The following is a 43247-nucleotide window of genomic DNA, read 5'->3' as shown; positions in this document are numbered from 1 at the left end:
CAACTTATTCTAAAATCTTTCACCTTCATTATATTTCTTTGAGAATGTTCATTCTATGCCCCCTTCTTTATTTTATCTAAAAAAAGAGACATCTCTATTTTGACCTTGATGAAATTGACTGAATGTGAATATCTTTGTATAATTTATTTTTACTATATATAAATATGAGGAAGATAGAAGATAAATGATAGATTTGCATACTCATACATTATTTTCTGATGGAGTTTTGCTTCCTTCGGAACTTGTTTACAGAGCAAAATATAAAGGTTACAAAGCGATAGCTCTCACTGATCATGTCGATTTTTCAAATATGGACTTTGTAATACCAAGAATAATAAAGGTTGCTAAAGTTCTTACCAACAATTACGGAATTCTTGTATTGCCGGGAGTGGAAATAACTTATGTTCCTCCTAAACTTATTAAAGAAGCGGCGGACGAATGCAGAAAACTCGGGTCAAAAATTATTGTCGTTCATGGAGAAACGATCGCTGAAACCGTTCCTCCTGAGACAAATATTTATGCTTTAGAAGCGAGAATAGACATCCTTGCGCATCCCGGACATATAACTAAAAAAGAAGCGGAAACCGCAGCTGAAAATAACATAAAACTTGAAATTAGTACGCGTAAAGGTCATAATGCCACAAATAGAGAAGTGGCGCAAATAGGCATTGCAGCGGGAGCTAAACTTGTTTTAAATACAGATTCTCACACTCCCGAAAATATTTTGACGCCTGAGATGATTGCAAAAACTCTTCTAGAGTCAGGTTTACCAGAAAATTATTATGAAATAATGCAGAAGAATGCGGTGGAAATAATATCGAAATATTAAAAGAACATATAAGGAGATGAACGAAATGCAGTCTCTAAAAATGTCAAAGGCAGACAGATTTGTAAATTTTTTGGCAAAACAAATAAAGGAAAACAGAACGAGATTTTTTACTGTCATAGGTTTTACGCTGGGAGTTATTATGTTAAGCGGTTTTGTATTTATACGATTACAAACTTTAAAAGAAAGTTCTTCGGATAGACTGGCCGCCGCATATATGTATCTAAGAAGTGGCAATCAACAGCAGGCAGCAGCACATTTAAACAATGCTATTATTTATTCGGGAAACACCCCGGCAGCTTATCAGGCAAGACTTGTAAAAGCCGATATGATGATAGAAAATAAAGATTATACGAATGCTTTGCTTCTGTTGAAAGAAACTGAAGAAAAAGGAGTTCCTGAACTTATAAAGCCTTTGGCATTGTCCAGAATAATATATTTATATGACCAACAGAAAGATTATTCCAACGCCATACTTTATTCGAATGAATTTATAAATAAATATTCGGATAGTTTTCTTATAAAAGATGTCTATATCGGACTTGCAAGGTACTATCTGCTTACGAATTCTCAAGAAGATGCAAAGAACGTTTATAATGAAATTCTTATAAAATTTCCGGCAACACGGGAAGCAGAATACGCCGCAGCCTTTTTGCAGGAAGAAAAATAAAGTAGAACTTTTATTAATTGGATGAACGCATTTGGTTTTCAGATATTGTCTGCTATGAAAAACACATAATTCTTGGCCCGCTTTTATAAGCGGGCTTTATGTTTTTCATGTTAATGCAAAGATAAAAGATGTAGCTTCAACATGGTAATCGAAGCAAAAGAAAAGGGAAAAGGAAGTTAGCAGTAGGCACTGCCTTTCTTTGAGGATAAGTCGTCACGCTTAAAATAAGCGTTGAAAGGAAATTAAGATTTTACAAATCCACAAGGTCAAAATAAAACAAGCCCTCAGTCAACCAATGCTTTTATAGAAGGTTTTAACAAGAGCAGTTCATTTATAGAAATGAGGACTGTATAGAGACTCCAACATCTTCTTAAAAACTAAAATCTTTAATATATTGTAATATTCTACATGATATTGACTATAATCATTAAATAAAGTATTATTACTGTCTGTATTAATTTAAACTGTAGATGCTGCAGTAAGTTGTACGAAGTTTATGAAATGTATGCACATATGATTTATCATTGGTAAAAAAAACAAAAGACCAGGAACTGTTTCATATTTTAATTGCTTTTATTGGAGATTTTAATTTTTTATAATATGAAAAAACAATCAAAATCGTCATTAGCCCGTCATTTTAAAACTCCGTTATTCGACATTCTTATGGAACACGCTAAAAGAGATGTCGTTTCGTTTCATTGTCCTGGACATAAAAATGGAAGAAGTATAGATAAAAAACTTAAAGACTATACCGGCGAAGAAGTATATAAATTTGATGTAACAGTCTTTGACGAAGTCGATTCTCTGCACGATCCCGTAGGACCTATAAAAAAAGCACAGGAACTTATGTCCGATGCTTATAAAGTACAGAGTTCTTTTTTTCTCGTAAACGGAACGTCAGTGGGGAATATGGCGATGTTTCTTGCTGCTTGCGATCCCGGTGATTCAGTTATCGTTTCAAGAAGCTCTCATAAATCAATAATGGCCGGCGTTATTTTATCTGGCGTATGGCCTATCTGGCTGCAGCCTAAAATAGATCAAAATTTAGATATTATTTTTAATTCTTCTTACGAGCAGATAAAAGATGCTCTTAACCGTTATCCCGAGACAAAAGCCGTATTCATTACAAGTCCTACATATAATGGAATAGTTACGGATCTTTCAAAAATCGTTGATTTATGTCACAGACGCGGAAAAATAGTTTTGGTTGATGAAGCTCATGGAGCGCATTTGATATTTAATAAAAATCTTCCCGAATCTGCCGTTGATGCAGGTGCGGATTTATGCGTACAATCTACGCATAAAATACTTTCGGCATTGTCGCAAGGGTCGGTTTTGCATTATAATTCTAAACTTGTCGATATTAACAGATTAAAAAAAGTGGTTTCAATGCTGCAGACGACAAGCCCTAACTATTTAACTTTGGCGTCTCTTGATTTGGCCAGAAAGCAAGCTGTTTTGCACGGCAGCCAGATGCTTGATAAAGTTATTCTCTCATGTGAATGGGGACGCACTTATATAAATAATGACATAGCTTCAGTAAAATGTTTTACAAGAGAAGAAATATTGAAGCTTGGATATGATTTAGATGTTACAAAGCTTACGGTTAATGTTACAAAAACCGGGCTTTCGGGATATGAAATTGAAAGTATTCTCGCAAAAGAATATAATATACAACTTGATTATGCCGACATATTCAATCTTGTGGCAATATCGGGAATAGGAACTGAAAAGTCTGATCTCGAAGCTTTTGTAAACGCGCTCAAAGAAATAAGCAAAAAGTATCACGGAAAACAAAAAAACTGGATACTTCGGATTCCTTCTTTGGCTACAGAAATGGTTATGGCCCCGAGAGACGTATATCTGTCAAATAGTACAAAAAGAATAGCTTTAAAAAAGGCCGTCGGGCATGTTGCCGCGCAAACGCTTACACCGTATCCTCCTGGAATTCCAGTTGTGATACCGGGCGAACGCATAACTCAGGAAATATGCGATTATTTAACTGATATGTCTTCAAAAGATATAAGAATAAGCGGTCAGGAAACGGAAATGCTGAAAACAGTTAAAGTTTTTACAAATTAAACGAAATATAAGGAGTTATGAAATGAATAAAAAGGACGCCGCACAGTTTAAAAAGCTTTTGACACAGAGAAGAACGGAAATTTTAAATAAAGTTAATGCGCAGAAAGAAAGAGATGATTCAGACATTATAGTCGGTGATGAAATCGACACGGCAAGTCAAAACAGCGAAAAAGAAATGTATTTCGAGCTGGCTGCAGCCGATAAAATAACTTTGAACGATGTAAATGATGCATTGGCAAAAATAGAAAAAAGCATTTACGGAAAATGCGAATGCTGTGGTCAGGAAATACCTTTGGAAAGAATTAAAGCAATACCGTGGGTAAGATATTGCATTCAATGTCAGGAAGAAGCAGAAAGACCTAAAAAATAAAAATCTGTACGGAATACGGTGGGAAATTAAATGTTTGACTTTTTTAACCGGCAATATTCGGATTTTACTCTGTGGATTATAAGCGCGGTCGTTCTTCTTGCAGTTTTTTTTATAGGCTTTTTATTAAGGAAATATGCAGCTGTATTTATCAGAAGACTTTTAGAAAAAATAGGCATTATAACAAGCGATGAAACTTCAGATTTTTTAAAAAAATATATATCTTTTTGGTCGTTTCTTGTGGGTTTGTACTGTGCTTTTTTTATATCGCCATTAAATCATAAAGATCCTGTTGTCTTAAAAATATTTTATACAATTTTTGCTTTTTCCATAGTATTTTTGCTGGGAAATATTTTTGCGGGAGTATTTCGCAAAACCTTTTTGGAAACAATAAGCATAAACATTATTAAGTTTGTTGTAATTGCAGTAGGGGGACTTTTAATTTTAAACCAAATAGGCATTAAACTTACTCCCATGCTCACAGCATTGGGAATAGGTTCTCTTGCAGTAGCTTTAGCTCTTCAGGACACTTTGGGCAATTTTTTTGCCGGAATAAATATATTGTTCGGAAAGCAGATAGCACGTGGAGATTATATAAAGCTTGATTCTGGGCAGGAAGGTACGGTTATCGAAATAGGATGGAGAGCGACAAAGATAAGAGAAACTTCGAATGTGCTCATTATTATTCCTAATCTAAAAGTTGCATCTGCCATAATTTCAAAGTACAATTTCAGCCGGGCAGAAGTAACCACATCCATTGATTGTGGTATTGCCTATGGAAGCGATTTGGAAAAGGCAGAAAAAATAGCCGTGGAAGCGGCGCGGGAAATTTTAAATTTTTCAGAAGGCGCTGTAAAAAGCTATACTCCAATATGTCGTTTTAATAAATTTGCCGATTCTTCCATAAATTTTACTCTGACTTTTAGAGTCAAAGAGGTTTTTGTAAAATCGGAAATTACTCATGCAGTTTTAAAGAATCTTAAGAAAAGATTTGATGAAGAGGGTATAGAAATTCCGTTCCCGGAAAGAGTTGTGCGTATTCGCAAAAATGTAGAGAAAGATTAGAAATATTTTGTGCAATTTTGTTAAAATAGAAGTATATAATAGAGGAAAAGAAAGTCATGAAGTTTGTTTTAAGTTCAAAAATTTTTAAAGCTACAGTGACTGAGGCAAATTTAAATTATGAAGGCAGCATAACGATTGACACGGATTTGTGCGATAAAGCCGGTCTTTGGATAGGCGAAAAAGTTTTAGTGGTTTCAAATACGAGCGGTGCCAGATTGGAAACTTATATTATTCCCGGAAAACCAGGCTCAGGCATTATCTGTATCAACGGCGCTGCTGCTCATTTAATAAAAAAAGGCGAAGAAATTATTATAATGGGATTTGCTCTTTCCGATAAACCTGTCACGGCAAAAATTGTTTTTGTCGATAAAAACAATAAATACATTAAAACTATTTAGTTTATAAATACGCTAAAGTCGGGGCGTGGCTCAGCTGGCTAGAGCGCTCGGTTCGGGACCGTGAGGTCGCTGGTTCAAATCCAGTCGCCCCGATGTTATACAAATAAGGATATTTTAAAAATATGATTATTAAGTATGATCCTCTTCAGCTCTATTTTGACGCCATAAGAGCAATAAAGCCTCTTTCTAAACAGGAAATGGCGAAACTGTGGGAAAAATCAAAAAATAATAAAGAAGCTTTTGACAAGCTTGTCGAACAAAATTATAGACTTGTTATCCCTATTGCAAAAAGATTCATAAAAAAAGGCATAGATTTTATGGATCTTGTCGAAGAAGGAAACATGGGGCTAATAAAAGCCGTGGAGAAATTTGATTTTTCAAAAAAAGTAGCTTTTTCCACTTATGCGGTTTACTGGATTGAACAGTATATGCGTAAAGCCATAGAAAATCAGACAAAAACAATCAGAATACCGTCGCATATATGGGATTCCTTGAATTTATGGATGAAAATGTGGGGCAATCTCAGAGAAAAACTTAACCGCGATCCTTCGATAGAAGAAGTTGCGGTTAAACTTAAGTTAAGTAAAAAGCAGACAAGCAATTTAATGAAAGCAGCTACGGTTTTTAACGGTATGAGTTCGCTTGAATCGCCCATAGGCGATGCTTCAGATATTTTTGTTAAAGACGTAATTGTGGATGAAGAGGTTAAGTCGCCCGAGTCGGTTACGGAAATCATAAGAACAAATGCGGATATTGGTACAGCTTTAAATTATCTGCTTCCGAGAGAACGTGAAATAATAAGAATGCGTTTCGGACTCGGCGGAGTAAAGCCGATGTCTTTAGAAGAGTCGGGAAAAGTGTTAAAAATTTCCAGAGAACGCGTCAGACAGCTTGAAGTAAAAGCTTTAAAGAGGCTTAAAGGCATTTTTGTAAGATATAATCTCATAGATAAAGAAGAAGCCAAAAAGCTTATGCTGGATAGTCGCGTAAATAAAAAAGACAGAAGGGACTACAAAAAGAGTTATTACAGAGAAAATGACAGACGTTTTAAAAAAGACAGAAGGGTGTAAATATGTATATGCAAAAACTTTTATCAACCGTAAGAGACATTCCAGATTTTCCGATACAGGGTGTTATTTATAAGGATATCACACCAATTTTGCAGGATATTGGTCTTTTCAACTACATAATCAATGCATTAGCAGAAAAGTTTAAGGATAAAAAAATAAATAAAATAGCCGGTATAGAATCCAGAGGTTTTATTTTCGGAATGCCTTTATCTTTAAAAATGAATATTCCTTTTATTCCAATAAGAAAAGAAGGTAAACTGCCTGCTAAAACCATTGGGGTCAGTTATAATCTTGAGTACGGACATGCTGCTATAGAAATTCATGAAGATGCCATTAAAAAAGATGAAAGAGTTTTAATTATTGACGATATACTCGCTACAGGCGGCACTATGGCGGCAGCAATAAAACTTATAGAGCAAATAAATGGAAATGTCGTTGCGGCAGCTTTCATTTTGGAGCTTGCTTTCCTCAACGGAAGAGAAAAAATCTGCAATAAATCAGTTGAAATATTTTCTCTTTTAAAATACACAGAATAAAAAATGCCCCGATAGCTCAATTGGATAGAGCAGATCCGTCCTAAGGATAAGGTTGGAGGTTCAACTCCTCTTCGGGGCGTTTTTTCACTCATAAATAGTCCTATTTTAGTCCCGTATTAGTCCTAAAAATTAATATGGCTCTGAAGTGGGATTTTTTAATTAAAAAAAAGGTTGTATACTTGTTCATTTCTAAATTTTTCATGTAATATTTGTTAGTACATAAAACAAAAGTTCACTTTTAACATTATTCATGATATAATGTTAAAAATATGTAATTAACACTTCCTAAAAGGTCATTTTGATGGCAATATTAAAAAGTAAAACTTTATTTTTTACTACCTCTCCAAGAACTCCGACAAAAATGATACCAGAAATTAAATTGCTAACACAAAAATTTTCTGGGAAGCAATGGAATTCTTGCTCTCAAGCTGAGTTTATTAAGATGCTTTTAAAGGATCAGAATAATACTTTTGAAGGACAAGGTTCTGCTGATTTGGCTTTTAGTGCAAGGGATAGAATTAATAGAGCTCCGAAAGCATTGGGTTTTGTTGATTTGCAGCCAACAGTACAGCTTACTGATGCAGGGAAAGTCTTTGTTAGTGGTAAATATACAGAAGAAATCATTCTTAGACAGTTATTAAAATTTCAACTTCCTTCCCCTTATCATAAGCAAGTTTCTGGAAAAAATAAAGTATTTCATATAAAACCATATTTGGAAATGTTAAGAATAATTTATACCTTGCAAAAAGTTACTTTTGACGAAATAATGATATTTGGCATGCAGCTTACAGATTATAAGCAGTTTGAGAAAATCATTGAGAAAATATTGTTATTTCGTAAAAATCGTAAAAAGTTTAATCATAGCTATAAACAATATATGCAAGAAGTTTTTGACAAGGAATTACAAAAAATATTCAAAAAGGAAATAAAAACTGGCAAAACAAATACTCGTGAGTCAAAAGATATTTCCCTTAAGAAATTTAAAAAGACAAAACGTAGCAATCTTAGAGATTATACCGATGCTTGTTTTAGATATTTAAGATCTACTGGATTGGTTGCAATTGCACAAAAGGGAAGGTCTTTATCTATTATGTCTGATAAAATACATGAGGTGGAATACATATTAAAGACACTTGATAGAAACCCTGTGTTTATAGATAATGAAGCTCACTATAAACAATATTTATTTAATTCAACTTTGCCCGTTCTGTACATAGACAATAAAGAGTATTTAAAAAAATATATACTAAAATATAGTAAAACTACAAAGAATTACTTAGAGAATAAAACTATTGAACAATTGAAAGATATTCGTATAAATATAATTAAAGAAAACAGAGAAAGCATTATTTTGCAACAAGTTAAGGATCTTAAATCATATAGTCTTTATTTGGAAGTAATAGACACTTATAATGAAATCATTTCAGATGACTTATATGATGTGCCATTAATGTTGGAATGGAATACATGGAGAGCAATGACCATGCTTAATGGTGGACAAATAACGGGGAACTTTAAAATTGATGACTCTGGACAGCCATTATCTACTGCACAAGGTAACATGCCAGATATTGAATGTGATTATGGAGATTTTGGGGTTATCATTGAAGTAACAATGCAGAGAGGGCAAAGACAATATGAAGCTGAAGGCGAGCCTGTTGCAAAGCATTTGGCTAAATATAAAAAAAATATAGGAAAAGATGCTTTTTGCTTATTTATAGCACCTCAAGTCAATGACGCTAGCATTGCACATTTTTATACACTAGCTAAAACTCAAGTATCATATTATGGTGGTAAGTCTGTAATTGTTCCTATTGAATTGGATGTTTTTATGAAAATGGTGGAAAATTCTTATTCTGCAGATTTTGTGCCTGATTCAAAACATATTAAGGAATTATTTATGTTTTCACAAGAAGCTCTTAAAATAGCAAAGGATGAAAAACAATGGTATTCTGCTATACAAGAAAAAGCGCTTAATTGGTTAGTTGCATAATTAAAGGAAATATATATGAACCCTATGTTAAAATACAGAGGTGGAAAATCAAGAGAAATACCTCTTTTCTCAAGGTATATTCCCAAAAGATTTGATACTTATCTGGAGCCATTTTTAGGGGGAGGAGCTGTTTTCTTTCACTTAGAGCCAGATAGAGCGATAGTAAATGATGTTAATGATAAACTTATTTCCTTTTATTTAAATGTTCAAAAAAAGTACGATAAGATGACAATAGAGCTTGATACTATTCAGATGCAGTATGAAAACAATCAAAAACAATATAAAAAAAAGAAGTTTAAAAATCCTAATGCTCATGTTGAAAATAAAAATGAGGCCTTGTACTACAAAATAAGAGATATGTACAATAATAAAATTGAACCAATTTACATGAAAGGTGTAATATATTATTTTATAAATAAAACAGCATACTCCGGAATGATAAGACATAATTCAAGCGGTGAATATAATGTTCCATTTGGGCGATATCCTAATTTAAATACAAAAATTGTAACAGATAAACATGCAGCTTTGCTAAAACAAGCTCAGCTTTTTAATTTTGACTATGAGAGTATTTTTAATATGGCTAATACAAAAGATTTTATGTTTTTGGATCCGCCATATGATTGTATTTTTAATGATTATGGTAATATAGACATGATGAATGGTTTTGATGAAGAACAACATGTGCGATTGGCACATGATTTCAGAAATTTGAATTGTAAAGCGTTAATGATTATTGGGAAAACACCTTTGACAGAAAAACTCTACAAAAAATACATTAGAGATGAATATTTTAAGAGTTATTCAGTTAATATACGTAATCGTTTTAAAGCAGACGCAAAGCATATTATTGTTACTAATTACAAAGTTTAGTATATATGATACGGTACTACTATGATTTTTAGGTGTTATACTAGGTATGTAACCGTATTATTAAAGAATTGCTGCAAGATAGGGCTTCAGCGATGCAAGATTCTTGACCTTACATATGAAATGTAGTTTAATGTGTCCTACGGCTAGTTGGGTGTACAGTTTATCAATTAGCCTGTGCTTTCTTATTGACTGGAATATTGTTAAAAACAAATAAAACATGTTTTGTCATTTTTAAAAAAGGTCCTTTTTACTTGTCAATAATTATCAAAAGAGCCAAATTAAATATGCTAATGCACGATTTGAAATCGTCTGTTCTTCGCATTTTTTATTAAAAACCCCAGACGCAAAATAGTTTTTGCGGATGAGATTTTTGTATATAAAGTTTGGATTCTATTCTTCAGGAAAACTCAACTCTTCTGTCATTGTCAGCTGCGTAGCTTTTTTTGAAAGCGGCATTGAAAATCTGTAACCTATATTGATAGTCATCATTGTATATTCATCTTCTTCTTCATAATCTGAGTTCAGACTCTTAAAAATAACTTTATTTGAAGTATACAGAAGTTCGAAAATAAAATTGTGTATATCTACTCCAGCTCCTACTCCGTAATATAGTCCTGTTGCATTGTCGAGTTCTTCATTATTCACTTCAAAATTGTGATCCATCATTGAAAAACCAATCTGGCCTATTAAATATACAAACTCTTTTTCAATAACTTTAATTTTCGGTCTGAAAACAAAATAAAAATTCGAAGATATTAAGTCCCCTCTTCCTTTTATATATCTTTCAAACATCTGACTATAACCTATTCCCACTCCGAGATTATCAGTAAAATAAAAGTACGCTTCGGGAGAAATGGAATATCCTGGGTCGGCTTCATATCGCTTTGCATCATTTCCCGTAGGGTTATTGGTTATCTGTGAAGATGGAGCGGATCCCAATTTTAAAATCGCATCAACTGAAGATTCTGATAATGCGGCTGTTGAGAAACACATATAAAATGACATAATTAATAATAGTTTACGCATTTTTACTCCCTTTCAAATTAATAGCATCAGCGAATATTTATAAAGTATTTTATAACTTTTAATATTGTATTATTTTATTTAGAAAAATTAAAGCTCTTTTTAAAATAAATTTCTGCATTGTGAAAAACATACTGATTTTTAATAGTTTCGGATTGATAAATCCACAGAAATTATAATTATAAAAACTGCCTGAACAGAATGCCTTTATGGATTAAAAAATGATTGATTTTTTCAATAAGATTTTCTTTTTGACTGGTTTTGAAAAAAATGTTATTATTTTAAGCAAAATTTTATAGAGTTATTACTCTAAAAGGTGAAAATTATATGCAAGAAAAATCTCAACAACAGAGTGCTGCTCCCATAGAGCAAATAATTGTTCAAAGAAAACAAAAAGCCAAAGATTTGGCGGCAATGGGGATAAATCCTTACCCGGCAAAATACAAAATTGAAAAAAAGATTGATGATATACAAAAAGAGTTTTTTTCTCTTGAGAAAGAACAAAAAGCTGACGACGTTACCGTAAAAGCTGCAGGAAGAGTTATGACATTTAGAAACATGGGTAAAGCCGCTTTTTTGGATATACGCGATGGATCTGGCAAAATACAAATTTACGTTCGTGCGGATAAAATTGGAGTGGAACAATACAAGCTTTTTAAGAATATGGTCGATCTGTCAGACATTATAGCCGTCGAAGGAATGCCTTTCAGGACGAAGACAAATGAACTAAGCATAATGGTTGACAACTGGACTATGCTTTCTAAGGCTTTCAGACCACTTCCTGAAAAATGGCACGGTCTTAAAGATACCGAAACAAGATATAGACAAAGATATTTGGACTTGATAGCTAATGCAGAAGTTAAAGATGTTTTTGTCAAAAGAAGCATGGTAATTTCAGCCATGAGACATAAACTAGAAGAGCTAGGTTTTATTGAAGTAGAGACTCCAGTTTTGCAGTCTCTTGCAGGTGGAGCGAACGCCAATCCATTTATAACTCATCACAACGCTTTGGACATAGACTTATTCTTAAGAATAGCGCCGGAACTTTATTTAAAAAGGCTTGTTGTCGGCGGAATGGACAGAGTTTTTGAAATCGGAAGAAATTTCAGAAATGAAGGCATAGACAGAAATCATAATCCAGAATTTACGATGATGGAATTATATCAGGCTTACGCCGATTACAATGATATGATGGATATAACGGAAACTCTTATAAGAGTCGCGGCGGAAAAAGTCGGTTCGGATATAAATCTTGACTTCAGAAGGGCAAAAATGTTTGACCTCATAAAAGAATATACAGGACTTGATATACTTCCTTATGTGGAAAGCGGCAGACTTTTTGAGCAAGTAAAGCACCTCAATCTTGATTTGCCTAAGGACGCTTCGGAGAAAAAAATTCTCGACCAGCTTTTTGATGAAAAAGTTATCCCAAACCTCAAAAATCCGACTTTTGTTATGGATTATCCCGCAGTTTATTCTCCTTTGTCAAAAGTTAAGTTTGATAAGCCGGAAATAGCCGAAAGATTTGAACTCTATATTAACGGCATGGAAATCGGAAATGCTTATTCGGAGCTTAACGATCCAGAATTTCAAAAAATGAGATTTGCTGAACAGATGGAAGCAAAAAAGAAAGGCTTTGATGAAGTTATGCCTTACGATGAAGATTTTATTTCTGCTCTCGAACAAGGACTTCCTCCCACAGGTGGGCTAGGAATCGGCATTGATCGGCTTGTAATGGTTTTGACCGGAGTGGAATCTATACGCGAAGTGATTACTTTTCCCGCCATGAGGCCCGAATAAAAAAATGAAAATGCTTGTGGAATTTTTCATAGCTTTCAGATATTTAAAAGCGAGAAAAAAGGGCTTTTTTGCTTTTTTGACAACTATGATCGCAATTGGCGGCACCACTTTGGGTGTTGCCGCACTTGTCATCACATTGTCGGTAATGAGCGGGTTCCAAAAAGACATAAGAGATAAAATTTTAGGTATTCAGTCGCATGTTGTAATGAACAGAATAGACGGCAGCACTTTTACTGATTACAAAAAAATACAAGAAGAAATAAAAGGAAATAAAAATATCAAAGCTTCATCTCCTTTTATTTACAAACATGGCATGATAAGAGCGCTCGGATCTTCACTGTCTTCGGGACTTATCATAAAGGCCGTGAACTTTAAAGATGAAGATGCTATGGTAAATCTTTCAAAACACATACAGATTTCGGATATGGATTTTGACGGTATAGGTGAAGGACAGATTGTGTTAGGCAGCGAAATAGCCAAGAGTATTGGCGCTACGGCGGGAGATGAGGTAATTTTAATGTTCCCTTCGAATTTTGCGAGCATGCCGAAAATGTATAAATTTAAAATCATGGCATTGTTTCATTCAGCTATGTATGATTTTGATTCTTCGCTGGGTTTTATAGATGTGTCTTACGCACAAAAAATATTCTCTATGGAAGGCGAAGTCAGCGGCATAAACATACAGACATATAATTTTGACAAAGCGGTAAATATCGCCGCCCAACTTCAAAGAGAGTTCGGATATCCTTACAGAATAAAAGCATGGATAGAATTAAACAAAAATCTTTTCTCGGCGTTAAAACTTGAAAAAATAATGATGTTTTTGATTTTGGGCTTGATAATTCTTGTTGCAGCGTTTAATATAATCTCAAATCTTTTGCTTTTAAGCGTGCAGAAATCAAAGGAAATAGGCATAATGTCAGCCATAGGCTTTTCGAAATTGTCTATTGCAAAAATTTTCTTTTACGAAGGGATTGTGGTTGGATTTTTCGGCACATTTTTAGGACTTGTATTTGGTCTTGGAATAAGCCTTATATTGAAATATTTTGAAATATTTAAGCTTCCGCACGGTGTTTATTATGTTGACAGGCTGCCTGTAGCTATAATTCCGTTGGACATATTTTCCGTGGCTGCCTGCGCTTTTATAATAACGGTTTTTGCAGGCATTTATCCTGCGTATCAGGTTTCAAAGCTGGAACCTTTAGAAGCGATACGGTACGGATAAACGGCATAAACAAAGCAAAAGAAAGCATAAATGTTTTATATGCAAGAGATTAAGATATCAGGCATATTTAGAATTTTTAGAAAAGGTTTTTAAAGAAACGCATAGAATAACAAAAGAAGGGCACTTTTTGATTGTCAATACTTTACCACCCAGAGCTAAATTTTTAATGAGAAATTTTCGAAAAATAAAAATGGATACAAAATAGAAACATTACGAAATGGCAGACTTTTTTGCGTCTTCGCAAATGGAATATATTATTTAGAAGTGGAATTTATGAGAATACAGACGATTAATTTGAATAAGAGTTTTACAAAACGCACAGGAGTTGATGTTGAGATTTTAAAAAATGTCAATATTGACATTGCTACCGGGCAAAAGGTCGCTTTTACAGGTCCGTCAGGCGCAGGAAAAAGCACGCTGATTCACATTTTGGGTTTAATGGATAGACCTACATCGGGACAGGTTTTTATAGACGGGAAGGATTGCTATAAATCTGATGATAACTACCTTTGTAAAATGAGAAAAGACAATATCGGTTTTGTTTTTCAGTTTCATTATCTTTTAGCAGATTTTACGGTTTTGGAAAATATTTTTTTGCCAGTATGGAATGAGAGAAACTTAAAAAATTCTTATGCACATGAAATACTTGAAAAAGTCGGACTATCGCATAGAAAAAATCATTTTCCAAGCGAACTTTCCGGTGGGGAACAGCAGAGAGCAGCCCTTGCTAGAGCTTTGATAAATAAACCAAAAATAATATTTGCTGATGAGCCTACTGGAAATCTTGACAGACACACAGGACTTGAAATCGAAAATCTTCTGCTGTCTGTGTCAAACGAATTTAAAGCCACTCTTGTTTTAGTAACTCACAATCGGGAACTGGCTCAAAAGGCCGACAGGCAGATACAAATGACAGATGGTAAAATTATATAAAAACATTGGTATAAGGAATATACTGTACAAGTACAAGGAGTGTCAAAATGAAAATTTATTTGGATGGAAAACTTGTTTCACAGGAAGACGCAAAGATTTCTGTTTTTGACCACGGTTTTCTTTACGGGGATGGAATTTTTGAAGGAATCAGAGCCTATAATGGCAGAGTATTTAGACTGAAAGAACATCTCGACAGGCTTTGGGCTTCTGCCAGGGCAATCAATCTCACTATTCCAATGACAAAAAACGAAATGGAAAAAGCCATAATAAAAATGCTTCTGTCAAATAAACTTAACGAAGGCTATATCAGGCTTATAGTTACCAGAGGCTGCGGCGATTTGGGACTTGACCCGAACAAGTGCACCAAACCTCCTTCAATTATAATAATTGCAGATAAAATTTCTCTTTATCCGAGTGAGCTCTATGAAAAAGGCGGCGAAGTTATCACTGCAGCTACAAGAAGAATAAGAGCAGACGCTTTCAGTCCCAACGTGAAATCTTTAAATTATTTAAATAATATTATGGCTAAAATGGAAGCGACAAGAGCGGGTATTATGGAAGCCATAATGCTCAATTCCGAAGGTTATGTCGCAGAATGTACGGGTGACAATATATTTATAATCAAAAACGGCGTCATATACACACCTCCTTCTTCCGAAGGCGCTTTAATGGGAATAACGAGGGATGCCGTCATAGAGCTTGCAAAAAATAAACTTAGAATACCGCTTAAAGAAGAGCGCATTTCGATGTATAATATCTATACGGCTGATGAATGCTTTTTAACGGGAACCGCCGCGGAAGTTATTCCCGTAGTCCGCGCAGACTCAAGAGAGATAGGCGATGGAAAACCCGGAAAAATAACTTCTAAACTTATAAAAGAATTTAAGAATTTAACATGTCTTACCGGTGTTCCGATTAAGTAAGCGGAAATATATGTTAAATCATAAAAAGAAAAACAAAAGTTCGAGAATAAGTGGACTTTTGTTTTTCTTAGTTTAAATGTTCATATTTCAGCCCTTTATATAGAAAGCAATACTTTGTAGAATATAACGAAGTAATTTAGAAATTGAAACCCTTGACAATTCTATTCATTGACACAATGAGGAAAAGTGTGGAAATTTATTAGATATACAATATACTTGAGCATAACATTTGCCATTTTTATTACGGCATATAACATAAGAATGTTTTTATATGTGCCCATTCTTAAAGATTTTCTTTACGTTCAAACTAGACATAAATTCAATATGGATAATTTTTATGTTTCTCCGTTAAGCGGAGGAATTGTTTTTACAAGCGTTTCTCTGGATAACAAAGTTTTTGCAGATAAAGTCGTAGTAAAAATAAAGCTCGGAAAAATATTAAAAAATATTACAAAACCCATAAACTATGTAAGCTCTATCGAATTTTATAGACTTTCTATAGATTTAGATTCGCGGAGAACGTTTAGCCGACAAAAGAAAAAGGAATCACCACCGGAGCAAACAGCTTTTTCCATGCCTCAATCTAACATTAGAATAACAGCTGACACAATAACCGTCAAATCTGGTAAAGAAACCGTTAAAATCACAAATGCGGAAATAAGCGCAGCTCCCGAAGAAATTTCGATTTCATCGGTAGTCTTACCTTTTGAAATTCCAATTTATGTCAGCGGAGTGATGAAGCGCAGCTCTGACGATATATTAAATACTGAATTCACATTTGTTTCCGAAGGAAAAATCAAAAGCATTGTCAGTGCTCTGGGAAACATAAATATTAAAGATTTTTCACTCAAACAAAATATAATAATTGAAAAAATGAAGTCAAATCATTTTGAAATTTCAGACTCTTCCGGCAGTTTGACAAAAGACAATAACGGAATAAAAGCATATATTTTTGGAGAATATGGAAATTTATTTTTTGAACGTAATGTTTACGGAGAGATAAACGCTAAATCTAAAATTTTTTTATCAAAAATAAATAAAGATATAAACGCCGAAGCGGAATCGACATTCATTTATAAAGACGGGAAAGGAAATCTCAACCTTACTTTAAAAGATCTTTCAGTTCACGGTTTAAAGTTGGGAAGTTTTGACATTTCCGGAGTTCGGCAGGCAAGCGGTGATTACTATATTTCATGCGATTATGGAAAAAGCGGCAAAATATATGGTTTGTATAAAAAAGAAGGAATTTATGATATCAAAATATCTTTCAACGGAAAGCCTATCGGAATGTTTTCTGGTGATTTTAAAACCGGAGAAATTAATATTGACATGAATAAAACCCTCGTTTCAAAACTTCCGATAGTTCAGGATTTAAGTCACAATGCCGGCGGAACTGTCATTATAAAAGGTGCGTTTAATGAAAGTTCCGGACTGATAAATTTTTCTCTTGAAAATTTCACTACCGAAAAAATAGAAAAAACCGATATTTTTGGGACTATTACCAGAAGCGCCGATACATACGTTTTTTATTTTTATAAAAGCGATAAAAGTATAATACTTAACAGTGTAATAAAGGCTGGAAAAATTCTTTCTACGGATTTCAAATTCATAAACACGGATATTTCAAACATTTTAAAGGCTTTCAGTTATTCTGGAAATAAAATTTTAGGCAATGCCAGTGGGCGTATAAAATATGAAAAAGACGGAACTACGCATTTTGATATTAAAGCATATGACGGCTCTTTCTTTGACAATAAATATAATAAGCTTGAAGCGAAAGGCGACGTAAATTTAAGCAGAATACACATAAGCAACTTTCATTTAAGAGGCAAAGACAAAAGCGTAAACGCTTATGCATCCGGTTTAATAGGTTTTACGAATATGAATCCTATTTCATCATTAAATATAAGAATGCGAAAAATTAAATTTGGTACAGCTCAAGTTGACAGCGATATAACTTTTAACGGGGAACTGAATTCAAAAAATGAAGTATCGGGACTTATTGCCAGCAATTCCATAAAAATATCGGGGGTATCATTTAATAAATTCAGCGTGGATGCCGTGCTTGCTTTAGACAAACTCATACTTTCAAATATAAAATCAGACAACGGTTTATATGGAAATTTTTCATGCATTTACAAAAAAGCAGCCTGGCAGTTAAACGGAGCATTAAATTTCAAAAATACTAATATAAAAGGCGTTTATCCAGAGATTGAAGCTTTCGTTAACGCTTCGGCTAAAATATCGGGCACACTAGAAAACCCAGTAGTCAATATGATAATGTCGGTAAAAAAAGGAAAATATTCGGATATACCTTTTTCATTTACTTCGGAAATTTCCTATCTCAATAATGCTTTAAAAGTTAAAAAGGCCGAGCTTCTTTCAAGCAAAACAAAACTTTTGGTTGAGGAAAAAAATGATAAAGAGCAGAAAGATATCTTTTCCATTGAATTTGAAAATTTTAATGAGGTGATAATAAACAAATTTATGGGTTTCAGAACTCCAGTGGCAGGTGAGTTTTCGGGTAGTGGAACCATTTATCAGAATAAAAAATCGCAAACACGACTGCAAATGGATATAAACAGTTCAAAAGCTTTTGTAAAAGGTGTAAAACTCAATGATATTAAATCAAAAATAGAAGTTTACGATTCAATAATATCTATCAGCAGCGCTTCAGCTAAACTTGCTGACAGTGAAATCAGGGCTGACAGAGGCAGTTTTAATATCAAAAACGGCAGATACGATATCAGTTTATTTTTGGTAAATGCACATCTGGGTCCATCTGATATTTTCGGAAGAATTAATATTGAAGGCAAAATGAACAAAAGAAAAGGCGGTTCTACTTACAACGGCAGATTTGACATCAATAATTTGTGGATAAACAAGTATCGGCTTTCTTCTTTAAGTTTTGATTATACAATAAAAGATAAGAAATTTACTATTTTGCAAAGTTCCGTACCACTGAAACTTTCAGGCTCTGTTGATTTTGCAGATTATATCAAAATTGAAGATATTAATATCTCCAAATCAAGCGCTTCTATAGACGTCAATGCTTTTTTTAAAGATAAAGAATTTAGTTTTAATACGGTGGGAAAATACGTGGATTTAGGATTGTTAAGCGATATATTTGATGCTCCCATAGATATTTACGGCAAGACGGATTTTAGTATTGACGCTTCAGGCTCTTTTAAAACTCCAAAAGTGAAGTTTTCTGTAAAATCGAATAACGGCAGCATAATGGAAATTCCATACGACAACATTGAAATCGAAATCGAATCTTTGGACAATAAAGCTGAAATTAAAACGGCGAAAATATTCAGAAAAAATGAAATAAACGTAAACGTTAAAGGTTTTTTTCCTTTCTGGATTGACAATTCTCTCTCCGAAGAAATGAAGAATATGCCGGTAGAAGTTACTTATGAATCTGATGATTCAAAATTGTATCTTTTAAAATATCTTTCCCAAAGTGAAATAAAACCGAAGTCTGGAAGGATCTTCATTAAAGGAGAGATTAAAGGCTCGGCAAACAATATACGTAACAGCGGACAGCTTAACATTTCAAACGGGGTTTTCGATTCCAAAACGTATTTAGACAGAATGAAAGATTTTAACGCCGATATAGTCTGGGACGATAATCAGGTAAAGATAAATAAGCTGAGCGGAAAGTCAGGTTCGGGCAGAGTTAACGCTGCTGGATATTTGACTTTAGAGGGATTTAACATAAAAAATATTGATATAGAGCTTCAAACAGATAATAAAGGAATACCTATAAAAGTACCTCAGCTTCCGATGACGGATTCGATTTTTTCCAGAGGAATACTTCAGGATTTATCTTCGGGCGAACCGAGATTTAAAATCTCTGTACAAGGAACTCCGGAAAAACCTAAAATTTCTGGCTGGATATCTTTGGAAAATACTAGATTTACTTTTCCGCCACCTGATATTGCTTCTGATACCGAAGATATTCTTCCCAATGATGCAGAGTTTGACATAGAACTTAGGGCGGCAAAAAATACTAAATTTGAAAACTCTTTTGCCGACGCATGGATAAATGGGACATTATCTATAAGAGGTACATACGCCGCACCGAAACCACAGGGAATTATTGAAACGCAGAGGGGAAGCATTAAATATCTCGGAATAGTCTTTGAAGTGATAAGTGCAAAAATAGAAATTGTCGATGGAAATATGATGTTTGTAAGCGGTGAAGCTGAGACAAATGTTCATTCTCCGGGAAAAGCCGAATCTGAAACCATAGTGATGGTGATTGCGAGATCTTCAATTGATAATTTGAATGTGCGTTTTTATTCTAAGGACGATCCCACTTTGGATTCTCAGACGGCTTTGGCGAGGGTTACCAAAACCGAACAAACCGTTGATAACATGTCAAACAGCCGTGAACTGATATTGGGAATAATATCGGATTTTGATCTGCGCCAGCAGGCGCTGAGACTTATAGACAGCAGTTTTGCAACGCCTATTGCCAGAAATGTTCTTAGAAAAACGGGGCTGGCCGACAATTTTAAAGTTTCTTACGTCAATTCAGAACAGCAGCAAAGCGTTATTGAAGATCCTACTTTCGCTGATTTATTATATGGAACTAAATATTCTGTTGAAAAAAATATCACAAACCAGTTTTTGCTTGGCTATTCTGTAACTTTTGACCAGATACAAAGAAAAATCGATTTGCGGCATGAACTGGAGATGAGATATAAGTTAAACAATAATTTGTATTTAAGCGGCAGCTATGAACTTGAATCCGAAAATTCATTGCATGAACCTGACAGACGGCTTATGCTTCAACATCAGATCCGTTTTGGAATGCCTTCAAATAAAAGGTCAAAAGGAATTAGAATCAGGAATAATTAATTGTTAAAAGAGTTTAAAAATTTTATGGTAAAAGATAATGTGGTTAATATGGATGTTGGCATTATCATAGTTCAGTATCATGAAAAGATTAAAGACCACAGCTGCTATTGTTGACTAAAAACGTGATATTTTATATACTCATAAATCAATTTGTATAAATTTCATTGCGGTGCGGTACCCAAGTGGTAAGGGAGCAGTCTGCAAAACTGTTATTTCGCCGGTTCGATTCCGGCCCGCACCTTGAAGAGATAAAACAAGAATATAATGCCCGGTTAGCTCAGTTGGTTAGAGTACTTCCTTGACATGGAAGGGGTCAGAAGTTCAAGTCTTCTACCGGGCATTATATTCTTGTTTTTATGTATTTTGGGAAACGGATTTGGTAGAAGCGCTAATATGTGTGCTTAAAGTAAACGTTGAAAGAAAATTAAGATTATCACAAATCCGCAAAGTCAAAAATAAAACAATCTCAAAGTCAAACTCACACTTTGCTTGATATATTTTCACAAATGCCAAACGAAACGATTAGCAGCTTGAATCCACAATCAACTGGAAGACAGAGTGTTTTTAGCTTCAAGGTTTTGAGAAACAGAAACTGCGTTTTTAAAAATAGGATTGCTGCCTTTTTTGAAAATGTTATAAACACTTGTGATCTCAATGTTTGAATCCTTTGCAAGTTTATAAACAAGCTAGTAATGCACCGAGAATAACGTCAATATCACCTGTTTTAGCATAAACTTTTGTTCACAGCTTTTGAAACTATTTAAGTTTTTGGTGAATCTTGAATTTTCAATTTATTTTATAATTTTATAAGCTCATCGCGGCTATTAAATTTAATTATGTCAAAACATTTACAAATCATAAACTTGGCTTACTTTTACTTCATTGTTAAAAATGTCAATAACTTTTGAAGAATAAATATTAGATACAAGCGTTTTCTCGACAAAAGTATTCTGCTCTTTTTTCTGTCCCTCATAATGAATGTGCCCGTGCATCCACAATATAGGTTTTACTGTATGTATAAAATCTCTAAAACATTTAAACCCTTGATGACATCTATCTTCTTTATCATGAATTCCTGCAACAGGAGCATGAGACATTACGATGACTTCTTTTCTCTTTTTTAAAAAGAAAAATTCTTTGATTCTTTGCCATCTTATTTCAGCTTTCACCCGTCTAACTATTCTTTCCATTTCAAACTCTTCAAACTGAAAATTTCCGGGATTATACTTCATCGAACCACCGAAACCAACGACTATATAATTTTCAAGAAATTCTACACGTCCGTGCATGTCTATTCCACCTAAACGAAGACGCATACCTTTGCCATAATAAAGTTTTTTTATAATTTGTTGGGAGTTGAAATTATCTCCATAAAACTGAAAAATATAATGATTACCGGAAACAAAATACAAGCTCTTTTTTATACTGTCCGTAAGATATTCAAGATATTTGCGAGGTAAATCTCCGCATGAAAAAATATAATTAATAGAATTAAGTTTCTCACGATTATGCTTTATTATGTGATAAAGTCTGTTATCTTCGATATCGGATACGGCAAGAATTTTCATGTCAGTCCTTTAAATCTTTAATCTGTTCTTTTATTCCGCGCAAAACATCCCTTATCATTGAAGGAATCAGATATAAACCTTTAACTTTTTTATATTTTTTGAAAAAATCATGAGCTGTAAAATCAAAACCCACATCATATCCGACTTTTTGGCTTAAATAGTATTTATGCTGCTGTATCCAGACATATAAATCGGTATAAGTTCTATTGGGAAAGCCGCTAAGCACATCTTCTTCTTCTATTATGGATATAGCTGGAATAAAACGATATTCATACCAATGATATGAAGCATAAATTATGGAAAGTTTTTGGAACTGCCCTTTATTGTAGCTGTTTTTATAATTTTCTATCTCTTCGTAAAGTTTTCCAAAACTGACGAGTTCTGTAACTTTCAGAGGATATTTTAAAACAGTATTTGAAAGGCACGTTTTCAGCTGGAAAAAATGTTCTTCAAGTTTTATTAAAAAACCTTTTGCGCTTTCAGTGTTATAGGTATAAGTTTTTTTCGGAGAAATTTCAAAGTCAAAATCTATCTCCAGCACTTCGGCATCTATGTATTTTGCATTAAAAACGTTCTTCGCAGCTGTTACCCTGTGATGACCATCTATAATAAAGTAATTGTCCAGCACCTGATACACTTTTATCGGAGGAAAAATAACGCCGCTGAGCATTCCCTTTTTAATACTTTCATAACGTATTCCCATATCTCCGCGATGAGGAAGAAGATTTTCTGAAAAGTCATTGTAACGACCGAGACTGCCGACAATTTTATCCGTAGGTATAGCTTCGATTCCTCTGTCTTTGAACTTATATTTTTGTATATTTTTTTCAATTGTCCCAAAATCAACAAGGACATTACGATGTTCGTTCATTTTTTATGTTTCCTTATAAAATAGAAAAATGGGCGGAGAGGGAATTGAACCCTCACGGCTCTTGCGAGCCTCAGGATTTTAAGTCCTGTGCGTCTGCCAGTTCCGCCATCCGCCCATCTAAAAAGATTGAAAATTCAATCTTTTATGTAATTTTTCAAATACTTAAAATAACATAATAAGTATATAAAATTTTTATATTTCTTTCAATATCAACGTTAAGGTCAAAATAGAAATGGCACTAAAAGAGGGGGATAATAATGAATACTTCCAAAAAAATACAACAAAGGCGAAAGATTTTAGAATAAGTTGATAAATTAAAGGACTGATTTTAAGCGAAATATCAGAAATAATCGGCAAAAGTGTGAAGCATTAAGTAGATGGCAAAAGCAAAAAAGAACTTTCTAACAATTTTGACAGCTTATAAGAATTTGTTAAACAAAAACAATTTGATTATAATTATTCAAGACTTCATAAATCTTTAATTTTTAACAGCCGACTGTTTTCGAATATGGACATATTTTCTTGACTCTAACACCAAATTGTAGAATAGGCCAATTCAAGTTGCTAATGCAACAATATAATTAAAGACCTTATTGGTGTGAAATAATCAAGACATTTTCTTGATCTATATCTATTGCTAAGTAAAAATTCTACTTTCGCACTTTTATTGTTCCATTTTACTAATTCTACTCCCCATGACTACTCGTTATTTGCAATCCATTCAACTTGTACTTAAAGAAAAAAGAAGCAGTGATGCTGCTTGCTGCAACGGTTTCCTTTTGCAAACAACGATAAGCGTTGCGTTAGTATGTTGAATCCACACTTTATGTTTTTCGTTGATAAATCATAATGAAAATAGTAAAATAATTTCTTATGAAACATATAATTTTGTCTTTAATTTTTTTGTTTATAGCGATTAATATTTTTGCCCAAAATGTGTCTCCGTCTGCACAGGATACACAAAGTCAAAAACAAGAAAAACTGCTCAAGAGACAGGAAGAATATAAAAGGAAGTCAGAAGAAAAACAACAAAAAAGGCAGCAACAGGAACAGAAAAAGCAGGAAGTAAAACAGAAAAAAGAGCAAGAAAAATTACTTAAGAAACAACAAAAAGAACAAAAGAAACTGGAAGAGCAGAAAAGAGCATCTGAAGATAAACAAAAAGCCGAACAGGAACAGATACAAAAACAGGAATCCAAAAAAATAAGGCTTGAAGAAAAACAGAAAAAGAAAGTAGAAAAACAACGTAAAAAAGAAGAGAGAAAACTCGAAAAATCTGAGAAAAAAAAGCGGAAACTACAAAAAAATCAGGAAATGCAGGGACGGATTTCTTCACTTATTCTGGATTATGATTTAAGATTTGCGGCAGTCTCGTATTCAAATTTAGACTATACTTCGCAAAAAGCAAAAAGTGAAAATATATACAGGCAGTATCTTGCAATAAACATGATCGGCAGGTTTGACGAAAGAATTGAAATGTCGGCAAAACTTGTTTCTTATGGGCTGTCCGGAAAAAGAAATGAAATATTCAATATGACTTATTCGCAGGATGATTTTTCTTTCTTTCTTGAAAGTGCGTATTTAAATTTTAGAAGTGAAACCGATGCTCTTATTCCATATATTTTAACTTTTGGAAAACAATATTTTACTGTTGGAGACGGTTTTATTATTGATTCCAATCAAAACGGTCTGCTGGGCGCAAGAGTAAAAGCTGACATTCTGGATTTTTTTTCTGTTGATGCTTTTGCAGGAAAAGTAGACAATCTGGATTTCGGCGTTTATGGCGGAAATATAAAATTTAAAATATTTCCGGAAATAGAAATAGGAGTTTATCAGGAAAGAAATGACACGGGCTTTGCATATGAAAAGGGCGTTTTTATAGATTCTTCTGCTTATGTGATAAAGTCGGATATTAAAACATTTTATGATATAAGGCTCACCGGCGGCAATCAAAAGTATAAATACAGATTGGAAGCTGCGCAACAAACTGGCAAATTCGTAAAAACTTCTACCGACACAACAGATTACGAAGCTTTTGCTTTTATAGCCGAAGGAAGCTGGAAAGGACTGCTGTTAAATAGACAGTCAAATGCAAAAATGATATTTTCATATGCCGAAGCTGAAAATGACAATTCCTTCAATCCAACTTTTGCAAGAAGATATGACGGCATTCAAAGAGTTGGTTACGGAACTCTTTTCGCCGCAAGCAGCAGTGACTCTTTTTTAATTTTACCCGAAGGTTATCGCGGCATAAATACTATAGGCGTAAATTTTGACATAACCCCGTGGAATTTTTTGCAGACAGGATTTGGCTTTTATATGTATTCCGCATCTGACGCTCCATCCGATGCAGGAGACGCCGGTTTTTCAAAACTATACGGAGCAAAAACAGATTTGGGTAATGAATTTGATTTTTTTGTAAAGTATGAATATTTAAATTATTTTGACATAAATTTGATGTTTGCAATGTATACTCCCCCGTCGAACGGATACAAAGTGTTTTCTAATATGGAAACGTCATATTTATTTCAGATAGAGGTTAATGCAAAATTTTAGAATGAAGAAAATATATTTGGCTTTTTTATGGCATCAACATCAACCGATGTATAAAAACCCTTCCACGTGCAATTATGAACTTCCGTGGGTAAGGCTGCATGCAACAAAAGATTATTACGACATGGTAGCCATTCTCGACAATTTTCCAAAAATAAAAGCGAATTTCAACCTCGTACCTTCCCTACTGAAACAACTGGAAGAATATTCTTCTGGAAAAGCAAAAGACACTTTTCTTGATTTAACTCTCAAAGATGCATCTTTACTCAGAGCCGATGAAAAAGTTTTTATTCTCATGAATTTTTTTATGGCAAACTGGGAGAATATGATTTTTCCTTACAACAGATATTTGCAGCTTCTTGAAAAACGCGGACGGCAAACGACTGAAGCTGAAATAAGAAAAATTTTAAATTGTTTTAAAGTCGAAGATTTGCGAGATTTACAGGTATGGTTTAATCTTGCGTGGATTGACCCATATTGGCGCAAAAGAGACGAACTAATTGCTTATTTGTACAATAAAGAAAGATATTTTACAGAAGAAGAAAAACGGCAGCTTATCGCTAAACAGCTTGAAATTTGCGGAAAAGTAGTTGCAAAACACAAAGAGGCGCAGGACAGAGGACAGATAGAAATTTCGGTTACTCCGTATTACCATCCGATTTTACCGCTTTTATGTAATACAGACACGGCTCATCAGGCGGCTCCGGGAATGATACTTCCAAAAAATAGATTTTCTCATCCAGAAGATGCTGTCTGGCATGTCAATAATGCGGTACGGTATTATGAAGAACTTTTCAGATGCAAGCCTTCGGGAATGTGGCCTTCAGAAGGTTCCGTTTCCGATGAAATGGCTGCGATAGCGGCCGACGCTGGCATAAAATGGATTGCCACCGACGAAGCCGTGCTTTTTAACAGTTCAAAAGAAATTAACGGTAACAGAAAATTTTTGTTCAGGCCTTATAAACTTTCCGTAAACTCAAGAGAATTAAATATGGTTTTTAGGGATCATGGTTTGTCGGACGCTATAGGATTCGTTTATTCTAAATGGAATGCGCGCGATGCGGCAGCTGATTTTGTAAATAAAGTGCATGGCATAGCGGATTATGCCGGGAACGATTATGACGCACCTTTGGTTTCAGTCATACTGGACGGAGAAAACTGCTGGGAATATTATAAAAATGACGGCTGGGATTTTTTGGAAGCGCTTTATGAAATATTGAGCAATGATCCCGTGATAGAAACTGTAAAAATAAATGAATATATGAATAAATTTCCTCCTAAAAATACTTTACATAAACTTACAGCAGGTTCATGGATCAACGGAGATTTCGGTATATGGATAGGCCATAATGAAGACAATGCCTCTTGGGATTATCTTTCGATGACAAGAGATTTTCTCACGGATTTTTTAGAGAAAAATCCGGACTTTAAAGGATCCAAGCAGGAAAAAGAAGCTTGGGATACTTTGTATGTCGCTGAAGGTTCAGATTGGAACTGGTGGTACGGAACAGAACATTCTTCAAGCAGTGATGCCGTTTTTGATTTTATATACAGACAACATTTAATAAAAGTTTATGAGTGTATGGGACAGCGGCCGCCTGACATATTGTATAAATCTATTAAAAATACTTCAAAAAAACATAATGAGGCAAAACCGTCTTCTTTAATAAATCCTGAAATTGACGGTAAAGTGACGAACTTTTTTGAATGGAAAGGTGCAGGATATTATGAAGTAGGGCATTCCGGCGGTTCGATGCATCAAGTTTCTACATCGCTGAAACGGTTTTATTACGGTTTTAATATGCAGAGCTTTTATGCCCGTTTTGATTTGAGCGGTGATATCTCTTTAAAACCACTTGAGGATTTTACTTTTCATATAATCTTTTTAGTGCCGGTAAAACATAATGTATTTCTTAACTTTGACGCGGAAGGGAAAGTTTTGCGTTTTGTTATAAAAACTGGTGAAAAAGAAAAAGTTTTAGATTCTGCAAATGCCTGTTTTGATAAAATTATTGAAATGACAATACCTCTTGAGGATTTAGATTTGCCTCAAGAATATGAAAATATCGAATTTGTGGTCAGTGTAGATAAAAATAATATGGAAATCGAAAGATGGCCTTTTCAATCTTCCATAGTTATACCAAAACCTTCGGAAAACTTTAATTTTTTAAGCTTGACGGTCTAGAATCAGGGAAAGCTTGATAATGGTATTGGGCAGATTCTATCAGTTAATTTTTTAAGGAGATGTTATGCAGATAAAAGAAATAATGTTTAATGGGAAAACTTTTAAAACTTTTGAAGGGGAGATTGCTCCAGGAAGTTTTCTTGTTTTCATAACGGGGAAAAAAGGTTTTATTATGTGCGGATACTTGAATCTTGAAACCGCCGAAAAACTTCAAAATATTGCCGCCATAGCTACCGGCATTAAATGTGTCGAAGATATGCTTAATGCTTTGATAGTTAAAGCTACAAGTTATGCTCAGTCTGCTGGAATTACCGTAGGTATGCCTGTAATAAAAGCGTTGGAAAAAATATCTTAAATAATTTTTCAAATAAACAATGAAAGTAAAAATTCAAACCCCTTATTATTTGATAGACGAATCAAAACTTCTTAAAAATATGAAGAAAGTCGAATATGTGCATAAACATTCATCGGCAAAATCAGTTTTGGCTCTTAAATGTTTTTCGACATGGGCTGTTTTTCCTCTTATGAGCAGATATATGGCTGGCACTACGAGCAGTTCTTTATATGAGGCAAGGCTCGGATATGAAAAGTTTGGCGGAGAAACACATGCTTTTAGCGTTGCCTATTCAAAAGACGATATAAAAAGTTTAAAAAAAATATCAGATAAGATTATTTTCAATTCAGTATCGCAATTGAAAACATTTTATAAAGACGTCAAACATTTAAAAATCGGTTTGAGGATAAATCCTGGATTAAGTTATTCTCATTTTGATTTAGCCGATCCATCAAGAAGATATTCAAGACTAGGCGTTTTTGATAAGAGTGAAATTTTAAAAGTTTTAGATAAAATCAGCGGGGTAATGTTCCATTATAACTGTGAGAACGACGATTTTAAATTTTTTAGCCTAATGCTTGATAAAATAGCTTCCAAATATGAAGATATTCTAAATAAAGTTGGCTGGGTAAGTTTGGGCGGGGGATTATATTTTACAAAAGAAGGGTATCCGCTTGATAAGTTTTGCCGAAAACTCAAAGAATTTTCCCAGAAATATAATGTGCAGGTTTATCTTGAACCCGGAGAAGCGGCAATAACAAAAAGCTGTGAATTTGTTACCACTGTTTTGGATATCGTTCATAATGAAAAAGATATAGCCATTGTAGATGCTTCCATTGAAGCACATATGCTTGATTTGCTTATATACCAAACTCCCGCAAAACTGGAATCAAAACGTGGAAAATATGAATATATCATTGCGGGAAGATCTTGTCTTGCTGGAGATGTTTTCTGCACATACAAATTTGCAAGTAAACTGAAAATAGGTTCAACAGTGAAATTTGCCGACGCCGCAGGATATACCATGGTGAAGAAAAACTGGTTTAATGGTGTGAAAATGCCGTCCATAGTCGTAAAAAGGCTTAATGGCAAAACCGAAATAATAAAAGAGTTTCAGTATATGGAATTCGTAAAGAATTTATCATAAAAAAATCATAAAAGGAGGAAAACAGAATAAATGAAAAGAAATGTGCTTATTGTTGGAGCAGGTGGAGTTGCACATGTCGCAGCGCATAAGTTTGCGCAAAACAATGATTTGTTCGATAATATTTATTTAGCTTCGAGATCAATAGAAGCTTGCAATGCGATTTTAAAAAGTATTGACAGAAAAAACAATTATAAAGATCCTTCAAAAACTGTAAAAACCATGTCATGCGATGCTTTAGACACAGAAGGCATGAAAAATATTATAAAAGAAAAAGGAATTTCCATAGTCGTAAATCTTGCTTCGGCTTTCTGCAATATGTCCATTCTTGAGGCCTGTATTGAAACGGGATCAGCATACATAGATACCGCCATACATGAAGAGCCTACAAAAGTCTGTGAAAATCCACCTTGGTACGGCAATTATGAGTGGAAACGCAAGGAGCGTTGCGCAGAAAAAGGCATTACGGCGGTTTTGGGAGCGGGTTTTGATCCCGGCGTTGTAAATGCGTATGCTGCTTATGCACAGAAACATTTTTTTGATAAGATAGACACGATAGACATAATGGATGTAAATGCAGGAAATCATGGTAAATATTTTGCCACAAATTTTGATCCAGAAATAAATTTCAGAGAGTTTGTCAAAGTTTGGACATGGATAGACAAAAAATGGGTTTCAAAAAACGTTCATGAAGAAAAAATGTCATATGATTTTCCTACTGTTGGAAAACAAACTGTATACTTGACTGGACATGATGAAATACATTCTCTTTCAAAAAATATAGATGCAAATTCGATAAGATTTTGGATGGGATTCAGCGATCATTATATAAATTGTTTTACAGTACTTAAAAATATCGGACTTTTGTCGGAACAGACGGTTAAAACGGCAGAAGGACTTGAAGTGGTTCCACTTAAAGTCGTAAAAGCGTGTCTGCCGGATCCCAAAACTCTTGCGCCTGATTATACCGGAAAGACTTGCATAGGAGATCTGATTAAAGGCACAAAAGATGGACGGAAAAAAGAACTCTTTATATATAATGTATGCGACCATAAATCCTGTTATGAAGAAGTTGAGTCTCAGGCAATAAGTTATACCGCGGGAACCCCGGCCGTCGCAGCTGCAATTTTGATTGCTAACGGGGAATGGGACTGTAACCGAATGGTAAACGTTGAAGAGCTTGATCCTGATCCTTTTTTGGCTCTGCTAAATAATATAGGTCTCCCTACAGAGACCATAAAAGTAAGCTATTCAAAAAGAAATATAGCTAAACTAAAAATTCAAAAGAAGAAATAAAAAATTAAATAATAATGCGGGTGCCCGCGAGTGGGAAACTTGCTGTATATCCGTTAAGGATAGGGCTGAGATTATACCGCCAAACTTGATCTAGATAATTCTAGCGAAAGGAGAACTTATGAAAGAAATTACTGAAATTGTACGTGCAGTTAAAGAAGTACGCAGGCAGAATCCGCTGGTAGGTTCATGGACAAATTTCGTCACAATTAATTTTGTCGCAAACGCTCAGTTGGCAGTAGGCGGCAGAGCTGCGATGTGTTTTCTGCCTGATGAAGCAAAGCCGTTGTCTTGTATTTCTAAAGCAGTTTACGTTAATATGGGAACTTTGCAGCCAATTGCAAGCGAATCGCTTCCTCAAGCCGCAAAAACTGCATTTGAATTAAACAAACCATGGGTTTTAGATCCCATAGCATCAGGTCTAGGAGATACTCGTAATCATGTTATTAAAACTCTAAAAGACTACCGTCCAAACATAATAAGAGGCAATGCTTCGGAAATTATAGCTTTGGCAAATCTCTGGGAGCTGCAAACCGAACGACAAGGAAACGTTGAAGGTGTTGATTCTACCGACACAGTAGAAGAAGCTTCACAGTCGGCTGCAGTTCTTGCAAAATTTACGAAAGGAGTTGTCGCTGTTTCTGGAGAAACAGATTTAATATTAAGTACTGAAAAAGCTTATCATATAACCGGCGGTTCGCAAATGCTTAAGAGCATCACGGGCGCAGGATGTTCTTTAGGTGGAGTAATCGCCGTTTTTGCAGCAGTAGCGGATAATCTGACTGCCGCTTTAGCAGGTTCTCTAATCTATAAATGGGCTTCGGAAACTGCACAAAAAGAAAAAATTGGCACTGCTTCATTTCAAAATGCTTTTATCGATAATTTAAGCTTAACAAATGCAGAATCCATAACTGAATACGCCAAGAAACATCTTTCGGAGGTAAGCCTCAATGACTAGATATAATCATCTGCGTGATTCGTTTGAGTTATCGATATATTTTGTAGTCGGTCCAGAAAATACACAAGGTCGCGATTTCCGACATATTGTGCGTCAGTCAATAGAGGGGGGAATAACTTTTCTACAGGTGCGGTCAAAAAACACGACTTCAAGGGAACTTATGGATTTAGGGCGTATTGCTGCGCAAGAAATCAAATTGGCCGATAAACAGGATAAAATAGCTTTAGTTATAGATGACAGGGTTGATATTGCGCTTGCTTTGAGACTTGAAGGCGTAAAAATTGACGGAGTACATCTGGGCCAAAGCGATATGCCTGTTGAGTTAGCAAGACAAATATTGGGCGAAGACACTATAGTAGGACTTTCCGCAAGAGCAAAAGATTTGTTTGAATATATTGAAAATTTTAAAACTGGAATTGTAGATTATTTTGGAGTCGGTCCCGTGCATGCAACTGCCACGAAACCCGACTGCGGCTTAGTTAACGGCATAATTTTGGAACGTACATATGATGAAATCAAACGTTTAAAATCCGTCAGTCCGCTGCCTGTAGTAATCGGCGGAGGAGTAAAACTTGAAGATTTGTCTGCGTTAAAAGCTGCCGGCGTTGACGGTTTTTTTATCGTAAGCGCCATAGCGGGAGCGGAAGATCCTTTAGAAGCAACAAAATCGTTGGTAAATTTCTGGCGACATGGATAAACTTTATTTCTAAGCGAACGCTATATAAAAACATTCACATATTAACTAGAACAGCTTATCGTATTATGCAAAATAGTATCTATCCTTTTTTTCCTTTATAAACAGAAAAAAGTACAAATTTTTACAGCCAGCCCATTCACAGTTGTCAAGCTTACGTTTTTAAATATGCTATAATAATATCCAAAAATTTTTTATATTAAGGTATTGCAATCAAATGGATCAACAACTTTTACAAATATTAGCCATAGGTTTTGTGCTTGCTCTTGTCTTTGGTTTTATAACCCAAAAAATAGGATTATCTTCCGTAGTCGGATATCTTATCGCCGGTTTTTTAATAGGCCCGGTGACGCCAGGTTTTGTGGCCGATTACAGTCTTGCGTTTCAACTCTCCGAAGCAGGAGTAATTTTGCTTATGTTCGGAGTAGGATTGCATTTTAATACGAAAGATTTGATGGCAGTAAAAAATGTCGCAATACCCGGTGCTATAGCACAGAGTACAGCTGCAACAATATGTGGAACGGCAATCGGTATGTTTTTCGGACTGGACTTAATATCTGCGCTTATAATGGGCTTCGGACTTGCGGTTGCAAGCACGGTCGTGCTTTTAAGAGTACTCTCTGACAATAATATGATAAGCACTGTGCATGGTCATGTTGCAGTCGGATGGCTTGTGGTAGAAGACATTTTTACAGTTCTTATCCTTGTTATTCTTCCAAGCCTTTCAAGTATAGTGGCAGCAGGAGGATTTTCTTCTACAACTGGCAGCATACAAATAATAAAAGAAATCGTTGTTGCATTATTGAGAATAGTCGTGCTGTGGGTTTTGACTATGAGTGTGGGCGGACGTTTTGTGCCTTGGATACTTTCAAAAGTTGCAAAAACACGTTCACAGGAATTGTTTACACTGACGGTTTTGGTCATGGCTTTTGCGACAGCTGTGGGTGCCGCCGTTATTTTTCAGGTCTCACTTGCCTTGGGAGCGTTTCTCGGCGGTATGGTTGTGGGAAAAAGCAAAGTAAGCTATCAGGCTGGCGCTGATCTTCTTCCTTTAAGAGATGCTTTCGCAGTATTGTTTTTCCTTGCTGTCGGCATGCTGTTTGACCCTAAATTTATAATAGAGTATCCATTTATTATTCTAGCGGCACTTCTCATAGTATTGATAATAAAACCTTTGACAGCCGTGATTGTAGTGACAATTCTCGGCTATTCACCCAGAACGGCTTTAACTGTTGCGGCTGGATTATCGCAGATCGGAGAATTTTCTTTCATTCTCGCTCAGGAAGCCAAAAGGCTTGAACTCGCTGTAGATATAGTATATAACACTATCGTAATATGCGCGATAGTTTCCATATCGATGAACCCTTCCATATTTAAAAATATTCCACAAGTGGAAAGCTTTTTAAAGTCAAAAGAAAAATTATGGAAATTTTTAAATTACATAGCTAACAAAAGAGGAGAGCGTTTAAGCAAAAATCAAGAGCTTGCAAAAAATCTTCTGCCTACAGAAGAATATCTTGCCGAAAAAATGGCTATAATAGTTGGTTACGGCCCTACGGGAAGAAGAGTAGCTCAGGCATTGAAAGAGCACAGCATAAATTATGTCGTTATAGATATGAATGTAGACACTATAAATTCTTTAAGTGCCGAAGGACAAAACGCGGTTTATGGTGATTCTTCAAAAAAAGGAATTCTGGAAGCAGCCGGCATACACTGTGCAGATTATCTTATCATAACTGTTCCTTCGGTAAACATAACTTCTGAAACTGCCTCTCTTGCTTCAAGATTGAATCCGGAGACAAGACTTTTCGTACGGACAAGATTTTTAAGCAGTAAAGCTCATTTTAAACAGATAGGTGTTTCCGGGATAGCGTTTGAAGAAGAGGAAGTTGCAAAATCATTAACCTCTCTTATTCTTGATGATTTGGAACAGCAAAGTCTTTTGTCAGCCGCTATGGAAATTGCATCACAGCCTCATGAAACCTCAGTGGAAAAGCCTGATAATCAAGAGGTAAAAAATTGAAAAATAAAAAAATACCTAAAGAAATAGAACAAAGGTTTAAAAACTATCCTGATTTTTATGTAAAAGTGTGGAAGGACTGCTTTGAAATTCCTGCAGGGCAAACCATGACATATGGTGAGCTTGCAGAAAGAATTGGTTCTCCCAAGGCTGCAAGAGCCGTCGGCGCAGCAATGCGCAATAATCCTTTTGCTCCAATAATTCCATGTCATAGAGTAATCGGTTCGAATGGAAAAATGTGTGGATATTCTGCAAAAGGTGGAATAAAAACAAAAGAAAAAATGCTGAAATATGAAAAAGAAACAGGAAAAGACGCTTCGTTTGATAAAATATAAATCACGCAGTGCAGTAATGAATATGGCTTTAGATGAAGCTTTATTTAATAATTACTTGACCGTTCCTGTTTTAAGGTTTTATACTTGGAACGGGGCTTATACTACAATAGGCTATTTCCAAAAACATGCGAAATTAAAGAAAAAAAATTTTACAAGAAGATTTACCGGCGGACTTACCGTATATCATGAAAATGATATTTCTTATAGCTTCATAACTTCTTCAAATGAATGGAATTTTGTATATAGTCAAAACGATACTTTTAAGCAAATACATCTTGCGATACAAAAAGCATTGAATAATTTAGATATTCATACAATTTTATTAAATAGCGCAAATGATATTACAAATGATATATGCGTGCAGACAAAATATGCAAATGATTTAATATATCACGATAAAAAAATATTAGGTTCATGTTCAAGAAGGAGGGGAAATAAAATACTTGTACAAGGATCTTTGTATATCAAACTTAGTGATAAACAAAAAAATATTTTATGCGAAGAAACAGCAAAAAACCTAACACAATGTATGGATAGAGAAATAATTGAATGTGATTTTACAAACACAGAAATTGAACGAGCAAAAGTTTTAGCAAAAAAAATATATTTAAACCCGCAGTGGAATGAAAAATTTTAATATAAGAGTGATTTTGAAGCACTGAAAGAAGTTTAACGACAAAAAGCCGATATTATTAAGCAAATAGATAAGATTGTATATGAACTCTATAGACTGACGGAAAAAGAAATACAGCTAATCGAGAATAAATAAAAATGAAAAAATATATATTGGATTTAACCACACCTCAATTTAAAACGGCGTCGAACTCAATAATCAAACAGGATTACAGACTAAACCAGATTATCGAATGGATCTACATAAAAAAAGCTGCTTCTTTCGATGAGTTTACAAATCTTTCTATAGAATTAAGACGTCAGCTTGATGAAAAGTTTGTTCTGCGTTTACTTAAAATTGTAAAAAAAGAAAAATCTTTAATTGACGGCAGCATACGTTATACTTTTCAAACCGAAGACAATAAATATTTTTTTGCTGTTTTTCTTCCTGCAGGAGACAAAAATTCAGTTTGCATTTCTTCGCAGATAGGCTGCCCTGTCATGTGCGAATTTTGTTTTTCAGGAAAGGTTAAGCTTGCAAGAAATTTGAGCAGGGGGGAAATACTGGAACAAGTCCTGCAGATTGAAAATGATACGAAGAAAAAAGTCAGTGGAGTATTGTTTATGGGAATGGGAGAACCTATGCTGAATTTCAACAATGTATCCCTTGCTTTAAAATCACTGCTTTCAAAAAATGAGTTTGCTATAGGCAAAAGACATATAACACTTTCAACAGTAGGAATTGTTCCTGCTATTGAAAAACTTGCCGAAGACAACTACGGTATAAGGCTTGCTTTGTCATTGCATGGTGTTGATGACAGGAAAAGGAAAATTTTAATACCTGATAATTTAGGCTTTTCCATTGAAGATATTTTAAAAGCAGGGAAATATTATTTGAAAAAAACGAATTCAAGACTTACAATTGAATACATTCTAGTCAATAATATAAATGACTCAACCGCAGATGCTCACAAACTTGCACGAATTTTAAGGCATAGCAATTTAATAAATCCAGACGTGCAAATAAACCTCATACCTTACAATCCGGTAAACGCTGTTAAATTTCAAACTCCACAGCAAGAAACCATTACAAAGTTCAAAAATATTTTAAAGCTCAATGGACTGACAACAAATATAAGGCGAGCAAAAGGCGCTGATATTTCAGCTGCCTGTGGGCAGTTGGGGTATTAAAGGACTAGCAGGTAGCAAGTCAGAAATACAGTAGCAGAAAAAATAAAGGCTAATTTGTCATTGCAGTTGTCGTTGCTTTCACTAAAAAGACTATAATTTTTTTTAAATTTATTTATAAGCTTGATGAGCGGCTTAAAGAGGAGCATAAAATGGCAATTTGGACAACTTATAGAATTGCAGACGCAGCTACAGAGATTGAAGATGAAAAATTTGTTTTGCCCGTAATTCAGCGTCCATTAGTTTGGACGGAAGAAAAAATGGAACTGCTTTTTGACACGCTATTAAAAGGTGATAGTTTTGGTGCAATAATGGCAATAGAAGAAGAAAAGGGGGCACAGCCGTTATTTAATTATAGACCGTTTACAAAAGATGGCTGCTTCATACCGTCTAGACAAGCAGGCACTTTAACACAACAACAACTTTTTATCATTGACGGACAACAACGACTGCAAACTTTCTATATTGGACTTAAAGGCAGTATTAATGGAAAAATTTTATATTTTGATTTATTTAGCGATTATAATTCAGAATTTGAATTCAAATTTGAAAATAATATGAGTAGTTTGCCTAAACAGACAAAAGAAGATAGGGCAATACAAAAACATTTATGGTATTCTATAAAAGATTTGCTGCAAAAACTTAAAAATACGGGAAAGTATAAGCAAATTGTAAAAATGATAATTGAAGAAAACTCTATCTCAGATGAGTCTCATAAAGATTGTATAGAAGAAAATGTATTAGCATTTTATGAGAATGTTTTGAATTCAAATACTTTAGGTATTTCAAAGGTTGTAATTAATAAGTGTTTGCCTGATAGGACAGAAGAAGAAAGCGCGATAGAAAATCGACAAAAAATCGTAGAGATGTTTAGGCGATTGAACGATGGTGGGACAAAATTATCTTCTTTTGAACTTGTCGCTTCTATTTTAAAAGGTTTTGATTGGCGAATGGAGAATTTCTTAAACCAAATGCTGGATTCTTACCAAGATATTGGGCTTTCTCAGGAAAACCTTATCAAGCTAGTTTTTTTATTACAGGATAACTATTCCAAAGAAATGTCCTTGCTTGAATATTCCGATGCTAATTTTGCAATTAAAAATGCAGATAAAATAAAAGCCGCAATTAAAGCTCTTAAAAATTTCCTTGATAAAGCGGAATTATTAAAATTTTATCAAAATAACAATTCCTCATTTATTCCTTTATTTTTTATCGTTTATCATTTATTTCATAAAGATATTGAAGTTTTAAAAATAGAGCGCTATTTTGATAATTATGATTCTGGCAATACTGATTTTCCATTAATGAAAAAATGGCTTTATCACTCTTTGCTCAACGGCGTATTTAGAAGCAGAGGAGCAGGCTGGGTTCCATATAAAACAGGTGTCAAAAAGATTTTAGAAATTATAAAAAATTTTAGAAACAAAGATTTTCCTACTGGTGAATTGTTCAAAGTATATAATGAAAAATTAAATGCTTTTACGATATTTTATTCTTCTGAAAATTTACATAAACTAGACAAAGATTTTTTATTTTTTTTAATGTATGATTGTAAACCGCCTGCACGGGTAAATGACATCGATCATATTATGCCTAGAAAAATACTTTCAGATAAAGGTATTGAATGGGATAAAATCAATAATATAAAAAATTATCAACTTATTGATTATTCGACAAATCGCGGCAACAAAAATGACACTCCATTTGCCAAATGGATAAACGGTGCAGATAAAAGAGGCGAAAAAAACGTAAAAGACAAAAAAGCTTTTTTAAGATTACATTTAATACCCGCTAATGAAGACTTGTGGAGTGAAGATAGATGCTTGGATTTCCAAGAAAAGAGAGCAAAGATTATACTTGAAAAAATAACCTCTTATATTCCTTCGTGATAACTTAGCGCATACAATAATAGCATTACTTTTCAAGCTTCTAAGCTTCTGCCATTATTTTTATTCTCTAAAAGTTATCATTATTGAAGAAGAAAACACTCCGCCATAACTAGCTGTTACTTGTATTATATTACCAGGCATAAAATCAGCCTCTTTGACATCAACAACCATCTTATTAAGAGAGGAATATTTAATACAATTACTTAAAATATTCTTAGTTCCCCATGAAACCGATACATTTTCAACCAATTTTCCAGATGCATCTTTAATGAAAGCCTCGAATCTTATTTTAGAGTCATATTGAGGTTTTGCTAATTCCTCAAGACTAAGATTCGAACCGGAAGGATACTGATTAATTTCAACTGTCCCTTTAAATTTATAAGAATTATTGCTGTCTTCTTTATCGCAAGCAGTTAAAAAAAACAAAGTTACAATAAACAAAAAAATAAACTTTTTCATATGCAAGTCCTCATATTATTAAATTTTTTTATGAATTTAAAAGAGTTTTATCGTATTAAAGCTATAGTATATTATAGCACAAATTATTTTCTTAGAAGAATAATTAAATTATATTAAGTTAAAGTTCTAATAATCTATATTGATTGTAAAATTAGAACTTATTTCTTTTTTTCAACAATGTCCTTCCTTACTGTTTATGATAATCCAAAACATAAAAAATTAAAAATTGTTCTGTCATCTGCATCAAAAAGTCATATTTTTTTACATTCAAATACAAAATATAAGGTTTGTATTAAAAAGCTATGAATTAAGGGAAGAATTTGATAAGAATATGTTATTTGGAAGCTTATTTATGGAAAATGAAGACAAAATCAGATAAGTGCAAAAAGTATTTATTTGTAAATTCATTGATATAAGCAGTTTTTTACATAAATCCATTCAAATAATCTGGTTCAATCCAATATTAATGTAATTTTGCATTGTACAAAAGGAGTAAAAAGTATCACTTCTAGCTTTCCAAAAAACACTGAAAAAAGAAGTATTTGTATAATAAACCTATCTAAAAAATATCCAAAACTTATTTCTTAAACAAAAATCTCTGTTATAATTTTAAAATATCTGAGTAACATATAATAACATTTAAAGCAATTTATTACGTAAATAAAAATTATGCATATTTATAAGCATAATTTTCAATTTATATAATAATAAACTTTAATGTTAATAATTCTGTTATTTATTCCTGTACTTAACATAATACATCTTATCGGACACTTTTGATTCTGTTCAAACTATATAATAATTTATTTTTTTTGTCAAGGATTTTTTTTATAAAATAAAATCAATCATAAATATAAAAAAAAATTATATAATAAACAAATGAAATTTTTATCAGTATTTTCCATTATTATGTTTTTGTGTACGTTTTCTTTTGCGGCTGAGAAAGTTAAGATTAATAAGGTTATTGACGGTGACACTATAAAAATTGAACGCAGTGGTAAAAAAGAAACCGTCAGGCTTATTGGCGTGGATACGCCAGAAAGTAAGAGAAATAAAAAAGCAAAAAAGGATGCAAAACGCGCTAAAAAAGATATTGACACGATTACCAAACTAGGCAAGGAATCAACAAAACATACAAAAAAACTGCTAAAGAATAATAAAGAAGTATATATTGAAACCGACGTGCAAAAAAAAGATAAATACGGCAGAACGCTAGGCTATGTGTATTTAGATTCAAAAAAGAAAAGAATGTTAAACGAGGAAATTATAAAAGATGGATACGGTACTGTAATGACTATACCTCCAAATGTCAAATATGAAAAAAAATTAAGAGAAGCCCAAAAAAAGAGTATAAAAAGGAAAAAAGGACTTTGGAACGACAGCAAAAAGAAAGCTAAATCCGTCGACAAAAGCCAAGAAAAAACTGACAATAAAAATTAAAAATTATATACATTTTTTCTTCCTATTTTAGAAATATTTAAGATAAATTAAAGCAATTTAAGCGCAATTACGATACCGTTTACCCAGGAACATAATCATAACGGACATTTATGCCTATGCTTTTTAAAACTTCAAAATATGTTTTTGCTTCAGGATTTCCTGTCTTTGAAAACGCCTTATATAAGGTATCTCTTTTAACGTTAGTCTCCTTGCTTATTTTTGTCATACCTTTTGTGGCACGGGCAACTATTTTAACACCTTCAAGAAATGACCCAAAATCGCCGTCTCTTTCATATTCTTTGATAATGAATTTGATGAAATTAGATAGTTTTTTAGAATTCTCTTTTAAATTTTTAGCAAAATCTTCATTAAAATCGCTTAATACTAAATCTTCTTTTGTTATAGTTGTTTTTTTCATTTTATACCTCCTAACAGATGTTTTATTTCCTTTAACGCAGCCAAACGTATATAATCCGACGTTGTACGTTTAGCCTCTTTTGCTAATTTTTCTATTTTTTCCTTATCTTCTGGCAAGATGAGAATATGGATATGTGCCTTTTTTGGGGTGGTTTCCCGCCCCGTTTTTTGTTTTATTCTCTTTCTCTCAATATTGCTCCAGTAAATTTTGTACTTTCTTTATAACCTTGTACTTTTATATTTTTAAGCCACATAATAGTAAAATCTAAATCTTTCGGGAAAAAGCTACCTGCAAGAGCGGTATTTTCTACTCCTGTATAAGCAGTTTGAGGCTCATCTTTTATCCTCCTCCCTCACGGCCTGCATGCGCCGTTTACTTCAACTTTCAAAGAACTTTATTACAACATAATATATTTTATTGTCAATATCTTTTTTCATACTTCACAAATATTTTATAAGTTGACTTTATCGTCGACAAATAAAAAAGGCTTCTTTTTATGGAAAAGGCTGTATCATTAAATTTCCGTGCGTTAGCACCGTCCGCTATGTGTTAGCAGGGCTGGCGGTGCCAGAAGGCGGCAGCCTAGCAGGCAGCAGCTCTAGCGGGCGGCAATTTAGAACGACAGTGCTGACGCTCTGATAGGTCCCGCCGTTATGGCTATTTTTTATTTTCCTAAACAAACCCATCTTATGTAATTAGACAGGGTTCTTCCATCAAGCTTTGCTTTTTTTACTATTTCTTCTTTTTCTGATTTTAAAATTCTTATCGTTATACAAGTATTTTTTCCTCAGTTTGTTTATTTTCTAAATTTCTATTTTTCATTTTATTTCCCCTTGATTTTTATTTAGCGTAGTGATATACAATCTACATTGTTAGTATATCACTACGCTTTATTAAGCCCTAACGATTACGGTAATAATCGTAAGGGCTGTTTTTTTACGAGTTTTTCTTCTCGGTTTACGCCGCCGTTCGACTTTCGGCACGTAAACTTTAACAACTCTTTTTAACTTCATTTCACAAGTTGATTTTTCCTACAAGAAATAAAAAAACACATCCGATTAAGAGTGTGTTTTTTTGTAAAAAAATTCTATAAAAAATTTATTTTTTTTCTTTTGAACCGAACAAATAACCTATTATTAAAAGTACTGCTGAAGAAATCATACTAATAAATTTCTCTGTTAAGGATACATTATTGGAAATTATGCACATAATAAAGGCAAATATTACAAAAATACACAGCAGAACAAGTCCCATTAAAGAAATTGCCTTGTCCATAGTGGCAGAGTGCTTTTGCTTTGCGTCCTCTCTGTCTTGTTCTCTTTGCTTGACAGGGTCTAAAGTTATATATGTGTTTTCTTTTGGTGGGATATCTTCTTCTTTAGTTATCTCTGGGATATTTGGTTTTTTTTCAATCATATTGTTAGATCTCAGCAAGTCGATATTTCAATATTATCATTCCTTATATCTTCATCTTCTAAAAAAGGTTTTTTATGCAAATATGCTTTTATCCATGCGCCATTTTCTTTATGTGTTATTTTAGATAGAGTAATAGCGTCCAAATTTCTACACCTATTCCAAATCTCACATATAATATCTTTAAAATTAGTGTCTATTTCTTCTTTAATTTTGAAAAGTTTCCCTTCCAACTCAACAAATTTATCAATAGGTCTACTTCCATATTTCTTAAAATTATAATATATACTTATAAGTACAGGTCCGTATGGCCAAGCCATAAATCTCTCTGCAAAAAGCGGTTCATTCGTTCTTTTAAGATAGTCTCTATAAAAGAAATATAACATCTTCTGAAGTTTCATAGGCGATATATAAATATTATCTTCAAAAGAACGTTCAATAAAATTATTTGCAGTATAGATTGGGTTATACATAATAATTTCCCTCTGAAAATATGAAAACAAAAAACAAACCGCTAATTAAAACTTAATCAGTTTTCAAAAGGATTTGCTTTTTAGCCCATATTAAATTATATCTCGCTGCTCAGATATTCTTTTTCTAATAAAACTATATCAGTTATTTAGAATTTAATCAATAGGATTTTAAACTGGTCTAATTCGACCAGTTTAAAAGTATGTTGAGATTGACAATTATCTCCTTATCTCCATTATATTCACCACAATAATTTCATTTCTATTTATTGCCTCTTTATATAGTGCGACAATTTTTTCAAGGGTTTGTTTACTCTCAAGGACTTTCCCAGCCGCTTCATTTTTCCCGACCAAAATACAGCCCTCAGTATCTAATGATGTGTTTCCTACATGAATTCGTATTCCCTCAAAATTTGGCACATTTTCTATTATAGGCAAATAGCTTTTAAATCTTGCTGACCACGTTAAATTGCTTAAATATTTCCCATCAGGTATTGCCGTTACACCATAAATTTTAGGGCCGCCGTCAAGCCGCACGGTGTCTTCTAAAGTATCGCAAATATACTCGTTATCTGCATACAGTTTACCAATAGTGTAATTCTCTTTAAACGCAAACCGCTTAATCAATATTTTCATTTTTTCACCTCCCACATTAAAGATTTTCTTTTATCCTTTTAATACCTCTTCATTTCAACGCTAAAACTATAGCAGCTGACGCTGCTATAATGGCAGCGTACTTATAAATTTTGT

General features: G+C 33.8%; 37 protein-coding genes, 5 tRNA genes and 1 riboswitch. Of the genes, 33 read left to right on the top strand and 9 right to left on the bottom strand.

Translation table 11 applies throughout. The features are described from left to right. The first annotated feature begins 184 nt into the window (after positions 1-184). The 12 genes from LBD46_09095 (at position 185) to LBD46_09040 (ending at position 9880) form a co-directional block, all read left to right on the top strand. Positions 185-829: a histidinol phosphate phosphatase domain-containing protein gene (locus LBD46_09095; GenBank protein ID MDR2427310.1), complete on the top strand. Its 645-nt coding sequence runs from the start codon at positions 185-187 to the stop codon at positions 827-829. Between the two features lie 25 nt (positions 830-854). Further along, positions 855-1496, top strand: coding sequence for a tetratricopeptide repeat protein (locus LBD46_09090; GenBank protein MDR2427309.1), 642 nt, complete (start codon positions 855-857; stop codon positions 1494-1496). A 600-nt stretch (positions 1497-2096) separates the two neighbouring features. Then, a complete protein-coding gene (locus LBD46_09085) occupies positions 2097-3578 on the top strand; it encodes an aminotransferase class I/II-fold pyridoxal phosphate-dependent enzyme (GenBank protein MDR2427308.1) in 1482 nt (493 codons plus the stop codon). A 22-nt stretch (positions 3579-3600) separates the two neighbouring features. Further along, on the top strand, positions 3601-3948 hold the full coding sequence (locus tag LBD46_09080; protein MDR2427307.1) for a TraR/DksA family transcriptional regulator: 348 nt from the start codon (positions 3601-3603) through the stop codon (positions 3946-3948). Between the two features lie 30 nt (positions 3949-3978). Further along, on the top strand, positions 3979-5010 hold the full coding sequence (locus tag LBD46_09075; protein MDR2427306.1) for a mechanosensitive ion channel family protein: 1032 nt from the start codon (positions 3979-3981) through the stop codon (positions 5008-5010). 56 nt (positions 5011-5066) lie between these two features. Then, positions 5067-5408 (top strand): aspartate 1-decarboxylase, encoded by a 342-nt coding sequence (locus tag LBD46_09070; GenBank protein MDR2427305.1) that lies wholly within the window; start codon positions 5067-5069, stop codon positions 5406-5408. 19 nt (positions 5409-5427) lie between these two features. Next, positions 5428-5501 (top strand) — tRNA-Pro (locus LBD46_09065). Positions 5502-5530: 29 nt separating this feature from the next. Beyond that, positions 5531-6478, top strand: a complete 948-nt coding sequence (locus LBD46_09060) for an RNA polymerase sigma factor RpoD/SigA (protein ID MDR2427304.1) — start codon at positions 5531-5533, stop codon at positions 6476-6478. Between the two features lie 2 nt (positions 6479-6480). Continuing rightward, positions 6481-7014, top strand: coding sequence for an adenine phosphoribosyltransferase (apt, locus tag LBD46_09055; GenBank protein MDR2427303.1), 534 nt, complete (start codon positions 6481-6483; stop codon positions 7012-7014). Positions 7015-7019: 5 nt separating this feature from the next. Continuing rightward, positions 7020-7093, top strand: a tRNA-Arg gene (locus LBD46_09050). Between the two features lie 222 nt (positions 7094-7315). Continuing rightward, positions 7316-9007 (top strand): AlwI family type II restriction endonuclease, encoded by a 1692-nt coding sequence (locus LBD46_09045; GenBank protein MDR2427302.1) that lies wholly within the window; start codon positions 7316-7318, stop codon positions 9005-9007. Positions 9008-9022: 15 nt separating this feature from the next. Then, positions 9023-9880 carry a Dam family site-specific DNA-(adenine-N6)-methyltransferase gene (locus LBD46_09040; protein MDR2427301.1) on the top strand — a complete coding sequence of 286 codons (858 nt, stop codon included), beginning with the start codon at positions 9023-9025 and terminating at the stop codon, positions 9878-9880. Between the two features lie 390 nt (positions 9881-10270). On the opposite strand, the gene LBD46_09035 is transcribed toward LBD46_09040, so the two are convergent. Next, complete coding sequence (locus LBD46_09035) at positions 10271-10906, bottom strand: porin family protein (protein MDR2427300.1); 636 nt, start codon at positions 10904-10906, stop codon at positions 10271-10273. A 324-nt stretch (positions 10907-11230) separates the two neighbouring features. On the opposite strand from LBD46_09035, the gene lysS reads away from it, so the two are divergent. From lysS to LBD46_08995, 8 genes are all read left to right on the top strand, one after another. Next, on the top strand, positions 11231-12703 hold the full coding sequence (gene lysS / locus LBD46_09030; GenBank protein ID MDR2427299.1) for a lysine--tRNA ligase: 1473 nt from the start codon (positions 11231-11233) through the stop codon (positions 12701-12703). Between the two features lie 4 nt (positions 12704-12707). Further along, the gene (locus LBD46_09025; protein ID MDR2427298.1) at positions 12708-13928 is read left to right on the top strand and encodes an ABC transporter permease; all 1221 of its coding nucleotides are present in this window, start codon (positions 12708-12710) and stop codon (positions 13926-13928) included. 273 nt (positions 13929-14201) lie between these two features. Continuing rightward, positions 14202-14861 (top strand): ABC transporter ATP-binding protein, encoded by a 660-nt coding sequence (locus LBD46_09020; protein ID MDR2427297.1) that lies wholly within the window; start codon positions 14202-14204, stop codon positions 14859-14861. 47 nt (positions 14862-14908) lie between these two features. Then, positions 14909-15784, top strand: a complete 876-nt coding sequence (ilvE, locus tag LBD46_09015; protein MDR2427296.1) for a branched-chain-amino-acid transaminase — start codon at positions 14909-14911, stop codon at positions 15782-15784. 186 nt (positions 15785-15970) lie between these two features. Continuing rightward, positions 15971-20653 carry a translocation/assembly module TamB gene (locus LBD46_09010; protein ID MDR2427295.1) on the top strand — a complete coding sequence of 1561 codons (4683 nt, stop codon included), beginning with the start codon at positions 15971-15973 and terminating at the stop codon, positions 20651-20653. Then, positions 20654-20767: an MscL family protein gene (locus LBD46_09005; protein ID MDR2427294.1), complete on the top strand. Its 114-nt coding sequence runs from the start codon at positions 20654-20656 to the stop codon at positions 20765-20767. A gap of 54 nt (positions 20768-20821) precedes the next feature. Then, positions 20822-20894, top strand: a tRNA-Cys gene (locus LBD46_09000). Between the two features lie 25 nt (positions 20895-20919). After that, positions 20920-20993, top strand: a tRNA-Val gene (locus tag LBD46_08995). Between the two features lie 508 nt (positions 20994-21501). Here LBD46_08995 and LBD46_08990 read toward each other — a convergent pair. The 3 genes from LBD46_08990 to LBD46_08980 form a co-directional block, all read right to left on the bottom strand. Continuing rightward, positions 21502-22221, bottom strand: coding sequence for a metallophosphoesterase (locus LBD46_08990; GenBank protein MDR2427293.1), 720 nt, complete (start codon positions 22219-22221; stop codon positions 21502-21504). Between the two features lies 1 nt (position 22222). Next, on the bottom strand, positions 22223-23092 hold the full coding sequence (locus LBD46_08985) for a ParB/RepB/Spo0J family partition protein (GenBank protein MDR2427292.1): 870 nt from the start codon (positions 23090-23092) through the stop codon (positions 22223-22225). 29 nt (positions 23093-23121) lie between these two features. Next, positions 23122-23207, bottom strand: a tRNA-Leu gene (locus LBD46_08980). A 758-nt stretch (positions 23208-23965) separates the two neighbouring features. Between LBD46_08980 and LBD46_08975 the strand changes: the two genes are divergently transcribed. The 12 genes from LBD46_08975 to LBD46_08920 all read left to right on the top strand — a co-directional run bounded on the left by LBD46_08975 (position 23966) and on the right by LBD46_08920 (position 38297). Continuing rightward, entirely contained in the window at positions 23966-25648 is a 1683-nt protein-coding gene (locus LBD46_08975; protein MDR2427291.1) for a hypothetical protein, read from the top strand. Between the two features lies 1 nt (position 25649). Beyond that, entirely contained in the window at positions 25650-27830 is a 2181-nt protein-coding gene (locus LBD46_08970; protein ID MDR2427290.1) for a hypothetical protein, read from the top strand. A gap of 64 nt (positions 27831-27894) precedes the next feature. Then, positions 27895-28185 carry a DUF1805 domain-containing protein gene (locus LBD46_08965; protein ID MDR2427289.1) on the top strand — a complete coding sequence of 97 codons (291 nt, stop codon included), beginning with the start codon at positions 27895-27897 and terminating at the stop codon, positions 28183-28185. A gap of 19 nt (positions 28186-28204) precedes the next feature. Next, positions 28205-29311, top strand: a complete 1107-nt coding sequence (gene nspC, locus LBD46_08960) for a carboxynorspermidine decarboxylase (protein ID MDR2427288.1) — start codon at positions 28205-28207, stop codon at positions 29309-29311. Between the two features lie 30 nt (positions 29312-29341). Beyond that, positions 29342-30604: a saccharopine dehydrogenase family protein gene (locus LBD46_08955; GenBank protein ID MDR2427287.1), complete on the top strand. Its 1263-nt coding sequence runs from the start codon at positions 29342-29344 to the stop codon at positions 30602-30604. 6 nt (positions 30605-30610) lie between these two features. Next, positions 30611-30736: riboswitch (TPP riboswitch) on the top strand. After that, entirely contained in the window at positions 30723-31559 is an 837-nt protein-coding gene (gene thiM / locus LBD46_08950) for a hydroxyethylthiazole kinase (protein ID MDR2427286.1), read from the top strand. It overlaps the preceding riboswitch by 14 nt. Continuing rightward, positions 31552-32256, top strand: a complete 705-nt coding sequence (thiE, locus tag LBD46_08945; GenBank protein ID MDR2427285.1) for a thiamine phosphate synthase — start codon at positions 31552-31554, stop codon at positions 32254-32256. Before thiM ends, thiE begins: the two co-directional genes overlap by 8 nt. 214 nt (positions 32257-32470) lie before the next feature. Beyond that, entirely contained in the window at positions 32471-34276 is a 1806-nt protein-coding gene (locus LBD46_08940; protein MDR2427284.1) for a cation:proton antiporter, read from the top strand. After that, positions 34273-34608, top strand: coding sequence for an MGMT family protein (locus LBD46_08935; protein MDR2427283.1), 336 nt, complete (start codon positions 34273-34275; stop codon positions 34606-34608). The genes LBD46_08940 and LBD46_08935 overlap by 4 nt, the downstream gene beginning before the upstream one ends. Then, positions 34565-35245 (top strand): hypothetical protein, encoded by a 681-nt coding sequence (locus LBD46_08930; protein ID MDR2427282.1) that lies wholly within the window; start codon positions 34565-34567, stop codon positions 35243-35245. The genes LBD46_08935 and LBD46_08930 overlap by 44 nt, the downstream gene beginning before the upstream one ends. 134 nt (positions 35246-35379) lie before the next feature. Beyond that, positions 35380-36411 carry a 23S rRNA (adenine(2503)-C(2))-methyltransferase RlmN gene (gene rlmN, locus LBD46_08925; protein ID MDR2427281.1) on the top strand — a complete coding sequence of 344 codons (1032 nt, stop codon included), beginning with the start codon at positions 35380-35382 and terminating at the stop codon, positions 36409-36411. A 149-nt stretch (positions 36412-36560) separates the two neighbouring features. Further along, positions 36561-38297, top strand: coding sequence for a DUF262 domain-containing protein (locus LBD46_08920; protein ID MDR2427280.1), 1737 nt, complete (start codon positions 36561-36563; stop codon positions 38295-38297). 60 nt (positions 38298-38357) lie between these two features. On the opposite strand, the gene LBD46_08915 is transcribed toward LBD46_08920, so the two are convergent. Next, positions 38358-38756: a hypothetical protein gene (locus LBD46_08915; protein ID MDR2427279.1), complete on the bottom strand. Its 399-nt coding sequence runs from the start codon at positions 38754-38756 to the stop codon at positions 38358-38360. 879 nt (positions 38757-39635) lie between these two features. Here LBD46_08915 and LBD46_08910 point away from each other — a divergent pair. Beyond that, entirely contained in the window at positions 39636-40196 is a 561-nt protein-coding gene (locus tag LBD46_08910; protein ID MDR2427278.1) for a thermonuclease family protein, read from the top strand. Between the two features lie 79 nt (positions 40197-40275). Here the strand turns inward: LBD46_08910 and LBD46_08905 are convergent, their stop codons facing one another. From LBD46_08905 to LBD46_08890, 4 genes are all read right to left on the bottom strand, one after another. Continuing rightward, complete coding sequence (locus tag LBD46_08905; GenBank protein ID MDR2427277.1) at positions 40276-40614, bottom strand: hypothetical protein; 339 nt, start codon at positions 40612-40614, stop codon at positions 40276-40278. Between the two features lie 1098 nt (positions 40615-41712). Further along, entirely contained in the window at positions 41713-42030 is a 318-nt protein-coding gene (locus LBD46_08900; GenBank protein MDR2427276.1) for a hypothetical protein, read from the bottom strand. 11 nt (positions 42031-42041) lie between these two features. Further along, positions 42042-42500 (bottom strand): DUF4065 domain-containing protein, encoded by a 459-nt coding sequence (locus tag LBD46_08895; GenBank protein ID MDR2427275.1) that lies wholly within the window; start codon positions 42498-42500, stop codon positions 42042-42044. 216 nt (positions 42501-42716) lie between these two features. Then, complete coding sequence (locus tag LBD46_08890) at positions 42717-43133, bottom strand: DUF5675 family protein (GenBank protein MDR2427274.1); 417 nt, start codon at positions 43131-43133, stop codon at positions 42717-42719. Between the last annotated feature and the right edge of the window lie 114 nt (positions 43134-43247).

Origin of the sequence: Candidatus Endomicrobium procryptotermitis (assembly GCA_031279415.1) — a bacterium.
Lineage (GTDB): Bacteria > Elusimicrobiota > Endomicrobiia > Endomicrobiales > Endomicrobiaceae > Endomicrobium_B > Endomicrobium_B procryptotermitis.
This window is presented reverse-complemented; position numbering and strand designations above follow the sequence as displayed.

What these genes read in the sequence shown, in the direction of transcription:
- LBD46_08895 (MDR2427275.1), bottom strand. Translation starts at nt 42,500, where the DNA reads ATGTATAACCCAATCTATACTGCAAATAATTTTATTGAACGTTCTTTT.
- LBD46_08905 (MDR2427277.1), bottom strand. Translation starts at nt 40,614, where the DNA reads ATGAAAAAAACAACTATAACAAAAGAAGATTTAGTATTAAGCGATTTT.
- thiE (MDR2427285.1), top strand. Translation starts at nt 31,552, where the DNA reads ATGACTAGATATAATCATCTGCGTGATTCGTTTGAGTTATCGATATAT.
- LBD46_08975 (MDR2427291.1), top strand. Translation starts at nt 23,966, where the DNA reads ATGAAACATATAATTTTGTCTTTAATTTTTTTGTTTATAGCGATTAAT.
- LBD46_09080 (MDR2427307.1), top strand. Translation starts at nt 3,601, where the DNA reads ATGAATAAAAAGGACGCCGCACAGTTTAAAAAGCTTTTGACACAGAGA.
- LBD46_09025 (MDR2427298.1), top strand. Translation starts at nt 12,708, where the DNA reads ATGAAAATGCTTGTGGAATTTTTCATAGCTTTCAGATATTTAAAAGCG.
- LBD46_09045 (MDR2427302.1), top strand. Translation starts at nt 7,316, where the DNA reads ATGGCAATATTAAAAAGTAAAACTTTATTTTTTACTACCTCTCCAAGA.
- nspC (MDR2427288.1), top strand. Translation starts at nt 28,205, where the DNA reads ATGAAAGTAAAAATTCAAACCCCTTATTATTTGATAGACGAATCAAAA.
- LBD46_09035 (MDR2427300.1), bottom strand. Translation starts at nt 10,906, where the DNA reads ATGCGTAAACTATTATTAATTATGTCATTTTATATGTGTTTCTCAACA.
- LBD46_08985 (MDR2427292.1), bottom strand. Translation starts at nt 23,092, where the DNA reads ATGAACGAACATCGTAATGTCCTTGTTGATTTTGGGACAATTGAAAAA.
- thiM (MDR2427286.1), top strand. Translation starts at nt 30,723, where the DNA reads ATGAAAGAAATTACTGAAATTGTACGTGCAGTTAAAGAAGTACGCAGG.
- lysS (MDR2427299.1), top strand. Translation starts at nt 11,231, where the DNA reads ATGCAAGAAAAATCTCAACAACAGAGTGCTGCTCCCATAGAGCAAATA.
- LBD46_08940 (MDR2427284.1), top strand. Translation starts at nt 32,471, where the DNA reads ATGGATCAACAACTTTTACAAATATTAGCCATAGGTTTTGTGCTTGCT.
- LBD46_08965 (MDR2427289.1), top strand. Translation starts at nt 27,895, where the DNA reads ATGCAGATAAAAGAAATAATGTTTAATGGGAAAACTTTTAAAACTTTT.
- LBD46_08970 (MDR2427290.1), top strand. Translation starts at nt 25,650, where the DNA reads ATGAAGAAAATATATTTGGCTTTTTTATGGCATCAACATCAACCGATG.
- LBD46_08920 (MDR2427280.1), top strand. Translation starts at nt 36,561, where the DNA reads ATGGCAATTTGGACAACTTATAGAATTGCAGACGCAGCTACAGAGATT.
- LBD46_08910 (MDR2427278.1), top strand. Translation starts at nt 39,636, where the DNA reads ATGAAATTTTTATCAGTATTTTCCATTATTATGTTTTTGTGTACGTTT.
- LBD46_09070 (MDR2427305.1), top strand. Translation starts at nt 5,067, where the DNA reads ATGAAGTTTGTTTTAAGTTCAAAAATTTTTAAAGCTACAGTGACTGAG.
- LBD46_09085 (MDR2427308.1), top strand. Translation starts at nt 2,097, where the DNA reads ATGAAAAAACAATCAAAATCGTCATTAGCCCGTCATTTTAAAACTCCG.
- LBD46_08890 (MDR2427274.1), bottom strand. Translation starts at nt 43,133, where the DNA reads ATGAAAATATTGATTAAGCGGTTTGCGTTTAAAGAGAATTACACTATT.
- LBD46_09095 (MDR2427310.1), top strand. Translation starts at nt 185, where the DNA reads ATGATAGATTTGCATACTCATACATTATTTTCTGATGGAGTTTTGCTT.
- apt (MDR2427303.1), top strand. Translation starts at nt 6,481, where the DNA reads ATGTATATGCAAAAACTTTTATCAACCGTAAGAGACATTCCAGATTTT.
- LBD46_08990 (MDR2427293.1), bottom strand. Translation starts at nt 22,221, where the DNA reads ATGAAAATTCTTGCCGTATCCGATATCGAAGATAACAGACTTTATCAC.
- LBD46_08930 (MDR2427282.1), top strand. Translation starts at nt 34,565, where the DNA reads ATGAAAAAGAAACAGGAAAAGACGCTTCGTTTGATAAAATATAAATCA.
- LBD46_08900 (MDR2427276.1), bottom strand. Translation starts at nt 42,030, where the DNA reads ATGATTGAAAAAAAACCAAATATCCCAGAGATAACTAAAGAAGAAGAT.
- LBD46_08915 (MDR2427279.1), bottom strand. Translation starts at nt 38,756, where the DNA reads ATGAAAAAGTTTATTTTTTTGTTTATTGTAACTTTGTTTTTTTTAACT.
- LBD46_09040 (MDR2427301.1), top strand. Translation starts at nt 9,023, where the DNA reads ATGAACCCTATGTTAAAATACAGAGGTGGAAAATCAAGAGAAATACCT.
- LBD46_08955 (MDR2427287.1), top strand. Translation starts at nt 29,342, where the DNA reads ATGAAAAGAAATGTGCTTATTGTTGGAGCAGGTGGAGTTGCACATGTC.
- ilvE (MDR2427296.1), top strand. Translation starts at nt 14,909, where the DNA reads ATGAAAATTTATTTGGATGGAAAACTTGTTTCACAGGAAGACGCAAAG.
- rlmN (MDR2427281.1), top strand. Translation starts at nt 35,380, where the DNA reads ATGAAAAAATATATATTGGATTTAACCACACCTCAATTTAAAACGGCG.
- LBD46_09020 (MDR2427297.1), top strand. Translation starts at nt 14,202, where the DNA reads ATGAGAATACAGACGATTAATTTGAATAAGAGTTTTACAAAACGCACA.
- LBD46_09075 (MDR2427306.1), top strand. Translation starts at nt 3,979, where the DNA reads ATGTTTGACTTTTTTAACCGGCAATATTCGGATTTTACTCTGTGGATT.
- LBD46_09060 (MDR2427304.1), top strand. Translation starts at nt 5,531, where the DNA reads ATGATTATTAAGTATGATCCTCTTCAGCTCTATTTTGACGCCATAAGA.
- LBD46_09090 (MDR2427309.1), top strand. Translation starts at nt 855, where the DNA reads ATGCAGTCTCTAAAAATGTCAAAGGCAGACAGATTTGTAAATTTTTTG.